The sequence below is a fragment of the Pseudomonas sp. FG-3G genome (assembly GCF_901007645.1).
Classification (GTDB): Bacteria; Pseudomonadota; Gammaproteobacteria; order Pseudomonadales; family Pseudomonadaceae; genus Aquipseudomonas; species Aquipseudomonas rhizophila.
The window spans coordinates 56,016-100,414 of sequence record NZ_CAAKGZ010000036.1; the positions used below are offsets into that span (position 1 = coordinate 56,016).

Here is a 44,399-nt window from a genome sequence, read left to right on the forward strand (position 1 = left end):
CTGACCGCCTGCTTGCCGCCTTCCATCACCGCCATGCGCTGGCGCTGCTGGCCGTGACGGCCGATGGGGGCGTTGATCTTGCCACCGGCGGTGACCACGCCGATCACGATGCATTCATAAATGCGGCTGACGCTGCGACTTTGCAGCTGTGTGACCAGTTGTGTCTGCGCCTGAATGGTCTTGGCCACCACCATCAGACCGGTGGTGTCCTTGTCCAGGCGGTGCACGATGCCAGCGCGGGGCACGTTGACGATGTCCGGCACGTGGTGCAACAAGGCGTTGAGCAGGGTGCCATCGGCATGACCGGCGGCCGGATGCACCACCAGGCCCGCAGGCTTGTTGATCACCAGGATGTCGTCGTCTTCATAGACGATGTCCAGGGCAATGTCCTGGGCGACCCATTCTCCCTGGGCCTCCTGCTCGGCAGTCAGTTCGAGGATGGCGCCGCCATGGACGATGTCGCGCGGGCGGATCACCGCCCCATCCACAGTCAGGCGGCCGTCCTTGATCCAGGCGGAAAGGCGCGAGCGCGAGTGCTCGGCGAAGAGTTGTGCGGCGACTTGATCGAGGCGTTGGCCGCCCAATTCGGACGGCACCTCTGCGCGAAGTTCTATTTTATCGGACATGCTCGGACTAGGCGTCGGCACAGCCTTTGGTTTCGGCTGCGCGCTTGTGGTTAAATACGGCGTCTTTTGCCCCGAGGCTTCTCAACGGGGCGCTCATCATAACAGGACGGCCCCGCCCAAGACAGCGGCCGTCATAGGGACGCAAGCCGCCATGCAAGTGAAACACCTGCTGCTGATCGCCATCCTCGCATTGACTGCTGCTTGCTCGTCGAAGGAAGTCGTAGACGAAAACCTGAGCGAAGTCGAACTGTACCAACAGGCGCAGACCGACCTGGACAACAACAGCTATACCAGCGCCACGGCCAAGCTCAAGGCGCTGGAGTCGCGGTATCCGTTTGGTCGCTATGCCGATCAGGCCCAGCTGGAGCTGATCTACGCCAACTACAAGAACGCCGAGCCGGAAGCTGCGAAATCCGCCGCCGAGCGCTTCATTCGTCTGCATCCGCAGCACCCGAACGTCGATTACGCTTACTACCTCAAGGGCCTGACCTCCTTCGACCAGGACGTCGGCCTGCTGGCGCGCTTCCTGCCGCTGGACATGACCAAGCGGGACCCGGGCGCCGCGCGCGACTCCTACAACGAGTTCGCCCAGCTGACCAGCCGTTTCCCCAACAGCCGTTATTCGCCGGATGCCAAGCAGCGCATGATCTACCTGCGCAACCTGCTGGCCGCCTACGAAATCCACGTGGCTGACTACTACCTGACCCGTCAGGCCTACGTCGCTGCCGCCAACCGTGGCCGCTACGTGGTGGAAAACTTCCAGGAAACCCCCTCGGTGGGCGACGGCCTGGCAGTGATGACCGAAGCCTACCAGCGCCTGCACCTGGACGACCTGGCCGCCACCAGCCTGGAAACCCTCAAGCTCAACTACCCGGATCACCCGTCCCTGGAGGATGGTCAGTTCACTCCACGGGTTGACGAGGCCGACAACCGTTCGTGGCTGAGCAAGGCGACCCTGGGCCTGATCGAATCCCGTCCACCTCTGCCGCCGGGCGAAACCCGCGCCAACCAGGACGTTCAGCGCCAGTTCCAGGATGCCAAGGAAGCCATTCCAAACGAGCTCAAGCCCAAGGACGAAAATGGCGACGTGCTCGAAGAAGAAGAGCCTGAGAGCGAATCCAGCGATCGCTCCTGGTTCAGCTACATGACCTTCGGCCTGTTCGACTGAGGCCAGGTGTCAGCAAAAGGGAGGCCCGCGGGTCTCCCTTTTTTGTGCCTGGATTTTATAGCGCTGTGCGCCGTTCCTGTCCTTGGCTAAACTGCCTGATCATTAGCCAAAAAGCCGCCCATCATGCTTCGTTTACTGTTCTGGATCGCCCTGATTGCCGCCGCGATATGGTTGTGGCGCAAGTTCAAGGGGACCTCTGCCGCGCCGAACTCCCCTCGGGAACAGGACGCACCGCCCATGGTCCGTTGCGCCCATTGCGGCGTGCACCTGCCGCGAGATCGGGCACTGGCCCTCGAACAACAGTGGTATTGCAGCCAGGCTCACCTCGAGCAAGGCCCGGGCACTCGTGACCGCTGAGCAAGCCTCAAGCCCTCGCGTCAAACAGGCGCAGCGCCTGCTGCGTCTCTATCACCTGTACCGTCTAAGCATCGGCATCACCCTGGTGTTGCTGATCTCCAGCAACATGGACAACCGCTTGCTGGAGTTCGCCAACGACGATTTGCTGCGCAGCGGCAGCTGGTTGTACCTGGTGCTGAATATCCTGCTGGTGGTGTTTCTTGAAAATACCCGCCGCCCAGCCCGGCTGTTCGGCCTGGCTCTGACCGACGTGCTGTTGTTGTCGTGGCTGTTCTACGCTGCCGGCGGCGCCCCCAGCGCCATCGGCAACCTGCTCATCGTCTCGGTGGCCATCGGCAATACGTTGTTGCGAGGCCGAATCGGCCTGTTGATTGCCGCTGTCGCCACGCTGGGCATCGTCGGATCGAGCTTCTTCCTTGACCTCAGCGATTCGAGCCGTCCCAGCAGTTATCTGCAGGCCGGTACCCTGGGGGCCTTGTGTTTTGCCGCCGCGCTGCTGGTGCAAGGCCTGACCCGACGCCTGGAAGCCAGTGAAATCCTCGCCGAACAACGGGCCAGCGAAGTAGTCGGTCTGGAAGCGCTCAACGCACTGATCCTGCAACGCATGCGCACCGGCATCCTGGTGCTCGATCGCCAGCGCCGGGTGCAATTGGCTAACGAAAGCGCATTGAACCTGTTGGGCATGCACGACCTGGTCGGCCAGCGGCTCGACGACTGCTCCGGCGCCCTGGTGGAGCGGCTACAGCTGTGGTTGAACAACCCCAGCCTGCGTCCGCAAAGCCTGACCATTAACGGCACCGGCCTGACCTTGCAACCGAGTTTCATTGCCCTGGGGCATCACGATCAGCATCAGATCCTGGTCTTCCTCGAAGACCTGGCCCAAGTGGCCCAACACGCCCAGCAGTTGAAACTCGCCTCCCTGGGGCGCCTCACCGCCGGTATCGCCCATGAAATCCGCAACCCGCTGGGAGCGATCAGCCATGCGGCGCAATTGCTGCGCGAGTCCGAGGAACTGAACAGCGCGGATCGGCGTCTGACGCAGATCATCCAGGATCACTCCCAACGAATGAACCGCGTCATTGAAAACGTCCTGCAACTGTCCCGCCGCCAGCAGACCACGCCGCAGCGCCTGGATCTGCGGATCTGGCTCGACCAGTTCGTCCGACAAGCCCGGGAAAACGCGGCTGGGCATCAGCACTTGCACCTGAGCATCGACCCGGGTGACTACCTCACGCTGATGGACCCCGATCAGTTGACCCAGGTGCTCGACAACCTGCTGCGCAACGCCTGGCGTCACAGCGCGATGGCCCATGAAGAGGCCGAGGTCTGGCTGAAGCTGTTCATCGACCCCCACAGCCAGCTGTCCACGCTGGACATTATCGACAACGGCCCCGGCGTGACACCGGACCAGCAAGCGCATTTGTTCGAACCTTTCTTCACCACCAGCAGCCAGGGCACCGGCCTTGGGCTCTATCTGTCCCGTGAGCTGTGCGAAAGCAACCAGGCCCGCCTAGACTTCAAACCACGCCAAGGCGGCGGCTGCTTTCGCATCACTTTTGCTCACGGACGGAAACAGATTTGACTACGCGCTCACGGCAACGAATCCTGATCGTCGATGACGAACCGGACATCCGCGAACTCCTGGACATTACCCTGGGCCGGATGAAACTCGACACCCGCAGCGCCGAGAACCTTGCCCAGGCCCGGGCCCTGCTGGCTGAAGACACCTTTGACCTGTGCCTGACCGACATGCGCCTGCCCGACGGCACTGGCCTGGAGCTGGTGCAACATATCCAGCAACGCTACCCGCAATTGCCCGTGGCAATGATCACCGCCTACGGGAGCCTGGAAACCGCCATCGACGCCCTCAAGGCCGGCGCCTTCGACTTCCTGACCAAACCGGTCGACCTGGGTCGGCTGCGTGAGCTGGTCACCAGCGCATTACGCCTGCCGTCGGTCGCCATCCCGGCGGCGTCCATCGAGCGCTGTCTGCTGGGCGATTCCCCGCCGATGCACAACGTCCGCAAACAGATCGAAAAACTCGCTCGCAGTCAGGCGCCGGTCTACATCAGCGGGGAATCGGGTTGCGGCAAGGAACTGGTCGCCCGGTTGATCCATGAGCAAGGCCCGCGTTCCGCCCAGCGTTTTGTGCCGGTCAACTGTGGGGCGATTCCCACTGAGCTGATGGAAAGCGAGTTTTTCGGCCATCGAAAAGGCAGCTTCAGCGGCGCCATCGAAGACAAACCCGGACTGTTCCAGGCCGCCCACGGCGGGACCTTGTTCCTTGACGAAGTGGCCGACCTGCCCCTGGCGATGCAAGTCAAATTGCTGCGCGCCATCCAGGAAAAAGCCGTGCGGGCCGTTGGCGGCCAGCAGGAAGAAGTGGTGGATGTACGAATTCTTTGCGCCACCCACAAGGACCTGGACGCCGAAGTCATCGCCGGGCGCTTTCGCCAGGACCTGTACTATCGACTCAACGTCATCGAACTGCGCGTCCCGCCGCTGCGCGAACGCCGCGAAGACATCGAATCGCTCGCCAATCACACCCTCCAGCGCCTGGCCGCCAACACCGGCAGCCCCGTGGTCAAGCTCCATCCCCAAGCCCTGGACGCCCTTCGAAACTACCGCTTTCCGGGCAATGTTCGGGAACTGGAAAACATGCTCGAACGCGCCTACACCCTTTGCGAGCACCAGTTGATCGAAGCCCACGACCTGCGCCTGGCCGAGGGCATCAGCACCACCGACGCAGGCAGCCCCGACCTGATGCGGGTCGATAACCTGGAAGACTATCTGGAGGACGTCGAACGCAAACTCATCCTCCAGGCTTTGGAGGAAACCCGCTGGAACCGCACCGCGGCGGCCCAGCGGTTGAAGTTGTCGTTTCGGTCGATGCGGTATCGGTTGAAGAAGTTGGGGTTGGATTGAGGCGCGGTCCTGAAGCCCCCTACTTAACCTGTGGCGAGGGAGCTTGCTCCCTCGCCACAGGTTCGGCGTTCGCCTTGGCTGATTTGCACCCCTTCTCTAGCCCTCCGGCACTGGTACCCGTTCGTCCAGAACACGATTGGCCAGTAATTCACTCAACTCAATCAACTGCTGTACCCCCAAGGCGATATGCCGTCGCGAGCCTTCAAGCTCGAAGGCCAGGTCGCTGACGGTTGCGTTGGCTGAGGCCAGGGTTTCGCTGAGGTTGGCGAGCAGGCATTCGGTGTCGATGCCGTCCACGACGGTGAATAGCTGGTTTGAGGCGGGTTTCTTTTTGGCTTCGGGCTTTGGGCCGAGGTAATAGTCGAGGGCGCGCTTGGCGGCTTCATCAAGCTGTTTTGGGTTAAGGCTGGAGTATGGGGACTCGTTATTGGTTTCTGAAGCGGATGGAGATTTGTCACACATTGCGGTACTCCAAAGGAAGGAATGGATTACCAAGTTTGCGGGCCGCGACGCCCGGTCGCTGAATTGGCAGCGACGGGAAAAGGTTAACGAGAGACCTTCCCACCCGGCAACCGCCAGAACTCGTCGGAAAATTCGGCTCGAATTAGGGGCCTTGTCCGACCATTCCCACAAATTCTGGTTGGCTGTGAAGGCGCTATTGTGAGTGTGTATATCCATTTCTGCGGTAACGGCTACTTAGGGTTCCGCCCTTACGGCGGGTCACTTTCGAAAAGCGCGAAAGTAACCAAAGCGCTCATGCCCCACCACTCGGCACCTCGCTTAGGCTCGGTGTGCCCTCACTCCGGCATTGCTCCGTGGGCCCGCCGCGAAGGGCCATCCATGGCCCAGCGCGGCTATCCCGGCATCCATGCCGGGATGCCCACTGCGCAACGCCTGCGTTCGGCCAGCGTGGTTAACGGGGCGCCGAGATCAACGTCCTCCGCGAGGCGGCCTGACAGCCGGCCTGGTTTTGGACGAACGCGTTTCTCCTGTGGGAGCGAGCCTGCTCGCGATAGCGGTGGCTCTGTTTGCATCAATACTGAATGTGCCGCCTTCGCGGGCAAGCTTTGCTCCCACAGGTTCGCTCACAGGTCCGATTGGTGTACATCCGCAAGAAACAGGCCGGCTATCAGGCCGCCTCGCGAGCAAGCTTTGCTCCCACAGATCCGCTCACAGGTCCGATGGGTGTACACCCGCAAGAAACAGGCTGGCTATCAGGCCGCCTCGAGAGCAAGCTTTGCTCCCACAGATCCGGCTCAACAGGTCTGATTGGCGTACACCCGCAAGAAACAGGCCGACTATCAGGCCGCCTCGAGAGCAAGCTGTGCTCCCACAGGTCCGGCTCACAGGTCTGATGGGTGTACACCCGCAAGAACAGGCCGGCTGTCAGGCCGCCTCGCTTTTGATTTTGATCTGGGGCGCCCCGTTGACCACGCTGGCCGAACGCAGGTATTGCGCAGTGGGCACCTCGGCATGGATGCCGAGGTAGCCGCGCTGGGCCATGGATGGCCCTTCGCGGCGGGCCCACGGAGCAATGCCGGAGTGAGGGCACACCGAGCCTAAGCGAGGTGCCGAGTGGTGGGGCATGTACGGGACAACCACATGGGTTACAAAAAAGTGCATTCACATAGGTGACACTTTGATTGAAACATAGCCATTCTTTGCGTCCCTAGCGTTGACATGACCTAGGATCACCGGACCGAAGATCACATTCCATACCCCATCTTTGATCATCTCCATTCCAATGTTTTGATGCCTGAGCAGATTCCCCACGTATATCCGCAGACCCGCTCGATTAATGATTCCGCAACTATCAGCCAGGTAACACTCAACGTGGCTCGCATAGCCCATTTCCGGTAGTTTTTCCGGGTAAGCTCGGGTTGAGGGTGTATAGCAGGAGGCCGGGGTTTTCTGGCCGAGCGCCTCGTGTCCCCGCTCGTGATTGTAGTGCTGCATAAATCGATCAAAGTGTTTTTGCTGAGCCTCCCAGGCAATGGCTGGCGGTTTGGGAAAAGTACTTTTCAATGTTCGGTGCATGCGCTCATGACGCCCATTTTGATCTGGCCGACCGGGCTCAATTCGCTCAGGAATAATCCCAAGGCGCAACCACCAGATCGACAACTGCGATAACCCTGCACGACCCGTACTGGCAAACGGCACGCCGTTATCGGTGCGGATACGTTCAGGCATCCCGTATTCACGAAAAACGCGCTCGAAGGTTTGCTGGGTCTCCTTGAGATTGGTATTGGCCATGCTCTCGCAGGCAAGCAAGAAGCGACTGGCATGATCCATGATCGTCAGTGGATAGCACCAAACGCCCGCCCCGGTGAGAAATTGGCCTTTGTAATCTGCGCTGAAGAGCTGATTAGGCGTTTCTGCCTTACGCAAAGGCTTGGGGTAGACAGCAACACGCTGGCGTAACGGTCGAGACAGAATCAAGTCCGCTGCCTTAAGGATGTTGTAGATGGTCGTTTTCGACGGCGGATCCTGCCCCGGAAAGCGTTTCATCAGGTCGTTCTGGATCTTTTTAGGACCCGGAACCGTTTCGCCAGTAGAGCGAAACTCAATGATTGCCTGCCTCACAACCAATGGCACCACATAGGTTTGGTTGTGCCGTCGGCGGCTACGTTCGTCGAGCCCACTGGGACCCTCCAGTTCATAGCGCTCGACCCATTTGTAGCCAGTCTTTCGGCTGATCTGATAGTCCTGGCACAGCTGGCTAAAGCTGTGCTTTTCAGACAGATACTCAGCGATGAACATCACTTTGAGGTCCATAGGTTTCAGCTCTCTCCAGGGCATGGTCAGATCCTCGCGAAATCGACCCTGCCAGTTAAAAACTGTTACCTATGTGCGTGAACTGATTTGTAACCCATGTGGGTGAGTCATACCGGCATGAGCGTTTTGGTTACTTTTGCGCTCTTCAAAAGTGACCCGCCGTAAGGGCGGAACCATAAGTAGCCGTTACCGCAGAAACGGATATATACCCAACCAACAAAACCCTGGCCGGCTGTCAGGCCGCCTCGTCACCAAGCTCACCCCCAAGCCAAAGCCGAACCCTACAACCGCCCCGCCGGCGCATACGGCGCAGGATCAATCACCGGCTCACGCCCCAACATCACATCAACAAACAACCGACACGACGCCGGAGCCAACACCAACCCATTGCGATAATGCCCACAGTTCAACCACAACCCCGAAAACCCCGGCACTTCACCAATATAGGGAATGCCCTCCGGCGATCCAGGCCGCAAGCCGGCCCAATGCCCGACCACCTCGGCGTCCGCCAGCGCAGGAATCAGCTGCTGCGCCGACGCCTTCAGGCTATCGAGCGCAACATCGGTCGGGGTCTTGTCGAAGCCTTCGCGCTCCAGCGTACTGCCCACCAGAATATGCCCGTCGCGACGCGGAATCGCATAACGGCCCTTGGCCAGGACCATGCTCGATAGAAAATCCGACGCACACTTGTACAGAATCATCTGGCCCTTGACCGGCTCGACCGGCAATTTCAGCCCCAGAGTCTTGAGCAGTTCACCGCTCCAGGCGCCCGCCGCCAGGACCACCTGATCGCCAAGGATCGGCCCCTCGGAGCTGTTAACCCCCACAATACGCCCACCGTCGCGGATGAACCCGCCGACCTCGCATTGCTCATGCAGCGTGACATTGGGTAGCGCCAGCAACGCAGCCTTGAGGGACTTCACCAACCGGGGATTGCGCACATTGGCCACATCGGCCATGTGGATCGCCCGGGAGAAACCCGCGCCCAGTACTGGCACCGCGTCATGGACAGCCGAGATTTCCACAGCCCGCAACGGGCGCCCTTGCCGCTCGGCCCAGGCCAGTGCTTCGGCCTGATCGTCCAGGTCCAGCCAATACAGACCGGTGACATGCACCTGCGGATCAACCCCCGTGGCCGCGAACAGACGCTGGGCCAGCTGTGGATAAAAATCCTGCGACCAGTGGGCCAGTGCGGTGACCGCCGGGCTGTAGCGCCAGGGGTACAGCGGCGAAACAATACCGCCGCCGGCCCAGGACGATTCCTGGCCGACACTGGAGCGGTCCAGCAGCACCACGCGCTGCCCTTCGGACGCGAGATTGAACGCCGTCAGCAGGCCAATGACTCCGCCGCCGACAATCACCACTTGCTGTTGCCTGGTCATGTTCTATTTCAACTCACAAGACAAAGGGCGCAGGACAGCGCCCGAAAAATAAACTCAGCGACCCCAGCAATCCTTGGCAGTCAGCCCGGCAGCAGCGTTGATGATGCTTCGCGCGCCCGTGTTGTTGATGGTGAAATCACCGCACTTGTCGGTGGCCATGGACGAGGCACTGTTGCGCACGGCAGTCAGGGTGAAACTCTGATCCATGAGCGTCTGGGTAATGGTGTAGAAATCATTACCGCTGCTCAGCCCGGTCGCGTTGGTGTAGACATTGTTCTTGGAGTAATGGCGCTCAAGAATCTGCGCCTGCTCCGATAGCAGCCCGGCGATTTCGGCCCGTCGGCCCTTTTTCATGTATTCGGTCAGGCTCGGATAGCCGACGGTGATCACGATACCGATGATGGCGATCACGATCATGATTTCGATCAAGGTGAAACCCCGGTTGGATCTGCGCATACCTTATCTCTCATTGTATTTGCCGCCACATGATGCGGCGGCTGCCGCTGACGGATTTTCCCAGCAGGTCGGTGATGCCGCCACCGGAGTCGTTCACGATCATGTTGGTGGCCCCGTTGGCACTGACGACAGCGCTCAAGGTCGGGATCCCGCCCGTGAAAATCACTCCGCTGGAGACCGTGTCGAGGCTGTTGAGCATGCCGTCACCGTTGGTGTCGAGCACCGCGTAGTTGAGCATCTTACCGTTGAACGCATCCACCTCGATCAGTTTGCCAGTACCAAAGCTGGCGCAGGGATCGGTGGTGTCCACCGCGGCCGTGGTGAAAACCACGCGCCCGAGCACCAGACTGGCCGGGTTGATCACCCGTTCCCCAGTCAATGCGTTGTTGTACACCAAGGGCAGATACCAGCCATTTTTTGCAGGATACGTCACGTCGGTCTGGCTGGTCGTCACGAATTGCCCGGTGCTGCCTGAGAACACCCCGGTGATCGACTGGGCTTGCAGGCTCGAAACCGGGATTTGTCCGGTACCGCCAACGGCGTCCCAGATCGAATAGAACCCCTGCAGATCCTTATTGAGCTTGTCCACTGCTTCGTTGAATTTGCCCGTGCCGAAAAAAACCTGGGTCCCGCCTTGAGGGTTTTCCGCCAGCAACGGCTGGACGGTGATGGGCTGGGTTGCACCACCGGGCGCGGTGAACAACGGCTGCCCGGCAAACGCAACGCCCCAGGCGGTGGGGGAAGTGCCGCTGAGGTCGAATTTCCACATCCGCCCTTTCAAATCACCACCGTACGCGGCCTGCACCACGTTCTGGGAATTGACCCGAAGCTTGACCGACGACAGGCCGTTACCCGTCTCGCTGTTATTGACCGTGATTTTCCTGATCAGCGAACCATCTCGGATATCCACCACGTACAGCGCCGCCACGCCGGTGTTGCTGCCATAGCCATTGGCGATGAACGCGGCCCAGCGACCATCGGCCAGGCGCGCAACTTCAGGACGCGCATAGGCGTAGCCCAGGTCATTGAAGGCGTTGGCCGTATTGGCGACGGTCGGTGCGCTGATTTCCCACAACGCCCGGAGCGCATTGCCTGCCGCTGCGTCGAACAATTGCACCGCATAGAACGCTTTGCCCCCGGCTCCGGTCCCGCCCAGGGCAACGGTCTTCCAGGCATTGCCCAATTGCGCATCGAATACGCCGATCTGCCCATCCACCAGGAACTTGTGACTCACGCCGTTGATGTAATTGGTGTCAGCGATGTCCCGCAACGAGGGCAGGACGCTCGAGGGCATATAAGCGTAACGCCGCGTGCCGTTTGCGCTGTTGATGACGCTGAAGAAACCATCGTTGGCATTCACTACGAGATTGGCGTTCATGTTCGCCGCCTTGGTTGCCAGGTAAGTGCTGTAGCTGGTGTCGTTCAGCAGGTCCGAGGCGGTCTGGTCGTTCGGCGAGGCCAGGAGCAGTGGCGAGTTGATAATGTCCCCCAGCAACGCGCTGCGCACCTTCAGCCCGGTTTTATTGACACCTTTGCTCCATTCCACCAGATCGCTGCCGGTGATCCCCGTGGGCAGGCCCTGGCTGAGGCTGGTTTGCTGGGCCGGTGAAAAGTTGCCGTAGGCCAAGGTTACCGGCGTGTTGGTCGCGGTGTTCCAGGACTGATAGGTCGGTGCCGTGGCACCCGGCACGATGCTGGTGTTGGTGGTCCATTGCACGGCCGCCGTATCGACCGTCCCCGCCGAGGTAAAACCGAATGCGCGGATGGTGCCTCGCCAGTCCTTGGGGTCATAGGTGGTCTGGTAATAGCTGGAGGTGGTGGACAACGTTGCACCGTTGGTGGTGCCGCCGCCCCCCGATCCAGCCTTGGAGGTGATGTCACTCAAGGCCGATGACAAGGCCGAGTTCAGGCCTTCGCTGTCGGACGCTGGATAATATTTACCCGCGCCGTAGCGAGCGGCGTCGGACAGCATCGTATTGGTGACGGCAAAACCCACGGTGTAGGTATTGAGGTACTGCCGGGGAAAATCCGTGGCATTCCAGCTCTGGCCGGTAACGTCGGAGCCGGTGGAACGCATGTCGATGTCGAAAGCGAACTTGGCGATATCGTCCAGATAAAGCGTATCGCCCTCAGCGTCACCGTTGCGGTCAGCACCATCGTTGGTACTGATGCCATCCCAGTTCGGCAGACGGGATCCGCCTAGCGGATCGTTGGTGGGAAAGGTACGGTCGTAGGTGGGCAAGCCGTCGGTGATCACCACACCGAAATTCTTCTGGCACCGGTACTGGATCGGGCTGGTGTAGGTGCTGGGGCTATTGTTGTGGTACGGCGCCATGCCCCTGAAATAACGGGTGACCTCGTAATAGCTCTCGGCCAATGGCGTATTGGCGACCGCGCCCAGGCCGTTGATGGCGTTGATCAGGGCACTGTAGTTGGCGTTGGCCTGGGTCTGGGTCACGCTGCCGCTGACGGGTGACAGATCGCTGACGACACGGGCAATGTAGCCCCCCGGGCCGGAGTTGCTGAAATTGGGTGGGTTGAAAGTAGCAAGCCCGATGCGCAAGGCACGGTTGTTGGCGACCAGATCGTTGGAGACATCCCGTGCCACGTTGATTCGATAGTCCCTGGGGATTGAGCCATTGGTGTAGTCCCGGTTCGAGCCGTTGGCGAGCGTCAGCAGATACGCCAGGTACTTGGCCGTATACCGGGTGTTCTCGTCACCCACCGGGTCAGGCAGCCGCAGGCAGACCCGGCCAAGGTTGCTTCGGTAAAAACCGTACCAGCCATTTGAACAGCCGCCACGGGACAGGCTTGCCAACAAAATATTGGCGTCGTCCATATCCAGTTCGAAAATGCTGTTGCAGTTACTGTTGGACCCGCATCCATATGTGCGCAACTGAGTGGCAGAGGGATCAAACCCCGACGCCCAAATGATGTTGTTCATACTCCCGGAGTCATCAATCAGCAGCATCACGTTGGGCGTGACTGCGGCGGCACTCAGCAACGGCGAATCCGAAGGCGTGAAAGCATAGGCCGGTGCAGCCAGGTACAGGCTGAGCAGCACACCCCACAACGCCTGCTTCCAATCGCGACGCACCTTAATATTTCGCATAGATGCTCTCCACGACGCTGCGCTGGTTATTTCCCACCACGGCCACCGCCGTGATCCGGTACAGCGTCGCCGACGTATTGATCGGCACGTTGACCGCCGTCAGCGTGGTCCCCAGATTCTGCACGCCATAGAACCCGCCAGGGACGGCGATCCAGGTCACCCCCGACGATGAATTGCGCCCGGCCGTCGTGAGGGTTGCCGATTCAGCCGGGGGTGCACACTGGGTCGCGGTGGTGCACACCGGCAGGGAGTAGGTCTCGGCCTGCACCGCACTTTCACCGACCCGCAGCGCTGCCTCGGCCAACTGGAAGGACTGGTTGCGCAGCATGACGCTACTGGTCATTTTTTCCTGAAGGGTAGCGCTCTGCATCGACGACAGGCCGATCAGCGTCAGGAGCAGCAGAAAAACCAGGCTGACCAGCAATGCCATACCGCGCTGGCGATGCTTGATGGGCGTCGAATTCATCAGTCGCCCTCACAGAAGCCGGTTGCGCAAAGCGGCAACCACGTTGAAGGTCTGCTCACGCACGTTGTTCTTCGGGTCAAAGAGCGTGAGAGTCAGGCGCACGCTGCGGATCAGGGCCGGATCGCTCGGGTTGCGGCTGTAGCTCGATGCCGCGATGTCTGTCGCGCTGCTGGCCACCCCAAATGTCACATCGAATGCCCGGACGTTATCCACCAGCACCGCCTGGGTCGGGTTGCCAGCCCCGGTGCCCATCAACAACTGGTTATTGCTGAAGCTGTAGATCAACCGCCGTATCGGAAACGCCATTTGCCCGGCCGCCGGTAGCCGCGCCCCGGTATAGGCGGTCGCCGTGTTGCGACAATCCGAGATCACGGTCCAGGTCGGCACGCCGCCGCTGTTGCCGACATCCGTCGTCACCAGGGTCAGCTTCAGATTGGCATTGTCCCAACTGATCGGCGTGACCTTGCTGGCATTGAAATCCCCCGCCGAGGACGCGTCGAGGACGGTCTCCAGGCAACCGAACATGCCCACCATGCGAAGCTCCTGGACCATCTTGCTCAGAGCGAACCGCGCATCCTCCTGCATCACCGCCGCCGCACCCTGGCTGACGTAGGTGTTTTTGGCGGCGATGAAAATCTGCACCACACCCAGCACGACAATCAGGCTGAGCACCAAAGCGATCATCAGCTCAATCAGGCCGAATCCCCGGCAATGCCTGTTCATGGCGTCGCCCCGGGTGGGTCGACGGCGACGCGACTGGTCAGCACGAAACTGCGTCGCGCCTCGGCGGCGTTGGTCGTGTTGGCGGCCCGGGCGTCATCCCAGGAGATGGTAATGGTGTAGACCCGCTGGTGCAGCGCAACAGTGCCGGTGGCCGTGGCGCCGCCGAAGCTGACGATGTTGGTCTTGAAATCGTAGAGATCCTGGTCCCGGGCTACGTTGAGATTGGGTGAACTGGGCGGCGTGACCGTGTAATCGGCGCCGGAGTTGGCGCGAATGCGGTCGAGCATGTCGTAGGCGATGAAGCTGGCCTGGCTGGTCATGCGCGAGCTGTCGGTATATTTGAGGGCATTGAGCTGAACCATCGCCGCTCCCAGCAAGCCCACGCCAAGAATCAGCACCGCCACCAGCACCTCGATCAGTGTCATGCCATCCTGTGCCTGTTTACTGCAACCCTTCATCCGCAACTTCCACCCAATACGATTCGTCCATTGAGGCAAACACTCAGTGTCCTGCTCTGCGCCCCCCTTACATAATTGAAAGTCACCGGCGTGGCCGGTGCCGACAACCCGCCGAGGTTGTTGAAATCAATGCTGGTCACGTCTGAGGTTAGCGTCAGAGTCGCGCCGCTGCTCATCGCTGGAACAACCCGCAATACATTGGGCTCAGCGCCAGTACTGTCATACACCGTCAGCTCGCTGCTCCATACGCTGCCCTGGACCGTGGGGCGAATCCGTGTGGTGACACCACGGTCGATCGCCGTCATCCGGGCGAAGTTCAGTGCCCGGCGCAGGTCGTCAATATCGGTATCGGCCTTGGTGCCCTGCACCGAACCGGTAAGGGCCGGTACCGCCAGGGTGATCAGGAGCAGCAGCACGCCAAGGGCGACCAGCACCTCAATCAGCGTGAAACCTTTTGTACGAAGATCCATCGATGCCCTCCGTCGCCATTGGCTATACCTGCTTCTACACGCTAGAACAAACGACTGCCTGTGGCGAGGGAGCTTGCTCCCTCTCTACAACAAGCTCTCCAGGGAGGAGACGTCATGTATCAACAGGGCTTTAGCCTGATCGAACTGCTCATGGGACTGGCGATTGCCGCGATTGTTCTGCCGTGGGCCGGTTCCGGATACAAAGCCCTGGTGGAATCCACTGACCGCGACGACGCCGCACGGCTGCTGGCCAGCGGTCTGCGCAGCGCCCGCAGCGAAGCAATCACGCGCAATCGGACAGTGACGATTCAAGGAATAGACAACGATTGGAGCCTGGGGTGGCAAATCATGCTGGACGGCGATGACCAGCCACTGCTGACGCAGCACAGCCGCCATGCTCGAATCATTGGCAACGGGCCGGTAAAACACTCGGTGAGATTCGCAAGCCAGGGGGAGCCGCTCCTGCCCAGCGGCGCATTTCAGGCGGGGACGTTACACGTTTGTGCACACCATAAGCCGGTCAGTCACCACCAAGTGGTCCTGTCGCGCAGCGGCCGCGTCAGCCTGCGCAGCGAGAAAACCGAGCAGGCTTTGTGCGAAATGGACTCAAAGCAAGGAGCGCACACGTAGTTCCTTGGGCATGGAGAAGGTGACGTTCTCCTCGCGACCGGACAACTCATCGGCACCGGTTGCCCCCCAAGCCTGCAATTGCTGGATCACGCCACGCACCAACACTTCCGGCGCTGAGGCACCGGCGGTAATGCCGATACGCTCGACGCCGTCAAACCAGCTGCGCTGCATGTCTTCAGCGCCGTCGATCAGGTACGCCGGAGTGGACATGCGCTCGGCCAGCTCACGCAGGCGATTGGAGTTGGAGCTGTTCGGGCTACCGACTACCAGCACGACATCACACTCGTCGGCCAGTTGCTTGACCGCATCCTGACGATTCTGGGTGGCGTAGCAGATGTCATCCTTGCGTGGCCCACCGATGGCCGGGAAGCGCGCACGCAGGGCGTCGATCACTCGACTGGTATCGTCCATGGACAGGGTGGTCTGGGTGACAAACGCCAGCTTTTCCGGGTTACGCACCTGCAGGGCGGCGACGTCCTCTTCATCCTCGACCAGGTAGATCGCGCCACCATTACTGGCGTCGTACTGGCCCATGGTGCCTTCCACTTCCGGATGGCCCTCGTGGCCGATCAGGATGCACTCACGACCGTCACGGCTGTAACGGGCCACTTCGATATGGACCTTGGTCACCAAGGGGCAGGTCGCATCGAATACCTTCAGGCCACGGCCGGCGGCTTCGGTACGCACTGCCTGGGAAACCCCGTGGGCACTGAAGATCACGATGACGTCGTCTGGCACCTGGTCCAGTTCCTCGACGAAGATCGCCCCGCGGCTACGCAGGTCTTCGACGACAAATTTGTTGTGGACCACTTCGTGGCGCACATAGATGGGCGGCCCGAAGACTTCCAGGGCGCGGTTGACGATTTCGATCGCCCGGTCCACGCCGGCGCAGAAGCCACGGGGGTTGGCGAGTTTGATTTGCATGCTGTGCCTCGTGTCTTGCGCGCAAGAAATTGAATCAGTGCAATCCAGTGTGGGAGCGAGCTTGCTCGCGATGACGGTATATCAGTCAACGTCAATATTGACTGATCCGACGCTATCGCGAGCAAGCTCGCTCCCACAGTGAATCGGGTGGCAGCAGGAACTGCCTGTTAAACCTTAAACCGCCTTCACTTCGAGGATTTCCACTTCGAAGTTCAAGGTCTTGCCCGCCAACGGATGATTGAAGTCCACGGTCACCTGGGCGTCGTCGAACGCCTTCACCACGCCCGGCAGTTCGGTATTGGCCGCATCGTTGAAGATCACCAGCAACCCTTCGGACAGTTCCATGTCCTGGAACTGGGAGCGTGGCATGGTCTGCACGTTTTGCGGGTTGGGCTGACCAAAGGCGTTTTCCGGTGGAACCACCACGGTGCGCTTGTCACCGGCCTTGAAACCGAAGATCGCCGCCTCGAAGCCCGGCAGCAGGTTGCCGTCGCCAACCTTGAACACGGCCGGAGCCTTGTCAAAGGTGCTGTCGACGGTGTCGCCGTTTTCCAGGTGCAGGGCGAAGTGAAGCTTCACTTCAGTGTTTTGAGCGATACGCTGCTCAGTCATGGACGGCTTCTCCGGGTTTCTTGCTCTTGAACATGTCCAGGGCGAGCATTACGGCGCCCACGGTGATGGCGCTGTCGGCAAAGTTGAACGCCGGGAAATACCAGCGGTTCTGCCAATGCACCAGGATGAAATCGATCACGTGGCCCAAGGCAATCCGGTCATAAAGATTGCCCAGCGCGCCCCCAAGCACCAATGCCAGCGCCACGGCCAGCCAGGTCTCATCGCGACCCAGGCGTTTGAGCCAGACCACCAGCACGCCGCTGACCACGACAGCGATCAGGGCGAACAGCCAGCGCTGCCAGCCCGAACTGTCGGCCAGGAAGCTGAACGCCGCGCCCGTGTTGTAAGCCAGGGTCCAGCTGAAGTAGTCGGGGATGACCACGATCTGCTGGTACATGGTCAGCGAGTTTTCGAAGTGGAACTTGCTGGCCTGGTCAATGACCAGCACCAGCAAGCTCAACCACAGCCAGCTCAGCCGGCCGAAACGGCTCGCCACGTTAGACGCACTAGGCATAGTGACGAACCTCACCAGTGCCGCTGATGTTGTCGACGCAACGGCCGCAGATCTCCGGATGCTCCGGATTCACGCCGACATCTTCGCGGCAGTGCCAGCAACGGGCGCACTTGGTGTGGTTCGACTTGACGATCTTCAGCTTCAGGCCGCTGACTTCAGTGACGACCGCATCGGCCGGCGCCTGCACCAACGGTGCGACACTGGCGGTGGAAGTGATCAGCACGAAACGCAGCTCGTTGCTCAGCTTGGCCAGATCGGCACTCAGGGCTTCTTCGGCGTAGAGCGTCACTTCGGCCTGCAGGTTGCCACCGACGGCCTTGGCCGCGCGCTGGATCTCCATTTCCTTGTTGACCGCCGCCTTGACCGCCATGATCCGGTCCCAATAGGCACGGTCCAGCTCGAAACCTTGCGGCAGTTCGGTCAGGCCTTCGTACCAGGTGTTGAGCATCACCGACTCGTTGCGCTCGCCCGGCAGGTATTGCCACAGCTCGTCGGCGGTAAATGCCAGGATCGGCGCGATCCAGCGCACCAGCGCTTCGCTGATGTGGAACAGCGCGGTCTGGCACGAACGGCGCGCCTTGCTGTTGGCGCCAGTGGTGTACTGACGGTCCTTGATGATGTCGAGGTAGAAACCACCCAGCTCCTGCACGCAGAAGTTGTGGATCTTGGAGTAGACGTTCCAGAAACGGTACTCACCGTAATGCTCCTGCAATTCGCGTTGCAGCAGCAGGGTACGGTCCACGGCCCAGCGGTCCAGCGCGAGCATTTCTTCGGCCGGCAGCAGGTCGGTGGCCGGGTTGAAACCGGTCAGGTTCGAGAGCAGGAAGCGCGCGGTGTTACGGATCCGCCGGTAGGCGTCCGCGCTGCGCTGCAGGATCTGCTCGGAAACGGCCATCTCGCCGGAATAGTCGGTGGAGGCGACCCACAAGCGCATGATGTCGGCGCCCAGGGTGTCGTTGACCTTCTGCGGGGCGATCACGTTGCCCAGGGACTTGGACATCTTGCGGCCGGACTCATCGACGGTGAAGCCGTGGGTCAGCAACTCGCGGTACGGTGCGTGGTTGTCGATGGCGCAACCGGTCAGCAACGAGGAGTGGAACCAGCCGCGGTGCTGGTCCGAACCTTCCAGGTACAGGTCGGCACGCGGACCGGCTTCATGGCCCATCGGGTGCGAACCACGCAGCACATGCCAGTGGGTGGTACCGGAATCGAACCAGACGTCCAGGGTGTCGCTGATCTTGTCGTACAGCGGCGCTTCGTCGCCCAACAGTTCGGCGGCGTCCATCTTGAACCAGGCTTCGATGCCTTCGACTTCGACGCGCTTGGCCACCTCTTCCATCAGCTCGACGGTGCGCGGGTGCAGTTCGCCGCTTTCCTTGTTCAGGAAGAACGGGATCGGCACGCCCCAATTGCGCTGGCGGGAGATGCACCAGTCAGGACGGTTGGCGATCATCGAGTGCAGGCGCGCCTGGCCCCAGGCCGGCACGAACTTGGTGTCCTCGATGGCTTTGAGGGAGCGCTGGCGCAGCGTGTCGCCAGTGGCTGGCTGCTTGTCCATGCCGATGAACCACTGCGCGGTGGCGCGGTAGATCAGCGGAGTCTTGTGGCGCCAGCAGTGCATGTAGCTGTGTTCGATGACGGTGGTGTGCAGCAGCGCGCCGACTTCGGTCAGCTTGTCGACGATGGCCGGGTTGGCTTTCCAGATGAACTGGCCGCCAAAGAACTCCAGCGATGGCACGTACACGCCATTGCTCTGTACCGGGTTGAGGATGTCGTCGTTGACCATGCCGTACTTCTTGCAGGTCACGAAGTCGTCAACGCCATAGGCCGGCGCGGAGTGAACCACACCAGTGCCTGCGCCCAGCTCTACGTAGTCGGCCAGGTACACCGGCGACAGGCGGTCATAGAACGGATGACGGAAATTGATCAGTTCCAGCGTCGAACCTGGCGCGGTAGCCAGCACCGAGCCTTCGAGGTTGTAGCGGGCCAGGCAGGACTCGACCAGTTCTTCGGCCAATACCAGCAGCTTGTCGCCAACATCGACCAGGGCGTAGTTGAATTCCGGGTGAACGTTCAACGCCTGGTTGGCCGGGATGGTCCACGGGGTGGTGGTCCAGATCACGATCGACGCCGGTTTGCTCAGCTTGCCCAGGCCGAAAGCGGCGGCGAGCTTGTCTTCATCGGCGATCGGGAACGCGACGTCGATGGTCGACGACTTCTTGTTTTCGTACTCGACTTCCGCCTCGGCCAAGGCCGAACCGCAATCGAAGCACCAGTTCACGGGCTTGAGGCCCTTGAACACAAAGCCGCCCTCGACGATTTTCGCCAAGGCCCGGATTTCGCCGGCTTCGTTTTTGAAGTCCATGGTCTTGTAAGGGTTGGCGAAGTCGCCCAGCACGCCGAGGCGGATGAATTCGGACTTCTGCCCTTCGATCTGCTCGGTGGCGTAGGCACGGCACAATTCGCGGGTCTTGTCCGCGCCCAGGTTCTTGCCGTGGGTCACTTCAACCTTGTGCTCGATCGGCAGGCCATGGCAATCCCAGCCCGGGATATACGGCGCGTCGAAACCCGACAGGGTCTTGGAGCGCACGATCATGTCCTTGAGAATCTTGTTCAACGCGTGACCGATGTGGATCGTGCCGTTGGCGTACGGAGGGCCGTCGTGCAGGACGAACTTCGGACGATCCTTGCCAATCTCGCGCAACTTTCCGTACAGGCCAATGCTGTCCCAACGCTGCAGAATCTGTGGTTCGCGCTGAGGCAGGCCGGCCTTCATAGGGAAGGCGGTGTCCGGAAGGTTTAGCGTGGCTTTATAGTCGGTCATTTAAGGCTCTTCATTAGCGATTGGCGCTGGTTGCGACAAGGGCACGGGCGGCGGCGATATCTGCATGGATCGCCGTCTTGAGCGCCTCCAGAGAGGCAAAACGCTGCTCTTCACGCAGCTTTTGGTGGAAAACCACCGTCAAACGCCGGTCATACAGATCGCCGGCAAAATCCAGAACATGTACTTCGAGGTGGGCCTTGCCATCCCCCTGGACCGTGGGCCGGACGCCGATATTGGCGACACCGGGCCAGGTCTTGCCGTCGATCTCGACACTCACCAGGAACACCCCGGTCAGCGGTACACGACGACGCTTGAGTTGCACGTTGGCCGTCGGCGTGCCCAGTTGGCGCGCCAGTTTCTGCCCGTGCAGGATCCGTCCGGCAATCCGGTACGGCCGGCCGAGCAAACGCTCGGCCAATTCGAAGTCGGCAGCCGCCAGGGCATTGCGGACCTGGGTACTGCTGACGCGCATGCCATCCATCTCGACGGTCTGCGCCGCTTCGACGGTAAAGCCCCGGGCCTTGCCGGCCTGTTGCAGGTAATCGAAATCCCCTGCCCGGTCGCAGCCGAAACGGAAATCATCACCGACTTCCAGATGTTTTATGTCCAGACCGCCCACCAGGATGGTCTCGACGAATTCGGCGGCACTGAGTTTGCTCAGGCGCTGATTGAAGGCCAGGCACAAGACCCGGTCGACGCCTTCGGCGGCCAGCAGATGCAGCTTGTCCCGCAGCCGGGCCAGACGGGCCGGCGCGGTGTCCGGGGCGAAAAATTCCCGGGGTTGCGGCTCGAAGATCACCACGCAACTGGGCACGCCCAATTCCTGGGCACGCTCGCGCAACCGCGCCAGGATAGCCTGGTGGCCACGGTGAACACCGTCAAAGTTGCCAATAGTGGCGACACAGCCCCGATGCTGGGGGCGCAGGTTGTGGAGGCCTCGAACCAGCTGCATAACGCGCTTCTTGCTCATAAAGTGGCCGATTATAACCACACCCGGCGGCCGACGACAGGCAACACCGTAACCCAAAGTGATCGAGCCGACAAAACCACTGCCCGGCCCGGGATTATCGAGGGTAAACCCCTCAGCTCAAGCCCTTGCGGTTGAAGTCGCGCAGGCGAAAGCCCATCAGCAGCAGCATGCCGAAATACGCCACCACACCCGCCGCGACCAGTACACCCAGGCGCAGGAAACGCTCGAGCATCTGTCCTTCACCCCAGGCTGGCATGAAATGCATCGCCCCCAGCAGCACCGCCGACATCACCCCCACGGCCACCAGCAGCTTGAGGCCGAACTTGCCCCAGCCCGGCTGCGGCTGATACATCTTCTGCTTGCGCAGTTGGTAAAACAGCAGCCCGGCGTTGAGGCACGCGCCGGCACTGATCGCCAGGGCCAGGCCAGCGTGGGCCAGCGGGCCGATCAGCAACAGGTTGAACAATTGGGTCATCACCAGGGTAAAAATGGCGATTTTCACCGGCGTGCGAATGTTCTGCTGGGCGTAGAAGCCTGGCGCCAGCACCTTGATCACAATGATCCCGAGCAAGCCCACCGAGTAAGCGATCAGCGCACGCTGGGTCATCAGCGCGTCAAAAGCGTTGAACTGGCCGTACTGGAACAACGAGACGGTCAGCGGCTCGGCCAGGATGCCCAGCGCCAGGGCACAAGGCAACACCAGCACGAAGCACAGGCGCAGGCCCCAGTCGAGGATGCGCGAGTACTCCTGGCGGTCCTGGCTGGCGTAAGTCTTGGCCAGGGTCGGCAACAGGATCGTGCCCAGGGCCACGCCCAACACACCGGACGGCAACTCCATCAGGCGGTCGGCGTAGTACATCCACGACACCGAGCCGGCCACCAGGAACGAGGCGAAAATGGTGTTGATGATCAGGGAAATCTGACTCACCGAAACCCCGAGGATCGCCGGCAACATCTGCTTCATCACCCGCCACACGCCGCTGTCGCGCAGATTCAGGCGCGGCAGCACCAGCATGCCGATTTTCTTCAGGTGAGGCAGCTGATACAGCAACTGCGCCAGGCCACCCACCAGCACCGCCCAACCAAGTGCCATCACCGGCGGGTCGAAGTACGGTGTCAGGAACACCGCAAAGACGATCATGCTGACGTTGAGCAGGGTCGGCACGAAGGCCGGCACCGAGAAACGGTTCCAGGTATTGAGGATCGCCCCGGCCAGGGACGACAGGGAAATCAGCAATATATAAGGAAAGGTCACCCGCAACAGGTCCGAGGTGAGCTGGAATTTTTCCGGGGTATCGGTAAAACCCGGTGCCGTGGCCCAGATCACCCAGGGCGCCGCGAGCATGCCGGCGACCGTAACCAGCGCCAGCACCAGCGTCAGCAAACCCGTGACGTAGGCAATGAACGTGCGGGTCGCTTCGTCGCCTTTCTGGCTTTTATATTCCGCCAGGATCGGTACGAATGCCTGGGAAAACGCCCCTTCGGCGAAGATTCGCCGCAACAGATTGGGCAACTTGAAGGCGATGAAGAAGGCGTCGGTGGCCATCCCGGCACCGAATATCCGAGCGATCAGCGTGTCACGAACGAACCCCAGGACGCGTGAAAGCATCGTGATAGAGCTGACGGCAGCCAACGATTTGAGCAGATTCATGAAAAGAGTTTTTGCCTGTCGATAAACAGCAGGCGAACAACGCGCCCACTTATGCGATACTCCGCGCCGCTAAACAGTGCAGAGCCAAAGCCCGCGAGTTTACAGGTCGCACGCCGGAAAGAAATCATCCGGTGCGTTGTACCTGCCATTCAGCGGAACGCGTCACCCGCCCTTGACAAGACATCAACTCATCGGCATGATTCGCGGCCTATTTTGTTTGCTATTTCCTAAAAAGTCTTTCGAGGAGCTCGACGGTGGCCAACACACCTTCCGCCAAAAAACGTGCAAAACAGGCTGAGAAGCGTCGCAGCCACAACGCCAGCCTGCGTTCCATGGTCCGTACCTACATCAAAAACGTAGTTAAGGCCATCGACGCAAAAGACGCTGAAAAAGCACAAGCTGCTTACGTTCTGGCTGTGCCAGTTATCGACCGTATGGCCGATAAAGGCATCATCCACAAGAACAAGGCTGCTCGCCATAAGAGCCGCCTGAATGGCCACGTAAAGGCCCTGAACGTTGCCGCTGCTGCCTAAGCGACGCGCTCGTTAAAAAACCGACCTCAGGGTCGGTTTTTTATTGCCTGGGATTTACCACACATACCGCAAAAAATGTGGGAGCGAGCTTGCTCGCGAAAGCAGCCCGTCAGTGACAATGATGCTGCCTGACACACCGCCTTCGCGAGCAAGCTCGCTCCCACACTGGGATTTGCCTCAGGTTATTGGGTACGAGCCCACGGCAGGATCGGGATCGCCGTCACCGCATTCTGCGGACTGCCTTCGATCACACGGTCGCTGTAGACCAGGTACACCAGCGTATTACGCTTCTTGTCGAGGAAGCGCACCACCTGCATGGTCTTGAATACCAGCGATGTGCGCTCCCTGAACACCTCCTCGCCGTCCTTGAGCTCCCCCTTGAAGCTGATGGGGCCGACCTGGCGGCAGGCAATGGATGCCTCGGCGCGATCCTCGGCCAGGCCCAGGCCGCCCTTCACACCACCGGTCTTGGCCCGGGACAGATAACACGTCACCCCGTCCACCTTCGGATCATCGAAGGCCTCAACGACGATCCGGTCATTCGGCCCGACAAACTTGAACACCGTCGACACTTGGCCAATTTCCTCAGCCGAGGCCAGCAGCGGCAATGCCACCAGCAAGCCGATCAATCCTTTTGCCAAACCCATGATTTTTCCTTAGACGAGAATCAGGTTGTCACGGTGAACCAGCTCTGGCTCGGCCATGTAACCCAACAGACCGACAATCGCATCAGACGATTGGCCGATGATTTTTTGTGCTTCGAGCGCGCTGTAGTTGGCCAGGCCGCGAGCGATTTCGCGACCATCCGGCGCCACGCACACCACCATTTCGCCGCGACGAAAACTGCCCTGGACCAGCTTCACGCCCACCGGCAGCAGACTTTTATTGCCTTGGGACAGCGCCGACACCGCCCCCGCATCCAGCACCAGCGTGCCACGGGTTTGCAGATGCCCGGCCAGCCATTGCTTCCGGGCCGCCAACATACCGCGCTCAGGGGACAGCAACGTGCCGATGCGCTCGCCCGCCTTCAGGCGATCCAGCACCCGCTCCAGCCGACCACCGACAATGATGGTGTGAGCCCCGGAGCGAGCAGCCAGACGGGCGGCGCGCAGCTTGGTCTGCATGCCGCCACGCCCCAGCGCACCACCGGTACCGCCCGCCACCGCATCCAGCGCCGGATCATCGGCACGGGCTTCGTAGATCAGCTTGGCATCAGGATTGTTGCGCGGGTCGGCGTCGAACATGCCGTCGCGATCCGTGAGAATCACCAGCAGGTCCGCCTCCACCAGGTTCGCCACTAACGCGGCCAGGGTGTCGTTGTCGCCGAAACGAATCTCGTCGGTAACCACAGTGTCGTTTTCGTTGATCACCGGGATGACTTTCAGCTCGACCAGCGCCCGCAAGGTGCTGCGGGCATTGAGGTAGCGCTTGCGGTCGGACAGATCGTCATGGGTCAGCAGGATCTGCGCCGTATGGCGACCGTGCTCGGCAAAGCTCGACTCCCAGGCCTGCACCAGCCCCATCTGACCGATGGCGGCAGCGGCCTGCAACTCGTGCATCGCGCTGGGTCGCGATGTCCAGCCCAACCGGCTCATGCCAGCGGCTACAGCCCCCGAAGAGACCAAGACCAGTTCGACGCCAGCCTCATGCAAAGCCACCATCTGCTCGACCCACACCGCCATTGCCTTGCGATCCAGGCCCTTGCCATCCGCCGTCAGCAATGCGCTGCCGATCTTCACGACCCAGCGCTGCGCACCCGTCACCTTGCTCCGCATCATCTTCAACCTTTGCCAGCGAACGGCGCGACCCAGCACCGCCCATGAGATTATTCGTATTTGCGTTTTACAGATACCAAAACGCCGCTCGAATGAGCGGCGCCTTGGAAACCGGCTGGTTGCGATGATAACACCGCGCTGAAACACTTAAACCTGTGGGAGCGAGCTTGCTCGCGATTGCATTGGGTCAGCAATATTGATACCGGCTGTCACACCGCTATCGCGAGCAAGCTCGCTCCCACAGGTCCTGGCTTCAACTGAGTGACATCAGCACACGATCAGTCGCGAACGTAGATGATTTCCGGACCGTCTTCGTCATCCACATCCTCTTCGTCCCAATCGTCGTCACCGATGTCATGGACCGACTTCACGCCGCTGCGACGCAGGGCGCGCTGATCATCCAGCGCCTGCAACTGAGCACGCGCCTCGTCTTCGATACGCTGATCGAGCTCGGCCAACTCTTCCTTGTAGGCAGGGTCATTGGCCAAGCGATCGGCACGATCTTCCATGTAACGCATGATGTCGTGGCACAGGCGCTCGGTGCCTTCTTTGGCAATGGCCGAGATCACGTAGACCGGACCTTCCCACTCCAGGCGATCGACGATTTCCTTGACCCGCTCCTCGTGCTCTTCTTCGAGGATCTGGTCGCACTTGTTCAGCACCAACCAGCGATCACGCTCCGCCAGGGCCGGGCTGAACTTGGTCAGCTCGCTGACAATGACTTCAGCCGCATCAGCAGCACTGGTTTCATCCAGCGGCGCCATGTCCACCAGGTGCAGCAACAACCGGGTACGGGACAAGTGCTTGAGGAAGCGAATCCCCAGGCCAGCACCATCGGAAGCACCTTCGATCAGCCCCGGAATGTCCGCAACCACAAAGCTCTTCCAGCGGTCGACACTGACCACGCCCAGGTTCGGCACCAGGGTGGTGAACGGGTAATCGGCGACTTTCGGCTTGGCTGCCGATACCGAGCGAATGAAGGTGCTCTTGCCGGCGTTCGGCAGACCCAGCAGGCCCACGTCGGCCAGCACTTTCATTTCCAGCTTCAGGTCACGCTGCTCGCCCGGCTTGCCTGGCGTGGTCTGGCGCGGCGCACGGTTGGTACTGGACTTGAAACGGGTGTTACCCAGACCGTGCCAGCCACCATGGGCCACCAGCAGACGCTGGCCAGCCTTGGTCAGGTCGCCAATGACTTCCTGGGTGGCGGAGTCGATCACCGTGGTGCCGACCGGCACGCGCAGGATCAGGTCTTCGCCCTTTTTGCCGGTGCAGTCGGTGCTGCCGCCGTTGGAGCCACGCTCGGCATCGAAGTGACGGGTGTAACGGTAGTCCACCAGGGTGTTGAGGTTTTCGTCGGCGAGCATGTAGATCGAGCCGCCATCGCCGCCGTCACCACCGTTCGGACCACCGTTCTCAATGAATTTTTCTCGACGGAAACTCATGCAACCATTGCCGCCGTCGCCGGCCTTTACTCGAATCGATACTTCATCAACAAACTTCATGACACACGCCTCTCGCCATACGGACGAGCCAAAAAAACAAGACATAAGACTCTTGCAAAAATGAGCGCAGCGACCTGATGACACGCCCCAACCGCAGCGCCGACAGCCCATACAAACAGTTTTGCAAGAGACTCACCCCACAAACGAAAAAGCCCCGTCGCAAGACAGGGCTTTTCCAGCGGTCTCGCAATTAAGCTGCGATAACGCTTACGTAACGACGACCGAAGGCGCCTTTTACTTCGAACTTGATCACGCCTTCGACTTTAGCGAAGAGGGTGTGATCCTTACCCATGCCTACGCCGTAGCCAGCGTGGAATTGGGTGCCGCGCTGACGCACGATGATGTTGCCCGCTTTGATAGCCTGGCCGCCATACATCTTGACGCCAAGGCGTTTGGCTTCTGAGTCGCGACCGTTACGGGTACTACCACCAGCTTTTTTGTGTGCCATGAGTTCAATTCTCCTAGTGAGGAATTAGGCTGAAATTAAGCCTGAATACCGGTGATTTTGATCTCGGTGTACCACTGGCGGTGGCCCATACGCTTCATGTGGTGCTTACGGCGACGGAACTTGATGATGCGGACTTTATCGTGACGACCTTGGGAGATCACTTCAGCCACAACGGTAGCGCCAGCAACGACTGGAGCGCCGATATTCACGTCATCGCCATTGGCGACCAACAGAACGCGATCAAAAGTCACGGATTCGCCAGTAGCGATTTCCAGTTTTTCGATCTTCAGGTATTCACCTGGGGCGACCTTGTATTGCTTGCCACCAGTAACAATTACTGCGTACGACATGGTATTTCTCCGATAATCCTGCTCACCCAGCGCTTTATAAGAAGAGGTATTGGCTGGCATGGCTGCATGGGCTGGAAGGCCCGGATGCAATTGCGTAAGGCAGGTGCTGCCCAGGAAGTTCAGGGTGCGCGATTGTACGCAAGCCGCAAGCGCCTTGCAAGAGGCCGTCCATCGCGCCTTGACAGGCCCAGGCGTGGGTCCTAGCATGCCGCGCAACCCTTCTGGAGCACCTGTCGCTGATGCAACCCCAAGCTTTCTACCGCGCGGTGGCGGACGATTTTAGCGCCGTCGACGGCATCATCAAGAAGCAGCTGACTTCCCGAGTGCCGCTGGTATCGAAAATCGGCGATTACATTACTTCGGCCGGGGGCAAACGCCTGCGTCCTTTGTTGGTGCTGTTGTGTGGGAAGGCCTTGGGCCGCGAAGGCGACGACATGCGCCTGCTGGCCGCCACCATCGAATTCCTGCACACCGCGACCCTGCTGCATGACGACGTGGTCGACATGTCCGGCATGCGCCGCGGCCGCTCGACCGCCAACGCCATGTGGGGCAACGCCCCAAGCGTGCTGGTGGGCGACTTCCTGTATTCGCGCTCGTTCGAAATGATGGTCGAGCTGGGCTCGATGCCGGTGATGAAGATCCTGTCCCAGGCCACGCGCATCATCGCCGAAGGCGAAGTGCTGCAGCTGTCCAAGGTGCGCGACGCCAGCACCACGGAAGAAACCTATATGGAAGTCATCCGCGGCAAGACGGCGATGCTCTTCGAAGCCTCGACCCACAGCGCCGCAGCCCTGGCCGGCGCCAGCGCCGAGCAAAGCGAAGCGTTGCGCACCTTTGGCGATCACCTGGGCGTGGCCTTCCAGTTGGTGGACGACCTGCTGGACTACAAGGGCGACGCCGAGACTTTGGGCAAGAACGTCGGGGACGACCTGGCCGAAGGCAAGCCGACCCTGCCGCTGATCTACACCATGCGCGAAGGCACCCCTGAGCAGGCAGCACTGGTACGCCAGGCGATCCAGAAAGGCGGGATCGAAGACCTGGAGAGCATCCGGGAAGCGGTTGAAGCCTCCGGCTCGCTGGACTACACCGCGAACCTGGCCCGTGACTACGTCGCCCGCGCGATCAAATGCCTCGACGCCCTGCCGGCCAGCGAATACCGCGATGCGCTGGTGGAACTGAGCGAGTTTGCGGTGGCTCGCACCCATTGATGGCATGAAGCCCTTGTGGGAGCGAGCTTGCTCGCGATAGCGTTGGGTCAGTAAGCTTGATGCTGATTGGCAGACCGCTATCGCGAGCAAGCTCGCTCCCACAAGGGTATTTCACTGCCCTGCCCTTCGCGGCCTAAAACCCTATATAATGTGCGCCCTTTTACCCTCCTGATACCCAAGGAACCTTAGTGAGCACGTTGCCTCCCTGCCCGAAATGCAATTCCGAATACACCTACGAAGACGGTACTCAACTGGTCTGCCCGGAGTGTGCCCACGAATGGTCTGCCAGCGGTGAAGCTGAAACGGCGTCCGATGAGACGGTGAAGAAGGATTCGGTCGGCAATGTCCTGCAGGACGGCGACACCATCACTGTGATCAAGGACCTGAAGGTCAAAGGCACGTCGCTGGTGGTCAAGGTGGGCACCAAGGTCAAGAACATCCGTTTGTGCGATGGTGATCACGACATCGACTGCAAGATCGACGGCATCGGCCCGATGAAGCTCAAGTCCGAGTTCGTCAGAAAAGTCTGAGCCGTGCGTATTCCATCCCACGCCCCGCGTGGGATGGTGCTTCACCCTCCCCGCTCCACCCCCCGTTTACGCCTCCGAGCCAAGCGCGAGCCGATTGAGCTGCCGCAACCCACCGTCAGAAAAACAATTCGAACACCAATAGAGCCTTGCTATTTAGCGAATAAGAATTATTCTCATAACGCCCATCAAGGAGATGAGAACCATGACTTATTTGATCGATGCCTGGCTGGACCGCCCACACCCTTACCTGAGAATCCTGCATCGGGAAACCGGGGAAGTCTGTGCGGTGCTTGAAGAAGAAGCCCTGAACGAACTGCAGGACCAGGGGGATCTGGACCTCAACAGCCTCAATTCCAGCGAGCCGCTGGTGCTCAAGGAACTGGTGCGCAATCTGTTCCTGTTCTGTTACGCCCGGGCGTTGCGCCCTACGGCGGATTTCAATGGCAGGTTTCATGGATGAAGCGCGCAAACCCTGTGGGAGCGAGCCTGCTCGCGATAGCGGTGTGACATTCAACATCAATATTGACTGACCGACCGTCATCGCGAGCAGGCTCGCTCCCACAAAAGCCTGCTTAAGCGTTGATGCCTTACAGAACGTCCAACAGCTCGACGTCAAACACCAGTACGCTGTGCGGCGGAATGCTGCCAACGCCTTGAGCGCCGTAGGCCAGTTCGCTTGGCACGTACAAACGCCATTTGCTGCCGGCGTTCATCAATTGCAGGGCTTCGGTCCAGCCTGGGATCACGCCACCCACCGGGAATTCGGCAGGCTGGCCACGATCGTAGGAGCTGTCGAACACAGTGCCATCGATCAGGGTGCCATGGTAATGGGTACGCACCTGGTCTTCACGGCTCGGCTTGGCGCCTTCGCCCTGAGTCAGCACTTCAAATTGCAGGCCCGAGGCCAGGGTGGTGATGCCTTCGCGCTTGGCATTTTCAGCCAGGAATGCACGACCTTCGCCAGCGGCGGCTTCTGCCTTGGCGGCAGCTTCGGCCTGCATGATTTCGCGAATGACTTTGAAGCTGGCGGACATCTCGTCCTGGCCCACACGGCTCGGCTTGCCGGCGAAAGCGTCGGTCAGGCCAGCCAGGATTGCGTCCAGGCTCACGCCCGGTGGCGGGTTGTCGCGCAGTTGGTCGCCCAACTGACGGCCAATGCCGTAGCTGACGCGGGTTTCGTCGGTGGACAGGTTAACTTCGGACATGATGCTGCTCCGCTGTGCGGACGGCTCGGGAATTTGCCGTGCTTGACACAGCGCCTCCCGGAGCGCCCGGAACCAAAAGGGCGAGCAGACTAGCACAGATGCCGCAGCGGGTGACGAGCCCCCTGATCAAAGCGCCGCCACCAGAAACGACAACGCCCGCCTGCTTTGCAGCAGACGGGCGGTGCGCCGCAGCGATGAACGGACCTCAGTGCTTGGTCAGTTTATCCAGGTAACCCATGGCAAACGCCGAAACCACGAAGGTCATGTGGATGATCACGTACCACATCAGGTGCTCGGGATCGACGTTCTTGGCATCCATGAAGATGCGCAGCAGGTGAATCGAGGAAATGGCAACGATCGAGGCCGCGACCTTCATTTTCAGCGAGGACGAATCCATGGTCCCGAGCCAGTTGAGCTTTTCCTTGTCGGAATCGATGTCCAGTTGCGAGACGAAGTTCTCATAGCCGGAAATCATCACCATCACCAACAGGCCGCCCACCAGCGCCATGTCGATCAGCGACAGCAGCACCAGAATCAGCTCGGATTCGGCCATGGCAAACACATTGGGAATGATGTGAAAGACTTCCTGGAAGAACTTCAGGGCCAGGGCCAGCAAGCCGAGGGACAGCCCGAAATAGATCGGCGCCAGCAGCCAACGGGAGGCGTACATTGCATTTTCGATAAAGCGTTCCATTGAGTCTCACACCAGGGCTGAAAAATCGCGGCGAGTATATCAGTCACGACCTGGGTCATAAACGCCAGGCCCATCCGCGACTTCAGCCCTTGGAGCTAAACCGTACTGCCAGCGCCCGCACGATGACGGCTTTCAATGCAACGGGCGAAACTCGAAGCCGTCAACGCTGCGACAACGGCCTCCATTGATTTCCCGCAATTGGGCCTGCATGTGCAGGCACCAGATCTGCGGGTCGTCGGCCAGCTCATAACCATGCGTTGTCAGGCTTTGCACAATGGTGTCGAGAATGGACTCAGCGGCATTCGGGCCGGGAAAAGGGCCTTGGGCCTTGATGGCCGAAGGTTGTTCGCCAGCCATTCCGGCGGCGAAGAGCAAGGTCCACATACCGGTATCTCCCGCCAGCGGACGGATGGCGCATTCGATACGGGTCACAAGGCCCAGGCATTGACGAGTGAGGCAAAGGTTGCGCGACATGGCGGCGCCCCTCGATAGATCCGGTATTCAGCCTCAGGACAAGGCTGTTTCGATCCGATGATGGCTCTCGTTATCCTTGAACTGAGGATAGAAGAAAAGTTCCGGCCGCAAGTCCCGCCGAGACCAGAATGCGCCGAATGGTCATAGTGTGAATATTGACGCCAAAGTGGTGGCACTTTTTAGCCATCACCACAAACAATTGTGGGAGCGAGCCTGTGGGAGCAAAGCTTGCTCGCGATGACGTCGTCACAGACAACACCTCTGTTGGCTGTAAAACCGCTATCGCGAGCAAGCTTTGCTCCCACAAAGCTCGCTCCCACATTGACCTACTCCGACCTGGAACGCATCAAGCCGGCTTGGCCTCCGCCAGCGCCTGTTGCGCCAGTTCCTTTTCCGCTTCCTTGATGTCGTCTTCGCTGATCATCTCCGCGATCACCCGCAGCCGTTCCACCACCCGGGCATTGACGCTCCCTTCGGGGAACTCACCGTTTTCATCCGGCTCGCCGGCAGGCTCACCCACCAGCAGGCTCAGGGCTTCGTCGGCCTGGCGCACCGCATAAACGTGGAACTGCCCGGCGCGCACGGCGGCGAGCACCTTCTCGTCGAGCATCAGGGTGGCGACGTTGGCCTGGGGGATGATCGCCCCCTGCTCGCCGGTCAGCCCACGGGCTTCGCAGAGGCGGAAGAAGCCTTCGATCTTCTCGTTGACCCCGCCCACCGCCTGCACTTCACCGAACTGGTTGATCGAGCCGGTGATAGCGAAACACTGCTTGAGCGGCGTCTTCGACAAGGCAGAAATCAGCGTACACGCTTCCCCCAGGGACGCGCTGTCGCCGTCCACGTAGCCGTAGGATTGCTCCAGGGCGATGCTGGCCGAGATCGCCAGAGGAAACTCCTGAGCGTACCGGCTGCCCAGGTAACCGGTGAGGATCATCACGCCCTTGGAGTGGATCGGCTGGCCGAGGTTGACCTCTCGCTCAATGTCGACGATGCCGCTGCCGCCGGGGTAGACCGTGGCGGAAATCCGCGCCGGCACGCCGAACGCCGAATCCCCCACCTCCAGCACCGTCAAGCCGTTGCACTTGCCTACGGCCGCGCCGTCGGTGTCGATCAGGATGATTCCCGCCAGCATGTCGTCGAGGATCCGCGCCGAGACGCGCCCGGTGCGGGTGGCCTTGGCCTTGAGGGCGCGTTCGATGTGACCGGCATCAGTCATCTCGTCACCGGCCAACTGACGAATGAAATCCGCCTCGCTGACCAGCTGGAACAGATCGCCAATCCGCGCCGACAAACGCCCCTGATGTTCGGCCAGGCGCGCACTGTAGGTGGCCAGGCGCGCCACCGCATCGGCGGTCAACGGGGCCATGCCCTCCTCCGAAGTACGGGTCTTGAGCAACTGGGCGAACTGCTCCAGACTTTCATCCCCCATCGGAATGTCTTCGTCGAAATCCACCAGCACGCGAAACATTTCCTGGAAGTCCGAATCCAGGTCCTGCAAGGCGTAGTAGAGCTGGCGGGCGCCGATGATCACCACTTTGACTTGCAGTGGAATGTGCTGCGGGGTCAGGGTGACCGTGGCCAGACGCCCCAGCTCGCCCAGTGGCGACTCCATTTTCAGTTTGCGCGATTGCAGGGCACGTTTTAGTGCATCCCACACGAACGGCTCGCCAAGCATTTTTTCTGCTTCAAGGATCAGGAAACCACCGTTGGCCCGGTGCAACGCCCCCGGGCGCAGTTGTCGATAGGTGGTGTAAAGCGCGCCCTGGTCAGTGCTGTATTCAATGCGCCCAAACAGGTTGTCGTAGGTCGGGTGCGGTTCAAACACCACCGGCGCGCCACCGCTGGTTGGGTGCCCTACCATCAGGCTCGGGGCGTATTGCTCCTCCAGGAGCTTGCGGGCAATGGCGTCGGTCTTGCTGTCGTCCACCAACTGCTCGACCACCGTTTTGAGCAAGTAGACCTGCATGGCTTGCAAGTAACCGCAGACCGCGGCGTTCTCTGCGTACTTTTCCGACAGCGGCGCCAGCAACGGTTGCAGGGCCAGGGTGATGGTTTCTTCGTTAAGTTGACGCAACTGGTTGCTGGACTCGCGCTTCCACTGCGGCAGGCTGGCGAGCTCTTCGTTCAGGCGTTCTTCCAGGCCCGAGATGTCGTCATGAAAACGCTCGCGCTCGGACTCCGGCAACTGGGCGAATTCCGCTTCGTCCAGGGCCTTACCCTCGCTCATCGGCGTGAAGGCGATGTTACTGCTGTCGCGGTACAGGGCGACATCCTTCTCCAGCGCCAGGCGCTCGATGACATCCAGGGCACGGTCGTAGCGCTGGTTGAAAGCACGGTCGATGGCGCTTTTTTTCTGTTGATAGGACGGATGCTCGAACACCGCCGGGAAAGTCGCCAGCAGGTTGTCGATCAGGCCGTTGATGTCGGCGATGAAAGCCCCCGCCGTACCCGATGGTAGCTCCAGGGCACGAGGTTCGCGGGGCTCATCGAAATTATTGACGTAGACCCAGTCCGCCGGGGTCTGCATACGCTTGCCTTCGGCCTTGAGATAACGCTTTACGAACGAAAACCGGCCAGTGCCGGGCTCTCCCATGACAAATACGTTGTAACCGGGGCGCGGCATGGCCACGCCGAACTGCAATGCTTCGACCGCACGCTCCTGGCCAAGCACACCGCGGAAGGGTTCCAGATCATTGGTGGTAGAGAAGCTGAACTGTTCAGCGGAAAACGGGCGGGTCAGCGCTTCGGGCGCTAGACGCAAGCTGGCAGCAACAGGATCAGGCATCGGGCTTCCTTACATCAGGCGGGGCAGATAGCGGCATTCTGGCGCTGCCTGCACCTGACTGGCAAGAAGCGCCTCAGGCCAAAGCATAGTCCAGGGGCATCCCCTGAGCCCGAGCCCGTAAATTCATGACACTGCTGTTACTTTTTGCAAAATGTCACGGAACCCCAGGATCGTGCCTAAACTCCAAATTGCGCGGCTGGAACAATAACCGGCCCACTGGCCTGTAGGGTCAGACCCTGTCCATTGGTATGCACATAAAGAGAACATAGCTATGAAACGGATTCTTCTCGGTACTCTCTTCACCGCTGTATCCCTCAACGCCATGGCTCAGGCGCCAGGCGGTCCGGATTGCGGCTGGGGCAACATGCTGTTCGAAGGTCAGCGTGGCACCCCAGCTCACTTCCTGGCATCCACCACCAACGGCACCTCGGGCAACGCCACCTTCGGCATGACATCCGGCACCAACGGTTGCTCGACCAACGCGGCACTGACCTACGGTGGCAAGTCCTGGCTGGCCATGAATGGCATGATGAACGAGCTGTCCGAAGACATGGCCAAGGGCCAAGGCGAAGCGCTCACCACCTACGCCGTAGTACTGGGCGTGGCACCGGAAGACCGTGCGCATTTCTCCGCTGTCACTCACGAGCACTTCCAGCAGATCTTCAGCAAGGCTGATGTGACCGCAGAAGACGTGCATACCAACACCCTGGCCGTGCTGAAAAGCGACCCACGCCTGGCCAAGTACGCCACTCCAGCTTAAGCTCGACACCACTCGCTCCTCTCGGGGAGCGGGTTTTCTTTTTGGGGCCCCTTCCGGTCTTTATTTTTCGATTGTCCAAGTAGCCAACTATGCTCAAACGCCTTGCCTGGCTGGCGCTCTGTGTGTGCGCCCCGTTGTCCGCCGCACCTCATGTCGACCCTCAACGCTTGCAGCAACTGGCCAACGACCGTTTCTGGATTTCCCTGGGCCACTACGAAACCGCCAAGCTCGGTGGCTGGCGCAGCTATATCAGCGACAAAAGATTTTTCCTCGCTCCCGACGGCAACGAACATCCCGACCACGAACTGGCCGCCACGGTGCAAGCGCTGTACGGCCCGGCCAGTGCTGGTCAGCAACACGCCCAATGTGTGTACCCGGCGCGAACACGCTGGCTGAAGGCGCAGCTCAACCTGACGGATCTGCCGACGGTTGACTGCAGCGAATTCACCCAATGGTTCAAGGACGTCGCGCCCCACAGCGCGGTGATGATTTTTCCGGCCGCCTACCTGAACAGCCCTTCTTCGATGTTTGGCCACACCCTGCTGCGCATCGACCAGGCCGATGTGCAAAGCGACAAGACCGCGCTGCTCAGCTATGCGATCAACTTCGGTGCCTACATCGAAGGCTCGGACAACAGCATTCTGTATGCCTGGAAAGGCCTGATGGGCGGTTACCCGGGCCTGTTCGCCCTGGTGCCCTATCAGGAAAAACTCTCCGAGTACCGCAGCCTGGAAAACCGCGACCTGTGGGAATACCGCCTCAATCTGAGCCAGGTGGAAACCGAGCGCATGGTCGAGCATGTGTGGGAACTCAAGCAGATTGAGTTCGACTATTTTTTCTTCGACGAAAACTGCTCCTATCGCCTGCTCGAACTGCTGCAAGTGGCCCGTCCCAGCCTGCGGCTGACCGAACAGTTCCCGTTGACGGCGATTCCCACCGACACCGTGAAGGCGGTGAAAGAAGCCGGGCTGGTGGAAAGCATCGAATACCGGCCCTCCCGTGAGCGGGAACTGCTCAGCCGCGCCGAACCACTCACCGACGACGAGCAGCAGTGGGTGCTGAAAGTCAGCGCCGACCAGAAACAACTGCAGACTTCAGCATTCAAGGCATTGCCTCGCGCTCGCCAGGCGCTGATCATCGACGCCGCCTATCGCCTGGAGCGCTACCGCGCCAACGGCCAGGAACGCGACCCACAGCGCGCCCAGCGCAGTTTCGAACTGTTGCGGGCGATCAACCAGAACCCCGCGCCGGAACTCGACATCCCGCAACCGGGCCTGCCCGAGGATGGCCACGAGTCGCGCACCTGGCAGGCTGGCCTCGGCACTCGTGGCGACCGGGCGTTCGGCGAATATGGCCTGCGCATGGCCTATCACGACCTCAACGACAACGCCGAGAGTTTCCCGTTGGGCGCACAGATCGAGATCCTGCAACTGAAGCTGCGCCAGTACGAAGGCAATGACTGGCAGGTGCAACAGCTGGACCTTGCGACCATTCGCTCCCTGACTCCGCGCAACGAACTGCTGCAGCCGCTGTCCTGGCAAGTCACCGGCGGCCTGGAGCGGGTGCCGGGCAAGCACGACGACGAAACCCTGGTCAGCCACGTCAATGGCGGAGCCGGCGGCACCTGGGCACTGGGTGACGACATGCTGGGGTTTGCCTTGGGCACGGTGCGGGTCGAACACAACAACGACTTCGCCCAGTTCATCGCTCCGGCCGCAGGCTTCAACACTGGCGTGCTGTGGAAAAACCCGCTGGGCAACTTGAGCCTGGAGGCCAAAGGCGACTATTTCATCAACGGCGAAGTGCGCCGTAGCGTGAGCCTGAACCAGCAGTGGGAACTGTCACGCAACCTCGGTCTGCGCCTGAGTGCCCAGCGCGAGTTCAGCCATCTGGCGTCACCGGAGAACGAAGTGATGCTGGAGGTGAAGTGGTATCACTATTGACCGGGGCATACCCCGCACTCACCTAAGCGAACAGATTCATCACAGCGCTTTCACATCGGCCTGACGAATCCACTTCTAAACTTCTCTTATGAGTGGATCAGGCAGGAATGCAAAAAAAATGAGGCGCGCGGTGGTGCTGAGTGTGGTGATGTTGCTCGGTGGCTGCGAAACCACCCACGAAAACCTGATCGCCCGGGGTTACCCTCCGGCATTCGCCGACGGCTTTGATGACGGTTGCAGCAGCGGTCGGCAGGCAGCCGGCGTGATCACCGGCCAGTTCAGGAAGGACGTGCCACGGTATCTCAAGGACGCTCCCTATGCCGAAGGCTGGAGCGACGGTTTCCGTCAATGCCAGGCCATGCGCGAAAGTGAGGAGCGTAACGCTTACCGCGAACGCCATTGGGACGAGCGAGAACGGGCCTGGCAGCAGCAGAAGGACCAGGACGCCGCCCGGGCTTATCGCTCACAGTGAGTCGCGTACAGACATCCGCTGAAACCAAAAGCCTGCGACCATGGCCCAAACTCCAATAGAGGAGAACATCATGAGTCGCGCCTTCGTCAATGAGGACAACGCCGCTGCCCAGGCCGATCAGCCGGTCGAACGCCAGGTCAGCGCGCAACCCAATTACGTCACGCCCGCCGGACTCGCCCAATTACAGGCCCGGGTCGCTGAGCTGCAGGCGCTGCACAGCCAGCAGGTGGCCAGGGGAGAACTGGCGGACAAGCAGCGAATTGCGGATATCGAACGGGATCTGCGGTATTTCAATCAGCGTTTGCAAAGCGCGCAGGTCGTTACGCCAACCTCATTGGATCAGGTGCGGATCGGGCATTGGGTGACCTTTGTCGATGAGCATGACCACGAGCAGCGAGTGCAGTTGGTGGGTGAAGATCAGGCCGATGCGGCCAGCGGACTGGTCAATTGGGGCTCGCCGCTGGGGCGGGCGTTGCTGGGGACGAAAGTTGGCGATGAAGTGATCTGGAAACGGCCGGTGGGGGATTTGACCATTGAAGTGGTGGCGATAGAACCGGGGTGATCTTGCCGGCCTCATCGCGAGCAGGCTCGCTCCCACAGGAATCGCGCCTCACCGTGCAGCTTGTGACTGACCCAAAACCAGTGTGGGAGCGAGCCCCACCGTGCAACTTGTGACTGACCCAAAACCAGTGTGGAAGCGAGCCTGCTCGCGATGGCGGCGGGTCAGGCAACTTACGCTGGCTGATCCACCGCTATCGCGAGCAGGCTCGCTCCCACAGGGTTTGTCGATCGGTCGCCGGCCGAATCAGGCCAGCTTCTTGTGCCTTACGCGGTGTGGCTGGGCAGCGGCTTCGCCCAGGCGTTTCTTGCGGTCGGCCTCATACTCGGTGTAGTTGCCTTCGAAGAACACCGCTTGCGAGTCGTCTTCGTACGCCAGGATGTGGGTCGCCACACGGTCGAGGAACCACCGGTCGTGGGAGATCACAATCGCTGCGCCCGGGAAGTCCAGCAGGGCTTCTTCCAGGGAACGCAGGGTTTCGACGTCGAGGTCGTTGGACGGTTCGTCGAGCAGCAGGACGTTGCCGCCCTCCTTCAAGGTCAACGCCAGGTGCAAGCGACCGCGTTCACCACCGGACAGGTCCTTGACGAACTTCTGCTGGTCGCCGCCCTTGAAGTTGAAGCGCCCCACGTAGGTGCGCGACGGAATTTCATAGTTGCCGATGCGGATCTGGTCGGAACCGTCGGAGATCTGCTGGAACACGGTCTTGCTGCCGTCCAGGTCTTCGCGGCTCTGGTCGACACAGGCCAGCTGCACGGTTTCGCCGATTTCGATGGTGCCCGAATCCGGTGTTTCCTTGCCCATCAGCATGCGGAACAGCGTGGATTTACCCGCACCGTTACCACCGATCACACCGACAATGGCGCCTTTGGGCATGGCGAACGACAGATTGTCGATCAGCACGCGGTCGCCATAGCCCTTGGTGACGTTCTTGAATTCGATGACCTTGTCGCCCAGGCGCGGACCGGCCGGGATGTAGATCTCGTTGGTTTCACTGCGCTTCTGGAATTCCTGGGACTGCATTTCCTCGAAGCGTTGCAGACGTGCCTTGGATTTGGACTGGCGGGCCTTGGCGCCTTTGCGCACCCACTCCAGTTCTTCCTTCATGGCTTTTTCATGGGCCGACTGCTGCTTGGATTCCTGGGCCAGACGATCGGACTTGGCTTCAAGCCAGCCCGAGTAGTTGCCTTCGTAAGGAATACCCGCGCCGCGGTCCAGTTCCAGGATCCAGCCGGCGACGTTGTCCAGGAAGTAACGGTCGTGCGTGATCGCGACCACAGTGCCCGGGAAATCGTGCAGGAAGTGTTCGAGCCAGGCGACAGAATCGGCGTCCAGGTGGTTGGTTGGTTCGTCGAGCAACAGCATGTCCGGCGCCGACAGCAGCAGGCGGCACAGAGCCACACGACGCTTTTCACCACCAGAGAGGTGTTCAACCTTGGCATCCCAGGCCGGCAGGCGCAGCGCATCGGCGGCGACTTCCAGCTGGCGATCCAGGTTATGGCCATCGCTGGCCTGCAGGATCGCTTCGAGCTTGGCCTGTTCGGCGGCCAGCTTGTCGAAGTCGGCATCCGGTTCGGCGTAGGCCGCGTAGACCTCGTCCAGGCGCGCCTGGGCATCCTTGATCACGCTGACCGCCTCCTCGACCACTTCCCGTACGGTCTTGGTCGGATCCAGCTGAGGCTCTTGAGGCAGGTAACCGATGTTCAAGTCGGGCATCGGACGGGCTTCACCGTCGAACTCGTTGTCGACACCGGCCATGATTTTCAGCAGCGTGGACTTACCCGAACCGTTGAGGCCCAGTACGCCGATCTTGGCCCCGGGGAAGAACGACAGTGAAATGTTTTTCAGGATTTCCCGCTTCGGCGGAACAACTTTGCTCAGCCGATGCATGGTGAAGACGTATTGAGCCATGGTGAACCTAGCGTCAGTGACAGGTGAAAAGAACGAGCCAGGCCATGCGCGGCGCCGGCGCTTGACGGTCATCAATGCCGGCGGGCAGATAAAGCCTGGGGATCGGAGCTTGCGCGCTCTTGTTTGACCGGCAAAGCTACCTCAACCATCGGTCAAGGTCCAGCCACCAGGGGCTGGCACTTTGCCACAAGTCAAGGCATGCTAGCCGCCCTTTGGGCGTCCGGCTTATAGTGCACGTCGCGCCAGTCCAGCAAACTGCAGGATTACAGCTTGTCCAACGTCACGCCGACCCTGTCCCCACGCGCACCGACTGCTGCGAGCGGCTCGCCCCTGCGCGGGACATTGAAGGGCGCGCTGGCCACACTGGTGCTCTTGCTGCTTGGATTGCTCTTCTGGCAGTTGCTTGATCAATTGCGCGAAACCCAGCAGCAACAGCGCCAGTACACCATCGATTACACCGCCGACCTGGCCGCGCAAGTCAGCCTGAACATGGCCTTGAATGCGCAGATCGCCCTCAACCTGCTACCGATCGTCGAACAACCGCAGAGCGCCGACGAACAGCAGGCCCTGTTGCGCAAACTCCAGCAATCGTTGCCCGAGCTACGCAGCCTGGCGTTGCTGAGCCCTTCCGGCCGGGTGCTCAGCGACAGTGATCCTGCCAGCCACGATGCCGATTACCTGGCAGAGCTGGTACGGCGCAGTCGGGCCCAGGCGCACTATTTCAGCAATGCCGACGACGGCTCCGTGGTGCATCTGTTGTTGCACCAGGCCAGCGGCAGCAGCCGCAGCTATTGGGCGCTGCGCCTGACCCCAACCTTCTTCTCGACCCTGACCAAGCAGGCCGATACAGGCATGCGCCCACTGTGGCTGGTGGAAAACCGCCTCAACCAGCAAATCATCAGCCGGGACGAAAGCCTGCCCTCGGCCAGCCCTACCCGGCTGTCCCCGGATGATCTGAGCAACACCGTGCTGACCGTGCCCCTGAGCAGCAGCGACTGGCAGTTGCGTGGACTGTTCGACCGGCGCCAGGTGCTGGAGCAATTGCTGCCGGCCTTCATTGGCAAATGCCTGCTAGGCCTGGCGTTTTCAATGCTGCCGGTAATCGCGCTCTTGAGCATGCGCCGCCGCCAGCGTCAGTTGCACGAGGGCCGCCGACGCTACCAGGATATTTTCGAAGGCACCGGCGTCGCGCTCTGCGTGCTTGACCTGTCGAGCCTCAAGGCGTTTTTTGAAAGGACCGGCCTGCGCAACGGCGACCAGTTGCGCGCCTGGTTGGCAGTCCCTCACCAGCTTGAACAACTGCAGCAGGAAGTTCACGTCACCGAGGTCAATCAGATGGCGTTGAAGCTGCTCAACGTCAATTCCTGCGAACGGGCCTGGCAACTGCTGGTCGGCAATGCTGCCCAGGACAACAACCCGGTGGGTTCGAAGCTGCTCGAAGCGCTGCTCGACCAGCACAAGCAGTTGGAGCTGGAAATCAAGCTGCAGGACGCTCATGGCCGTGATCAGCACCTATGGCTGGTGCTGCGTCTGCCGGAAAAACAACAGGACTACAACGCCGTCATCCTGAGCATCAGCGACATTACCAGCCGCAAGCTGATCGAACTGTCGCTGCTCGAACGCGAAGGCTTCTGGTCCGACGTGGTGCGCACCGTACCGGACCATCTCTATGTGCAAGACGTGATCAGTCAGCGGATGATCTTCAGCAACCATCACCTGGGACAGACCCTGGGGTACGACCGCACCGAACTGCACCAGATGGGCGAATACTTCTGGGAGATCCTGTTGCACAGCGAAGACGCCGATCACTACCACAACTTGCGCCAGGCACAACGTCAGGCCGGGTATGCGCAACTGCTGCAATGCCAGCTGCGCTTTCGCCATCGCAATGGCAAATGGCGGCGCTTCGATATTCGCGAACAAGCCCTGGCCCGGGACCGGCACGATCAGGTGACACGGATCATCGGCGTAGCCAAGGACATCACCGAACAGATCGAAGCCAGCGAATCGCTGCGCGACAGCGAACAACGCTACCGGATGCTCGCCGAAAGCATCAGCGACGTGATTTTCTCCACCAACAGCAAGCTTTCGCTCAACTACGTCAGCCCCTCGGTGCAAGCAGTGCTGGGCTACAGCGCTGACTGGATATTCCAGAACGGCTGGCAATCAACCATCGCCAACCCGCAACAACTGACCGGCATCTACACCTTGATGGATCGGGTCAGCAAAGCCCTCGACAAGCCTGAGCAACTGGCCGAGTTGCGCAACCAGATGCAGACCCAGCTGTTTCTGTTCGACTGCCTGCGCGCCGACGGGCGCAAGATCCCCATCGAGCTGCGGTTGGTGCTGGTGTGGGATGAGCACGGCGCGTTCGAAGGCGTGCTGGGCGTGGGCCGCGATATCAGCCAGCAACGACGCGCCGAAAAAGACCTGCGCATGGCCGCCACGGTATTCGAGCATTCGACCTCGGCGATCCTGATCACCGACCCGGCCGGTTACATTGTCCAGGCCAACGAAGCCTTCAGCCGCGTCAGCGGGTATGCGGTGTCGCAGGTGCTGGACCAGTTGCCCAACATGCTGACCGTGGACGAGCAGCAGGAAGCCCACCTGCGCTACGTGCTCAAGCAGTTGCAGCAACACAGCACCTGGGAAGGCGAGGTCTGGCTCAAGCGCCGCAATGGCGAGCACTATCCGGCCTGGGTCGGCATTACGGCGGTGCTGGACGATGAAGGCGACCTAGCCAGCTACGTGTGCTTCTTCAGCGACATCAGCGAACGCAAGGCCAGCGAACAGCGCATCCATCGCCTGGCCTACTACGACGCGTTGACCCACCTGCCCAACCGCACGCTGTTTCAGGATCGCCTGCACACCGCGCTGCAATCGGCCGAGCGCCAGAAAAACTGGGTCGTGCTGATGTTCCTCGACCTGGACCGCTTCAAGCCGATCAACGACTCCCTGGGCCACGCCGCCGGCGACCGGATGCTCAAGGAAATGGCCACGCGGCTGCTCGGCTGCGTGGCCGACGACGACACCGTGGCGCGCATGGGCGGCGACGAATTCACCCTGCTGCTGCAACCGCGTTCCAGCCGCGAAATGGCGCTCAACCGGGCGATCAACGTGGCCGAGCAGATCCTCGCCAGCCTGGTCCGACCGTTCGTACTGGAAGGTCGGGAGTTCTTCGTCACCGCCAGCATCGGTATCGCCCTGAGCCCTCAGGACGGCAACGAGCTGAGTCAGCTGATGAAGAACGCCGACACGGCCATGTATCACGCCAAGGAGCGCGGCAAGAACAACTTCCAGTTCTACCAGGCCGACATGAACGCCAGCGCCTTGGAACGACTGGAGCTGGAAAGCGACCTGCGCCACGCCCTGGAGCAGAACGAGTTCGTGCTGTATTACCAGCCACAGTTCAGCGGCGACGGCAAACGCCTGACCGGCGCCGAGGCCTTGCTGCGCTGGCGCCATCCACGACGCGGGCTGGTGCCGCCAGGGGACTTCATCCCGGTCCTCGAAGAGCTCGGGTTGGTGGTGGACGTCGGTGACTGGGTGATCAGCGAAGCCTCTCGGCAGCTCAAGACCTGGCACCAGGCCAAGGTCCGGGTGCCGAAAGTCTCGGTCAACATTTCGGCCCGGCAGTTCTCCGATGGCCAGCTCGGTACGCGCATCGCCAACATCCTGCGTAGCACCGGCCTGCCGCCGGCCTGTCTGGAACTGGAACTGACCGAAAGCATCCTGATGCGTGAAGTCAGCGAGGCGATGCAGATCCTGGCCGGGCTGAAAAACCTGGGCCTGAGCATCGCCGTGGATGACTTCGGCACCGGTTATTCGTCCCTCAACTACCTCAAGCAATTCCCCATCGACGTGTTGAAAATCGACCGCACCTTTGTCGATGGCCTGCCATCCGGCGAACAGGACGCCCAGATCGCCCGGGCGATCATCGCCATGGCCCACAGCCTCAACCTGGCGGTGATTGCCGAAGGGGTCGAAACCCACGAGCAACTGGACTTTCTGCGCGAGCACGGCTGCGATGAAGTCCAGGGCTACCTGTTCGGCCGGCCGATGCCGGCCAACCGGTTTGAGGCGCAGTTCAGCAATGATGCGCTGTTCATGCTCGACTGAAAGCTTGTGCTGGCCGGGCGGGCCTCATCGCGAGCAGGCTCGCTCCCACAGGGGGAACGCATTTCAAAATGTGGGAGCGGGCTTGCTC

The 44,399-nt window shown here is 60.6% G+C and carries 41 protein-coding genes (1 of these 41 only partly in view); 14 read left to right on the forward strand and 27 right to left on the reverse strand.

Annotated features, from left to right (window positions below; all coding sequences use genetic code 11):
- Positions 1 to 626, reverse strand: partial view of a 23S rRNA pseudouridine(1911/1915/1917) synthase RluD gene (gene rluD / locus PSEUDOMOFG3G_RS23430; protein WP_047229873.1) — the 5' portion only. It extends 337 nt beyond the left edge of the window; 626 of the gene's 963 nt are visible here — the first part of the coding sequence; its start codon is at positions 624 to 626; its stop codon lies off the left edge, out of view.
- Positions 627 to 777: 151 nt separating this feature from the next.
- Between rluD and PSEUDOMOFG3G_RS23435 the strand changes: the two genes are divergently transcribed.
- The 4 genes from PSEUDOMOFG3G_RS23435 (at position 778) to PSEUDOMOFG3G_RS23450 (ending at position 5,076) form a co-directional block, all read left to right on the forward strand.
- Entirely contained in the window at positions 778 to 1,794 is a 1,017-nt protein-coding gene (locus PSEUDOMOFG3G_RS23435; protein WP_047229874.1) for an outer membrane protein assembly factor BamD, read from the forward strand.
- 123 nt (positions 1,795 to 1,917) lie between these two features.
- A complete protein-coding gene (locus tag PSEUDOMOFG3G_RS23440; RefSeq protein WP_047229875.1) occupies positions 1,918 to 2,151 on the forward strand; it encodes a PP0621 family protein in 234 nt (77 codons plus the stop codon).
- The gene (locus PSEUDOMOFG3G_RS23445; protein ID WP_139051188.1) at positions 2,141 to 3,733 is read left to right on the forward strand and encodes a nitrogen regulation protein NR(II); all 1,593 of its coding nucleotides are present in this window, start codon (positions 2,141 to 2,143) and stop codon (positions 3,731 to 3,733) included. Before PSEUDOMOFG3G_RS23440 ends, PSEUDOMOFG3G_RS23445 begins: the two co-directional genes overlap by 11 nt.
- Positions 3,730 to 5,076, forward strand: coding sequence for a sigma-54 dependent transcriptional regulator (locus PSEUDOMOFG3G_RS23450; protein WP_139051189.1), 1,347 nt, complete (start codon positions 3,730 to 3,732; stop codon positions 5,074 to 5,076). The genes PSEUDOMOFG3G_RS23445 and PSEUDOMOFG3G_RS23450 overlap by 4 nt, the downstream gene beginning before the upstream one ends.
- 96 nt (positions 5,077 to 5,172) lie before the next feature.
- Here the strand turns inward: PSEUDOMOFG3G_RS23450 and PSEUDOMOFG3G_RS23455 are convergent, their stop codons facing one another.
- From PSEUDOMOFG3G_RS23455 to PSEUDOMOFG3G_RS23500, 10 genes are all read right to left on the reverse strand, one after another.
- Positions 5,173 to 5,538, reverse strand: a complete 366-nt coding sequence (locus tag PSEUDOMOFG3G_RS23455) for a DUF6124 family protein (protein WP_139051190.1) — start codon at positions 5,536 to 5,538, stop codon at positions 5,173 to 5,175.
- 924 nt (positions 5,539 to 6,462) lie between these two features.
- Positions 6,463 to 6,699 (reverse strand): nucleoid-structuring protein H-NS, encoded by a 237-nt coding sequence (locus tag PSEUDOMOFG3G_RS23460; protein WP_171061424.1) that lies wholly within the window; start codon positions 6,697 to 6,699, stop codon positions 6,463 to 6,465.
- Positions 6,700 to 7,875 carry an integrase core domain-containing protein gene (locus PSEUDOMOFG3G_RS23465; RefSeq protein WP_139051192.1) on the reverse strand — a complete coding sequence of 392 codons (1,176 nt, stop codon included), beginning with the start codon at positions 7,873 to 7,875 and terminating at the stop codon, positions 6,700 to 6,702.
- 257 nt (positions 7,876 to 8,132) lie between these two features.
- Positions 8,133 to 9,233, reverse strand: a complete 1,101-nt coding sequence (gene thiO / locus PSEUDOMOFG3G_RS23470) for a glycine oxidase ThiO (RefSeq protein WP_139051193.1) — start codon at positions 9,231 to 9,233, stop codon at positions 8,133 to 8,135.
- A 54-nt stretch (positions 9,234 to 9,287) separates the two neighbouring features.
- Positions 9,288 to 9,689: a type IV pilin protein gene (locus PSEUDOMOFG3G_RS23475; RefSeq protein WP_076386375.1), complete on the reverse strand. Its 402-nt coding sequence runs from the start codon at positions 9,687 to 9,689 to the stop codon at positions 9,288 to 9,290.
- Between the two features lie 10 nt (positions 9,690 to 9,699).
- Positions 9,700 to 12,801, reverse strand: coding sequence for a pilus assembly protein (locus tag PSEUDOMOFG3G_RS23480; RefSeq protein WP_139051194.1), 3,102 nt, complete (start codon positions 12,799 to 12,801; stop codon positions 9,700 to 9,702).
- A complete protein-coding gene (locus PSEUDOMOFG3G_RS23485) occupies positions 12,788 to 13,267 on the reverse strand; it encodes a PilX N-terminal domain-containing pilus assembly protein (protein ID WP_139051195.1) in 480 nt (159 codons plus the stop codon). The genes PSEUDOMOFG3G_RS23480 and PSEUDOMOFG3G_RS23485 overlap by 14 nt, the downstream gene beginning before the upstream one ends.
- Positions 13,268 to 13,276: 9 nt before the next feature.
- Complete coding sequence (locus tag PSEUDOMOFG3G_RS23490; protein ID WP_047230175.1) at positions 13,277 to 13,990, reverse strand: PilW family protein; 714 nt, start codon at positions 13,988 to 13,990, stop codon at positions 13,277 to 13,279.
- Positions 13,987 to 14,448, reverse strand: a complete 462-nt coding sequence (gene pilV / locus PSEUDOMOFG3G_RS23495) for a type IV pilus modification protein PilV (RefSeq protein ID WP_047230174.1) — start codon at positions 14,446 to 14,448, stop codon at positions 13,987 to 13,989. The genes PSEUDOMOFG3G_RS23490 and pilV overlap by 4 nt, the downstream gene beginning before the upstream one ends.
- Positions 14,445 to 14,918, reverse strand: a complete 474-nt coding sequence (locus PSEUDOMOFG3G_RS23500; protein WP_047230173.1) for a GspH/FimT family protein — start codon at positions 14,916 to 14,918, stop codon at positions 14,445 to 14,447. The genes pilV and PSEUDOMOFG3G_RS23500 overlap by 4 nt, the downstream gene beginning before the upstream one ends.
- Positions 14,919 to 15,032: 114 nt before the next feature.
- Between PSEUDOMOFG3G_RS23500 and PSEUDOMOFG3G_RS23505 the strand changes: the two genes are divergently transcribed.
- Entirely contained in the window at positions 15,033 to 15,548 is a 516-nt protein-coding gene (locus tag PSEUDOMOFG3G_RS23505; protein ID WP_139051196.1) for a GspH/FimT family pseudopilin, read from the forward strand.
- On the opposite strand, the gene ispH is transcribed toward PSEUDOMOFG3G_RS23505, so the two are convergent.
- The 6 genes from ispH to murJ all read right to left on the reverse strand — a co-directional run bounded on the left by ispH (position 15,525) and on the right by murJ (position 23,043).
- Positions 15,525 to 16,472, reverse strand: coding sequence for a 4-hydroxy-3-methylbut-2-enyl diphosphate reductase (gene ispH / locus PSEUDOMOFG3G_RS23510; protein WP_047230171.1), 948 nt, complete (start codon positions 16,470 to 16,472; stop codon positions 15,525 to 15,527). The two genes, PSEUDOMOFG3G_RS23505 and ispH, sit on opposite strands and share 24 nt — an antisense overlap.
- Before the next feature lie 174 nt (positions 16,473 to 16,646).
- Positions 16,647 to 17,084 carry an FKBP-type peptidyl-prolyl cis-trans isomerase gene (gene fkpB, locus PSEUDOMOFG3G_RS23515; protein WP_030140281.1) on the reverse strand — a complete coding sequence of 146 codons (438 nt, stop codon included), beginning with the start codon at positions 17,082 to 17,084 and terminating at the stop codon, positions 16,647 to 16,649.
- Positions 17,077 to 17,598 carry a signal peptidase II gene (lspA, locus tag PSEUDOMOFG3G_RS23520; RefSeq protein WP_047230169.1) on the reverse strand — a complete coding sequence of 174 codons (522 nt, stop codon included), beginning with the start codon at positions 17,596 to 17,598 and terminating at the stop codon, positions 17,077 to 17,079. The genes fkpB and lspA overlap by 8 nt, the downstream gene beginning before the upstream one ends.
- A complete protein-coding gene (ileS, locus tag PSEUDOMOFG3G_RS23525; RefSeq protein WP_139051197.1) occupies positions 17,591 to 20,422 on the reverse strand; it encodes an isoleucine--tRNA ligase in 2,832 nt (943 codons plus the stop codon). The genes lspA and ileS overlap by 8 nt, the downstream gene beginning before the upstream one ends.
- 13 nt (positions 20,423 to 20,435) lie before the next feature.
- Complete coding sequence (gene ribF / locus PSEUDOMOFG3G_RS23530) at positions 20,436 to 21,374, reverse strand: bifunctional riboflavin kinase/FAD synthetase (protein ID WP_047230167.1); 939 nt, start codon at positions 21,372 to 21,374, stop codon at positions 20,436 to 20,438.
- A 130-nt stretch (positions 21,375 to 21,504) separates the two neighbouring features.
- Positions 21,505 to 23,043 carry a murein biosynthesis integral membrane protein MurJ gene (gene murJ, locus PSEUDOMOFG3G_RS23535; RefSeq protein ID WP_076386390.1) on the reverse strand — a complete coding sequence of 513 codons (1,539 nt, stop codon included), beginning with the start codon at positions 23,041 to 23,043 and terminating at the stop codon, positions 21,505 to 21,507.
- A 254-nt stretch (positions 23,044 to 23,297) separates the two neighbouring features.
- On the opposite strand from murJ, the gene rpsT reads away from it, so the two are divergent.
- Positions 23,298 to 23,576, forward strand: coding sequence for a 30S ribosomal protein S20 (gene rpsT / locus PSEUDOMOFG3G_RS23540; RefSeq protein ID WP_003185593.1), 279 nt, complete (start codon positions 23,298 to 23,300; stop codon positions 23,574 to 23,576).
- 182 nt (positions 23,577 to 23,758) lie between these two features.
- Here rpsT and PSEUDOMOFG3G_RS23545 read toward each other — a convergent pair whose 3' ends face one another.
- From PSEUDOMOFG3G_RS23545 to rplU, 5 genes are all read right to left on the reverse strand, one after another.
- A complete protein-coding gene (locus tag PSEUDOMOFG3G_RS23545; RefSeq protein WP_076386392.1) occupies positions 23,759 to 24,223 on the reverse strand; it encodes a CreA family protein in 465 nt (154 codons plus the stop codon).
- A 9-nt stretch (positions 24,224 to 24,232) separates the two neighbouring features.
- Positions 24,233 to 25,351, reverse strand: a complete 1,119-nt coding sequence (gene proB / locus PSEUDOMOFG3G_RS23550; RefSeq protein WP_047230164.1) for a glutamate 5-kinase — start codon at positions 25,349 to 25,351, stop codon at positions 24,233 to 24,235.
- 278 nt (positions 25,352 to 25,629) lie between these two features.
- The gene (cgtA, locus tag PSEUDOMOFG3G_RS23555) at positions 25,630 to 26,853 is read right to left on the reverse strand and encodes an Obg family GTPase CgtA (RefSeq protein WP_047230163.1); all 1,224 of its coding nucleotides are present in this window, start codon (positions 26,851 to 26,853) and stop codon (positions 25,630 to 25,632) included.
- Between the two features lie 190 nt (positions 26,854 to 27,043).
- Complete coding sequence (rpmA, locus tag PSEUDOMOFG3G_RS23560) at positions 27,044 to 27,301, reverse strand: 50S ribosomal protein L27 (RefSeq protein WP_003205738.1); 258 nt, start codon at positions 27,299 to 27,301, stop codon at positions 27,044 to 27,046.
- Between the two features lie 35 nt (positions 27,302 to 27,336).
- Entirely contained in the window at positions 27,337 to 27,651 is a 315-nt protein-coding gene (gene rplU, locus PSEUDOMOFG3G_RS23565) for a 50S ribosomal protein L21 (protein ID WP_003176051.1), read from the reverse strand.
- Between the two features lie 239 nt (positions 27,652 to 27,890).
- On the opposite strand from rplU, the gene PSEUDOMOFG3G_RS23570 reads away from it, so the two are divergent.
- The 3 genes from PSEUDOMOFG3G_RS23570 (at position 27,891) to PSEUDOMOFG3G_RS23580 (ending at position 29,849) form a co-directional block, all read left to right on the forward strand.
- Positions 27,891 to 28,859 (forward strand): polyprenyl synthetase family protein, encoded by a 969-nt coding sequence (locus PSEUDOMOFG3G_RS23570; RefSeq protein WP_047230162.1) that lies wholly within the window; start codon positions 27,891 to 27,893, stop codon positions 28,857 to 28,859.
- 188 nt (positions 28,860 to 29,047) lie between these two features.
- Positions 29,048 to 29,389 (forward strand): zinc ribbon domain-containing protein YjdM, encoded by a 342-nt coding sequence (locus tag PSEUDOMOFG3G_RS23575; RefSeq protein ID WP_076386396.1) that lies wholly within the window; start codon positions 29,048 to 29,050, stop codon positions 29,387 to 29,389.
- Positions 29,390 to 29,591: 202 nt separating this feature from the next.
- Positions 29,592 to 29,849, forward strand: a complete 258-nt coding sequence (locus tag PSEUDOMOFG3G_RS23580; protein WP_047230160.1) for a hypothetical protein — start codon at positions 29,592 to 29,594, stop codon at positions 29,847 to 29,849.
- Between the two features lie 127 nt (positions 29,850 to 29,976).
- Here the strand turns inward: PSEUDOMOFG3G_RS23580 and PSEUDOMOFG3G_RS23585 are convergent, their stop codons facing one another.
- The 4 genes from PSEUDOMOFG3G_RS23585 to PSEUDOMOFG3G_RS23600 all read right to left on the reverse strand — a co-directional run bounded on the left by PSEUDOMOFG3G_RS23585 (position 29,977) and on the right by PSEUDOMOFG3G_RS23600 (position 34,547).
- A complete protein-coding gene (locus tag PSEUDOMOFG3G_RS23585; protein ID WP_025215564.1) occupies positions 29,977 to 30,594 on the reverse strand; it encodes an FKBP-type peptidyl-prolyl cis-trans isomerase in 618 nt (205 codons plus the stop codon).
- Positions 30,595 to 30,799: 205 nt separating this feature from the next.
- Entirely contained in the window at positions 30,800 to 31,288 is a 489-nt protein-coding gene (locus tag PSEUDOMOFG3G_RS23590) for a TIGR00645 family protein (protein WP_047230159.1), read from the reverse strand.
- Between the two features lie 132 nt (positions 31,289 to 31,420).
- Positions 31,421 to 31,762 carry a hypothetical protein gene (locus PSEUDOMOFG3G_RS23595; RefSeq protein ID WP_047230158.1) on the reverse strand — a complete coding sequence of 114 codons (342 nt, stop codon included), beginning with the start codon at positions 31,760 to 31,762 and terminating at the stop codon, positions 31,421 to 31,423.
- A 346-nt stretch (positions 31,763 to 32,108) separates the two neighbouring features.
- Positions 32,109 to 34,547 (reverse strand): Lon protease family protein, encoded by a 2,439-nt coding sequence (locus PSEUDOMOFG3G_RS23600; RefSeq protein ID WP_047230157.1) that lies wholly within the window; start codon positions 34,545 to 34,547, stop codon positions 32,109 to 32,111.
- A gap of 271 nt (positions 34,548 to 34,818) precedes the next feature.
- Between PSEUDOMOFG3G_RS23600 and PSEUDOMOFG3G_RS23605 the strand changes: the two genes are divergently transcribed.
- The 4 genes from PSEUDOMOFG3G_RS23605 to PSEUDOMOFG3G_RS23620 all read left to right on the forward strand — a co-directional run bounded on the left by PSEUDOMOFG3G_RS23605 (position 34,819) and on the right by PSEUDOMOFG3G_RS23620 (position 38,284).
- Positions 34,819 to 35,307 (forward strand): DUF3015 domain-containing protein, encoded by a 489-nt coding sequence (locus PSEUDOMOFG3G_RS23605; RefSeq protein WP_047230156.1) that lies wholly within the window; start codon positions 34,819 to 34,821, stop codon positions 35,305 to 35,307.
- An 89-nt stretch (positions 35,308 to 35,396) separates the two neighbouring features.
- A complete protein-coding gene (locus PSEUDOMOFG3G_RS23610) occupies positions 35,397 to 37,250 on the forward strand; it encodes a DUF4105 domain-containing protein (RefSeq protein ID WP_047230155.1) in 1,854 nt (617 codons plus the stop codon).
- Positions 37,251 to 37,368: 118 nt separating this feature from the next.
- Positions 37,369 to 37,722: a hypothetical protein gene (locus PSEUDOMOFG3G_RS23615; protein ID WP_047230154.1), complete on the forward strand. Its 354-nt coding sequence runs from the start codon at positions 37,369 to 37,371 to the stop codon at positions 37,720 to 37,722.
- A 70-nt stretch (positions 37,723 to 37,792) separates the two neighbouring features.
- Positions 37,793 to 38,284 (forward strand): GreA/GreB family elongation factor, encoded by a 492-nt coding sequence (locus PSEUDOMOFG3G_RS23620; RefSeq protein WP_047230153.1) that lies wholly within the window; start codon positions 37,793 to 37,795, stop codon positions 38,282 to 38,284.
- Positions 38,285 to 38,527: 243 nt separating this feature from the next.
- On the opposite strand, the gene ettA is transcribed toward PSEUDOMOFG3G_RS23620, so the two are convergent.
- Positions 38,528 to 40,192 carry an energy-dependent translational throttle protein EttA gene (ettA, locus tag PSEUDOMOFG3G_RS23625; protein WP_047230152.1) on the reverse strand — a complete coding sequence of 555 codons (1,665 nt, stop codon included), beginning with the start codon at positions 40,190 to 40,192 and terminating at the stop codon, positions 38,528 to 38,530.
- Positions 40,193 to 40,462: 270 nt separating this feature from the next.
- Between ettA and PSEUDOMOFG3G_RS23630 the strand changes: the two genes are divergently transcribed.
- Complete coding sequence (locus PSEUDOMOFG3G_RS23630) at positions 40,463 to 44,311, forward strand: EAL domain-containing protein (protein ID WP_139051198.1); 3,849 nt, start codon at positions 40,463 to 40,465, stop codon at positions 44,309 to 44,311.
- Positions 44,312 to 44,399: the final 88 nt, after the last annotated feature.

What these genes read in the sequence shown, in the direction of transcription:
- PSEUDOMOFG3G_RS23435 (WP_047229874.1), top strand. Translation starts at nt 778, where the DNA reads ATGCAAGTGAAACACCTGCTGCTGATCGCCATCCTCGCATTGACTGCT.
- PSEUDOMOFG3G_RS23440 (WP_047229875.1), top strand. Translation starts at nt 1,918, where the DNA reads ATGCTTCGTTTACTGTTCTGGATCGCCCTGATTGCCGCCGCGATATGG.
- PSEUDOMOFG3G_RS23455 (WP_139051190.1), bottom strand. Translation starts at nt 5,538, where the DNA reads ATGTGTGACAAATCTCCATCCGCTTCAGAAACCAATAACGAGTCCCCA.
- PSEUDOMOFG3G_RS23460 (WP_171061424.1), bottom strand. Translation starts at nt 6,699, where the DNA reads ATGCACTTTTTTGTAACCCATGTGGTTGTCCCGTACATGCCCCACCAC.
- PSEUDOMOFG3G_RS23465 (WP_139051192.1), bottom strand. Translation starts at nt 7,875, where the DNA reads ATGCCCTGGAGAGAGCTGAAACCTATGGACCTCAAAGTGATGTTCATC.
- thiO (WP_139051193.1), bottom strand. Translation starts at nt 9,233, where the DNA reads ATGACCAGGCAACAGCAAGTGGTGATTGTCGGCGGCGGAGTCATTGGC.
- PSEUDOMOFG3G_RS23475 (WP_076386375.1), bottom strand. Translation starts at nt 9,689, where the DNA reads ATGCGCAGATCCAACCGGGGTTTCACCTTGATCGAAATCATGATCGTG.
- PSEUDOMOFG3G_RS23480 (WP_139051194.1), bottom strand. Translation starts at nt 12,801, where the DNA reads ATGCGAAATATTAAGGTGCGTCGCGATTGGAAGCAGGCGTTGTGGGGT.
- PSEUDOMOFG3G_RS23485 (WP_139051195.1), bottom strand. Translation starts at nt 13,267, where the DNA reads ATGAATTCGACGCCCATCAAGCATCGCCAGCGCGGTATGGCATTGCTG.
- PSEUDOMOFG3G_RS23490 (WP_047230175.1), bottom strand. Translation starts at nt 13,990, where the DNA reads ATGAACAGGCATTGCCGGGGATTCGGCCTGATTGAGCTGATGATCGCT.
- pilV (WP_047230174.1), bottom strand. Translation starts at nt 14,448, where the DNA reads ATGAAGGGTTGCAGTAAACAGGCACAGGATGGCATGACACTGATCGAG.
- PSEUDOMOFG3G_RS23500 (WP_047230173.1), bottom strand. Translation starts at nt 14,918, where the DNA reads ATGGATCTTCGTACAAAAGGTTTCACGCTGATTGAGGTGCTGGTCGCC.
- PSEUDOMOFG3G_RS23505 (WP_139051196.1), top strand. Translation starts at nt 15,033, where the DNA reads ATGTATCAACAGGGCTTTAGCCTGATCGAACTGCTCATGGGACTGGCG.
- ispH (WP_047230171.1), bottom strand. Translation starts at nt 16,472, where the DNA reads ATGCAAATCAAACTCGCCAACCCCCGTGGCTTCTGCGCCGGCGTGGAC.
- fkpB (WP_030140281.1), bottom strand. Translation starts at nt 17,084, where the DNA reads ATGACTGAGCAGCGTATCGCTCAAAACACTGAAGTGAAGCTTCACTTC.
- lspA (WP_047230169.1), bottom strand. Translation starts at nt 17,598, where the DNA reads ATGCCTAGTGCGTCTAACGTGGCGAGCCGTTTCGGCCGGCTGAGCTGG.
- ileS (WP_139051197.1), bottom strand. Translation starts at nt 20,422, where the DNA reads ATGACCGACTATAAAGCCACGCTAAACCTTCCGGACACCGCCTTCCCT.
- ribF (WP_047230167.1), bottom strand. Translation starts at nt 21,374, where the DNA reads ATGCAGCTGGTTCGAGGCCTCCACAACCTGCGCCCCCAGCATCGGGGC.
- murJ (WP_076386390.1), bottom strand. Translation starts at nt 23,043, where the DNA reads ATGAATCTGCTCAAATCGTTGGCTGCCGTCAGCTCTATCACGATGCTT.
- PSEUDOMOFG3G_RS23545 (WP_076386392.1), bottom strand. Translation starts at nt 24,223, where the DNA reads ATGGGTTTGGCAAAAGGATTGATCGGCTTGCTGGTGGCATTGCCGCTG.
- proB (WP_047230164.1), bottom strand. Translation starts at nt 25,351, where the DNA reads ATGCGGAGCAAGGTGACGGGTGCGCAGCGCTGGGTCGTGAAGATCGGC.
- cgtA (WP_047230163.1), bottom strand. Translation starts at nt 26,853, where the DNA reads ATGAAGTTTGTTGATGAAGTATCGATTCGAGTAAAGGCCGGCGACGGC.
- rpmA (WP_003205738.1), bottom strand. Translation starts at nt 27,301, where the DNA reads ATGGCACACAAAAAAGCTGGTGGTAGTACCCGTAACGGTCGCGACTCA.
- rplU (WP_003176051.1), bottom strand. Translation starts at nt 27,651, where the DNA reads ATGTCGTACGCAGTAATTGTTACTGGTGGCAAGCAATACAAGGTCGCC.
- PSEUDOMOFG3G_RS23570 (WP_047230162.1), top strand. Translation starts at nt 27,891, where the DNA reads ATGCAACCCCAAGCTTTCTACCGCGCGGTGGCGGACGATTTTAGCGCC.
- PSEUDOMOFG3G_RS23580 (WP_047230160.1), top strand. Translation starts at nt 29,592, where the DNA reads ATGACTTATTTGATCGATGCCTGGCTGGACCGCCCACACCCTTACCTG.
- PSEUDOMOFG3G_RS23585 (WP_025215564.1), bottom strand. Translation starts at nt 30,594, where the DNA reads ATGTCCGAAGTTAACCTGTCCACCGACGAAACCCGCGTCAGCTACGGC.
- PSEUDOMOFG3G_RS23590 (WP_047230159.1), bottom strand. Translation starts at nt 31,288, where the DNA reads ATGGAACGCTTTATCGAAAATGCAATGTACGCCTCCCGTTGGCTGCTG.
- PSEUDOMOFG3G_RS23595 (WP_047230158.1), bottom strand. Translation starts at nt 31,762, where the DNA reads ATGTCGCGCAACCTTTGCCTCACTCGTCAATGCCTGGGCCTTGTGACC.
- PSEUDOMOFG3G_RS23600 (WP_047230157.1), bottom strand. Translation starts at nt 34,547, where the DNA reads ATGCCTGATCCTGTTGCTGCCAGCTTGCGTCTAGCGCCCGAAGCGCTG.
- PSEUDOMOFG3G_RS23605 (WP_047230156.1), top strand. Translation starts at nt 34,819, where the DNA reads ATGAAACGGATTCTTCTCGGTACTCTCTTCACCGCTGTATCCCTCAAC.
- PSEUDOMOFG3G_RS23610 (WP_047230155.1), top strand. Translation starts at nt 35,397, where the DNA reads ATGCTCAAACGCCTTGCCTGGCTGGCGCTCTGTGTGTGCGCCCCGTTG.
- PSEUDOMOFG3G_RS23615 (WP_047230154.1), top strand. Translation starts at nt 37,369, where the DNA reads ATGAGGCGCGCGGTGGTGCTGAGTGTGGTGATGTTGCTCGGTGGCTGC.
- PSEUDOMOFG3G_RS23620 (WP_047230153.1), top strand. Translation starts at nt 37,793, where the DNA reads ATGAGTCGCGCCTTCGTCAATGAGGACAACGCCGCTGCCCAGGCCGAT.
- ettA (WP_047230152.1), bottom strand. Translation starts at nt 40,192, where the DNA reads ATGGCTCAATACGTCTTCACCATGCATCGGCTGAGCAAAGTTGTTCCG.